This is a genomic window from Halomonas sabkhae (assembly GCF_030409265.1).
In the GTDB taxonomy this organism is placed as follows: Bacteria; Pseudomonadota; Gammaproteobacteria; order Pseudomonadales; family Halomonadaceae; genus Halomonas; species Halomonas halmophila.
Genome location: NZ_JAUFPM010000005.1, coordinates 114164 through 171340, shown reverse-complemented (window position 1 = coordinate 171340; position 57177 = coordinate 114164). Strand labels below are relative to the sequence as shown.

At 65.7% G+C, this 57177-nt stretch carries 46 protein-coding genes (2 of these 46 only partly in view); 24 read left to right on the top strand and 22 right to left on the bottom strand.

Annotated elements, in window-relative coordinates; genetic code table 11:
* The 3 genes from QWY79_RS04595 to QWY79_RS04585 form a co-directional block, all read right to left on the bottom strand.
* A protein-coding gene (locus tag QWY79_RS04595) for a glucose/quinate/shikimate family membrane-bound PQQ-dependent dehydrogenase (RefSeq protein WP_290270330.1) crosses the window boundary here: on the bottom strand, positions 1–2188 show its 5' portion. It extends 155 nt beyond the left edge of the window; only the first 2188 of its 2343 coding nucleotides appear in the window; its start codon is at positions 2186–2188; its stop codon lies beyond the left edge, outside the window.
* Positions 2189–2456: 268 nt separating this feature from the next.
* Positions 2457–3416, bottom strand: a complete 960-nt coding sequence (locus QWY79_RS04590) for a homoserine kinase (RefSeq protein WP_290270328.1) — start codon at positions 3414–3416, stop codon at positions 2457–2459.
* Positions 3417–3550: 134 nt separating this feature from the next.
* Positions 3551–3841, bottom strand: coding sequence for a DUF2782 domain-containing protein (locus QWY79_RS04585; RefSeq protein ID WP_290270325.1), 291 nt, complete (start codon positions 3839–3841; stop codon positions 3551–3553).
* A gap of 152 nt (positions 3842–3993) precedes the next feature.
* Between QWY79_RS04585 and polA the strand changes: the two genes are divergently transcribed.
* Complete coding sequence (polA, locus tag QWY79_RS04580; protein WP_290270323.1) at positions 3994–6759, top strand: DNA polymerase I; 2766 nt, start codon at positions 3994–3996, stop codon at positions 6757–6759.
* 110 nt (positions 6760–6869) lie between these two features.
* Here the strand turns inward: polA and QWY79_RS04575 are convergent, their stop codons facing one another.
* On the bottom strand, positions 6870–7901 hold the full coding sequence (locus QWY79_RS04575) for a Fe(3+) ABC transporter substrate-binding protein (protein ID WP_290270321.1): 1032 nt from the start codon (positions 7899–7901) through the stop codon (positions 6870–6872).
* Positions 7902–8124: 223 nt separating this feature from the next.
* Here QWY79_RS04575 and QWY79_RS04570 point away from each other — a divergent pair, with 223 nt between their 5' ends.
* On the top strand, positions 8125–9246 hold the full coding sequence (locus QWY79_RS04570) for an ABC transporter ATP-binding protein (RefSeq protein ID WP_290270320.1): 1122 nt from the start codon (positions 8125–8127) through the stop codon (positions 9244–9246).
* Here the strand turns inward: QWY79_RS04570 and QWY79_RS04565 are convergent.
* The 4 genes from QWY79_RS04565 to dctP all read right to left on the bottom strand — a co-directional run bounded on the left by QWY79_RS04565 (position 9193) and on the right by dctP (position 14150).
* Positions 9193–10854 (bottom strand): ABC transporter permease, encoded by a 1662-nt coding sequence (locus tag QWY79_RS04565; RefSeq protein WP_290270364.1) that lies wholly within the window; start codon positions 10852–10854, stop codon positions 9193–9195. The two genes, QWY79_RS04570 and QWY79_RS04565, sit on opposite strands and share 54 nt — an antisense overlap.
* A 135-nt stretch (positions 10855–10989) precedes the next feature.
* On the bottom strand, positions 10990–12318 hold the full coding sequence (locus QWY79_RS04560; protein WP_290270319.1) for a TRAP transporter large permease: 1329 nt from the start codon (positions 12316–12318) through the stop codon (positions 10990–10992).
* Positions 12315–12818 carry a TRAP transporter small permease subunit gene (locus QWY79_RS04555; RefSeq protein ID WP_290270316.1) on the bottom strand — a complete coding sequence of 168 codons (504 nt, stop codon included), beginning with the start codon at positions 12816–12818 and terminating at the stop codon, positions 12315–12317. The genes QWY79_RS04560 and QWY79_RS04555 overlap by 4 nt, the downstream gene beginning before the upstream one ends.
* 231 nt (positions 12819–13049) lie before the next feature.
* Positions 13050–14150, bottom strand: coding sequence for a TRAP transporter substrate-binding protein DctP (gene dctP, locus QWY79_RS04550; protein ID WP_290270314.1), 1101 nt, complete (start codon positions 14148–14150; stop codon positions 13050–13052).
* 304 nt (positions 14151–14454) lie between these two features.
* Between dctP and QWY79_RS04545 the strand changes: the two genes are divergently transcribed.
* The 3 genes from QWY79_RS04545 (at position 14455) to QWY79_RS04535 (ending at position 19609) form a co-directional block, all read left to right on the top strand.
* On the top strand, positions 14455–16626 hold the full coding sequence (locus tag QWY79_RS04545) for a tRNA(Met) cytidine acetyltransferase TmcA (RefSeq protein WP_290270311.1): 2172 nt from the start codon (positions 14455–14457) through the stop codon (positions 16624–16626).
* Between the two features lie 78 nt (positions 16627–16704).
* A complete protein-coding gene (locus QWY79_RS04540; protein WP_290270309.1) occupies positions 16705–18171 on the top strand; it encodes an aminoacyl-histidine dipeptidase in 1467 nt (488 codons plus the stop codon).
* 10 nt (positions 18172–18181) lie between these two features.
* Positions 18182–19609, top strand: coding sequence for a DNA recombination protein RmuC (locus QWY79_RS04535; RefSeq protein ID WP_290270307.1), 1428 nt, complete (start codon positions 18182–18184; stop codon positions 19607–19609).
* Between the two features lie 109 nt (positions 19610–19718).
* On the opposite strand, the gene QWY79_RS04530 is transcribed toward QWY79_RS04535, so the two are convergent.
* The gene (locus tag QWY79_RS04530; protein WP_290270305.1) at positions 19719–20192 is read right to left on the bottom strand and encodes a Dps family protein; all 474 of its coding nucleotides are present in this window, start codon (positions 20190–20192) and stop codon (positions 19719–19721) included.
* 179 nt (positions 20193–20371) lie between these two features.
* Between QWY79_RS04530 and QWY79_RS04525 the strand changes: the two genes are divergently transcribed.
* Both QWY79_RS04525 and QWY79_RS04520 read left to right on the top strand, forming a co-directional pair.
* Positions 20372–20911: a hypothetical protein gene (locus QWY79_RS04525; RefSeq protein ID WP_290270303.1), complete on the top strand. Its 540-nt coding sequence runs from the start codon at positions 20372–20374 to the stop codon at positions 20909–20911.
* On the top strand, positions 20908–21279 hold the full coding sequence (locus QWY79_RS04520; RefSeq protein ID WP_290270300.1) for a hypothetical protein: 372 nt from the start codon (positions 20908–20910) through the stop codon (positions 21277–21279). The genes QWY79_RS04525 and QWY79_RS04520 overlap by 4 nt, the downstream gene beginning before the upstream one ends.
* A 27-nt stretch (positions 21280–21306) precedes the next feature.
* Here the strand turns inward: QWY79_RS04520 and QWY79_RS04515 are convergent, their stop codons facing one another.
* A complete protein-coding gene (locus QWY79_RS04515) occupies positions 21307–21732 on the bottom strand; it encodes an HIT domain-containing protein (RefSeq protein ID WP_290270298.1) in 426 nt (141 codons plus the stop codon).
* Positions 21733–21861: 129 nt separating this feature from the next.
* Here QWY79_RS04515 and QWY79_RS04510 point away from each other — a divergent pair, with 129 nt between their 5' ends.
* Positions 21862–21993 (top strand): entericidin A/B family lipoprotein, encoded by a 132-nt coding sequence (locus QWY79_RS04510; RefSeq protein ID WP_264826470.1) that lies wholly within the window; start codon positions 21862–21864, stop codon positions 21991–21993.
* Positions 21994–22051: 58 nt separating this feature from the next.
* Here QWY79_RS04510 and QWY79_RS04505 read toward each other — a convergent pair whose 3' ends face one another.
* The 4 genes from QWY79_RS04505 to QWY79_RS04490 all read right to left on the bottom strand — a co-directional run bounded on the left by QWY79_RS04505 (position 22052) and on the right by QWY79_RS04490 (position 34645).
* Positions 22052–22558 (bottom strand): acyl-CoA thioesterase, encoded by a 507-nt coding sequence (locus QWY79_RS04505; RefSeq protein ID WP_290270294.1) that lies wholly within the window; start codon positions 22556–22558, stop codon positions 22052–22054.
* Between the two features lie 90 nt (positions 22559–22648).
* Positions 22649–23959, bottom strand: a complete 1311-nt coding sequence (locus tag QWY79_RS04500) for a short-chain fatty acid transporter (RefSeq protein ID WP_290270292.1) — start codon at positions 23957–23959, stop codon at positions 22649–22651.
* A 268-nt stretch (positions 23960–24227) separates the two neighbouring features.
* Positions 24228–25568 (bottom strand): MATE family efflux transporter, encoded by a 1341-nt coding sequence (locus QWY79_RS04495; RefSeq protein ID WP_290270291.1) that lies wholly within the window; start codon positions 25566–25568, stop codon positions 24228–24230.
* 86 nt (positions 25569–25654) lie between these two features.
* Positions 25655–34645, bottom strand: a complete 8991-nt coding sequence (locus tag QWY79_RS04490) for a DUF4347 domain-containing protein (RefSeq protein ID WP_290270289.1) — start codon at positions 34643–34645, stop codon at positions 25655–25657.
* Positions 34646–35004: 359 nt separating this feature from the next.
* Between QWY79_RS04490 and QWY79_RS04485 the strand changes: the two genes are divergently transcribed.
* Together QWY79_RS04485 and QWY79_RS04480 are read left to right on the top strand one after the other, a co-directional pair.
* On the top strand, positions 35005–35550 hold the full coding sequence (locus QWY79_RS04485) for a phage tail protein (protein ID WP_290270287.1): 546 nt from the start codon (positions 35005–35007) through the stop codon (positions 35548–35550).
* Positions 35551–35677: 127 nt separating this feature from the next.
* The gene (locus QWY79_RS04480) at positions 35678–35998 is read left to right on the top strand and encodes a DUF6916 family protein (RefSeq protein ID WP_290270285.1); all 321 of its coding nucleotides are present in this window, start codon (positions 35678–35680) and stop codon (positions 35996–35998) included.
* On the opposite strand, the gene QWY79_RS04475 is transcribed toward QWY79_RS04480, so the two are convergent.
* From QWY79_RS04475 to QWY79_RS04460, 4 genes are all read right to left on the bottom strand, one after another.
* Positions 35980–36495 (bottom strand): GNAT family N-acetyltransferase, encoded by a 516-nt coding sequence (locus tag QWY79_RS04475; RefSeq protein WP_290270283.1) that lies wholly within the window; start codon positions 36493–36495, stop codon positions 35980–35982. The two genes, QWY79_RS04480 and QWY79_RS04475, sit on opposite strands and share 19 nt — an antisense overlap.
* A gap of 128 nt (positions 36496–36623) precedes the next feature.
* Positions 36624–36872 carry a YfhL family 4Fe-4S dicluster ferredoxin gene (locus QWY79_RS04470; protein WP_290270281.1) on the bottom strand — a complete coding sequence of 83 codons (249 nt, stop codon included), beginning with the start codon at positions 36870–36872 and terminating at the stop codon, positions 36624–36626.
* A gap of 97 nt (positions 36873–36969) precedes the next feature.
* Complete coding sequence (gene coaD / locus QWY79_RS04465; RefSeq protein ID WP_290270279.1) at positions 36970–37449, bottom strand: pantetheine-phosphate adenylyltransferase; 480 nt, start codon at positions 37447–37449, stop codon at positions 36970–36972.
* Positions 37446–39338, bottom strand: a complete 1893-nt coding sequence (locus QWY79_RS04460) for a beta-ketoacyl synthase (RefSeq protein ID WP_435389759.1) — start codon at positions 39336–39338, stop codon at positions 37446–37448. The genes coaD and QWY79_RS04460 overlap by 4 nt, the downstream gene beginning before the upstream one ends.
* A gap of 182 nt (positions 39339–39520) precedes the next feature.
* Between QWY79_RS04460 and trmB the strand changes: the two genes are divergently transcribed.
* A complete protein-coding gene (gene trmB / locus QWY79_RS04455; protein WP_290270276.1) occupies positions 39521–40207 on the top strand; it encodes a tRNA (guanine(46)-N(7))-methyltransferase TrmB in 687 nt (228 codons plus the stop codon).
* A gap of 7 nt (positions 40208–40214) precedes the next feature.
* Here trmB and QWY79_RS04450 read toward each other — a convergent pair whose 3' ends face one another.
* Positions 40215–41108: a LysR family transcriptional regulator gene (locus tag QWY79_RS04450; protein ID WP_290270274.1), complete on the bottom strand. Its 894-nt coding sequence runs from the start codon at positions 41106–41108 to the stop codon at positions 40215–40217.
* Positions 41109–41245: 137 nt separating this feature from the next.
* Between QWY79_RS04450 and QWY79_RS04445 the strand changes: the two genes are divergently transcribed.
* The 7 genes from QWY79_RS04445 to QWY79_RS04415 all read left to right on the top strand — a co-directional run bounded on the left by QWY79_RS04445 (position 41246) and on the right by QWY79_RS04415 (position 48328).
* Positions 41246–41665, top strand: a complete 420-nt coding sequence (locus QWY79_RS04445; RefSeq protein WP_290270272.1) for a PACE efflux transporter — start codon at positions 41246–41248, stop codon at positions 41663–41665.
* Positions 41662–41991, top strand: a complete 330-nt coding sequence (locus QWY79_RS04440) for a DMT family transporter (RefSeq protein ID WP_141321410.1) — start codon at positions 41662–41664, stop codon at positions 41989–41991. The genes QWY79_RS04445 and QWY79_RS04440 overlap by 4 nt, the downstream gene beginning before the upstream one ends.
* 100 nt (positions 41992–42091) lie before the next feature.
* Positions 42092–43546: a D-alanyl-D-alanine carboxypeptidase/D-alanyl-D-alanine endopeptidase gene (dacB, locus tag QWY79_RS04435; protein ID WP_435389756.1), complete on the top strand. Its 1455-nt coding sequence runs from the start codon at positions 42092–42094 to the stop codon at positions 43544–43546.
* A 25-nt stretch (positions 43547–43571) separates the two neighbouring features.
* Positions 43572–43943, top strand: a complete 372-nt coding sequence (locus QWY79_RS04430) for a diacylglycerol kinase (RefSeq protein WP_141321414.1) — start codon at positions 43572–43574, stop codon at positions 43941–43943.
* A gap of 94 nt (positions 43944–44037) precedes the next feature.
* Positions 44038–47025, top strand: coding sequence for a bifunctional [glutamate--ammonia ligase]-adenylyl-L-tyrosine phosphorylase/[glutamate--ammonia-ligase] adenylyltransferase (gene glnE, locus QWY79_RS04425; protein ID WP_290270266.1), 2988 nt, complete (start codon positions 44038–44040; stop codon positions 47023–47025).
* A gap of 31 nt (positions 47026–47056) precedes the next feature.
* Positions 47057–47488, top strand: a complete 432-nt coding sequence (aroQ, locus tag QWY79_RS04420; RefSeq protein WP_141321418.1) for a type II 3-dehydroquinate dehydratase — start codon at positions 47057–47059, stop codon at positions 47486–47488.
* 39 nt (positions 47489–47527) lie between these two features.
* Complete coding sequence (locus QWY79_RS04415) at positions 47528–48328, top strand: M48 family metallopeptidase (protein ID WP_290270360.1); 801 nt, start codon at positions 47528–47530, stop codon at positions 48326–48328.
* Positions 48329–48344: 16 nt separating this feature from the next.
* Here the strand turns inward: QWY79_RS04415 and QWY79_RS04410 are convergent, their stop codons facing one another.
* Together QWY79_RS04410 and QWY79_RS04405 are read right to left on the bottom strand one after the other, a co-directional pair.
* Positions 48345–48713, bottom strand: a complete 369-nt coding sequence (locus tag QWY79_RS04410; RefSeq protein WP_290270262.1) for a hypothetical protein — start codon at positions 48711–48713, stop codon at positions 48345–48347.
* A 67-nt stretch (positions 48714–48780) separates the two neighbouring features.
* On the bottom strand, positions 48781–49785 hold the full coding sequence (locus QWY79_RS04405) for an LLM class flavin-dependent oxidoreductase (protein ID WP_290270260.1): 1005 nt from the start codon (positions 49783–49785) through the stop codon (positions 48781–48783).
* Between the two features lie 163 nt (positions 49786–49948).
* Here QWY79_RS04405 and QWY79_RS04400 point away from each other — a divergent pair, with 163 nt between their 5' ends.
* The 3 genes from QWY79_RS04400 (at position 49949) to QWY79_RS04390 (ending at position 52328) form a co-directional block, all read left to right on the top strand.
* Positions 49949–50125 carry a hypothetical protein gene (locus QWY79_RS04400; RefSeq protein WP_290270257.1) on the top strand — a complete coding sequence of 59 codons (177 nt, stop codon included), beginning with the start codon at positions 49949–49951 and terminating at the stop codon, positions 50123–50125.
* An 80-nt stretch (positions 50126–50205) separates the two neighbouring features.
* Positions 50206–51162 carry a cobyrinic acid a,c-diamide synthase gene (locus tag QWY79_RS04395; protein ID WP_290270256.1) on the top strand — a complete coding sequence of 319 codons (957 nt, stop codon included), beginning with the start codon at positions 50206–50208 and terminating at the stop codon, positions 51160–51162.
* Positions 51159–52328, top strand: a complete 1170-nt coding sequence (locus QWY79_RS04390; protein WP_290270254.1) for a toxic anion resistance protein — start codon at positions 51159–51161, stop codon at positions 52326–52328. The genes QWY79_RS04395 and QWY79_RS04390 overlap by 4 nt, the downstream gene beginning before the upstream one ends.
* A 17-nt stretch (positions 52329–52345) precedes the next feature.
* On the opposite strand, the gene QWY79_RS04385 is transcribed toward QWY79_RS04390, so the two are convergent.
* On the bottom strand, positions 52346–52633 hold the full coding sequence (locus QWY79_RS04385; protein ID WP_141321432.1) for a sll1863 family stress response protein: 288 nt from the start codon (positions 52631–52633) through the stop codon (positions 52346–52348).
* A 190-nt stretch (positions 52634–52823) separates the two neighbouring features.
* Between QWY79_RS04385 and QWY79_RS04380 the strand changes: the two genes are divergently transcribed.
* From QWY79_RS04380 to QWY79_RS04370, 3 genes are all read left to right on the top strand, one after another.
* Positions 52824–54131 (top strand): ATP-grasp domain-containing protein, encoded by a 1308-nt coding sequence (locus tag QWY79_RS04380; RefSeq protein ID WP_290270251.1) that lies wholly within the window; start codon positions 52824–52826, stop codon positions 54129–54131.
* 15 nt (positions 54132–54146) lie between these two features.
* Positions 54147–56174: a CocE/NonD family hydrolase gene (locus QWY79_RS04375; RefSeq protein WP_290270249.1), complete on the top strand. Its 2028-nt coding sequence runs from the start codon at positions 54147–54149 to the stop codon at positions 56172–56174.
* Between the two features lie 116 nt (positions 56175–56290).
* Positions 56291–57177, top strand: the 5' portion of a protein-coding gene (locus QWY79_RS04370) for an MFS transporter (protein ID WP_290270247.1). 475 nt of this gene lie beyond the right edge of the window; only the first 887 of its 1362 coding nucleotides appear in the window; it begins with the start codon at positions 56291–56293; its stop codon lies beyond the right edge, outside the window.

Genomic DNA, 57177 nt, shown 5'->3' with positions numbered 1-57177 from the left:
ACAGCTGCTCGCCGGTTTCGAGGTCATAGCCGCGCAGGTAGTCATCCACGCTGGCCGCCATGAAGACCAGGCCGCTCTCGGTGATGACGGGGCCACCGATACCGGGTACGCCCATCTTGATGGGCAACGGCAGGGCCGTCATGTCCTCGACGGTACCGTTCTTGTGCTTCCAGACGGTCTCGCCGGTCCGCAGGTCGGCGCCGGCCACATAGCCCCAGGGAGGCTGCTGGCAGGGCACGCCCAGCGGCGACAGGAAGGGCTTCATGTCGACCGCGTAGTCCGCGCCGGCGTTCTCGTTGATGCCCTGCTCGCCCTGGTTGGTCTTGCCCAGGTCGGCGCCGTCCTTGGGCACCAGCGTCGAGGTGAAGGCCAGGTAGAGCGGCATGCCGAACATCACCTGACGCTTCGGGTCGACGGCGATGCTGCCCCAGTTGAAGACGCCGAAGTTGCCCGGGAAGACGATGGTGCCCTGCTCGGAAGGCGGCGTGTACTGCCCTTCGTAGCGCAGCGACTTGAACTGAATGCGGCACATCAGCTGGTCGAGCGGCGTCGCCCCCCACATGTCGGATTCCTGCAGCTTGGGCGGCCGGAAGCTGAGGCTGGAGACCGGCTGCGTCTCCGCGGCGTAATCGCCCTCGATGGTGCCCTGCGGAGCCGGCTTCTCGGAGATCGGCAGAATGGGCTCACCGGTCTTGCGGTTCAGGACATAGACATCGCCCTGCTTGGTGGGAATCACCAGCGCCGGCTGGGTGCCCTGTTCGGTCTCGAGATCGAGCAGGCTGGGCTGCGCCGGTGTATCCATGTCCCAGAGGTCATGGTGCACGAACTGCTGGACCCACTCGACCTGGCCGGTCTCGAGGCTCAAGGCCACCACGGAGCTGGCGTACTTCTCTTCCGCCGGGCTGCGGAACATGCCGAGCTGGTCCGGCGTGCGGTTGCCCATGGGGAAGTAGATCATGCCCAGTTCTTCGTCGGCGCTGGCGATCGACCAGCTGTTGGGCGAGCTGGTGGAGTAGGTCTCGTCCTCGGCGATCGGTGCCGTTTCGTCCGGATTGCCGGCGTCCCAGTTCCAGACCAGTTCTCCCGTCCTGGCGTCGTAGGCGCGGATCACGCCGGACGGCGACTCGACGGCATAGTTGTCGTTGACCGAGCCGGCCACGACGACCTTGCCGTCGGCCACCACGGGGGGCGAGGTGGAGTAATAGAACCCGTCCTGCTTGAACGGCATGTTGTGCATCAGGTCAAGCTCGCCGTTGTCGGCGAAGTTCTCGCAGCGCGCGCCGGTCGCCGGATCGACCGCGACCAGGCGGGCATCGGAGGTCGGCAGGAACAGCTGGCCATCGCATTGCATGGGGTCCTGGTCTTCCGCCGGCTGGCTGGCGGCCTGCACCTCAAGGCTATCCGGCTCGCCGTCACTGGGCGGCAGATAGGATACGCCGCGGCAGGTCTGGTGCTGGCGCGAGCTTTCGGCGGGCACCTTGGCATCATAGACCCACTGCTCCTGACCGGTGTCGGCATCCAGGGCGATCAGCCAGTTATGCGGCGTACACACGAACAGCGAATTTCCCACCTTGAGCGGTGTGGCCTCGTAGGTGGTTTCGGTGACGTCGTCCGGGCCCATCATGTCGCCGGTGCGGTACTGCCAGGCGAGCTCCAGGTCATCGACGTTTTGTGGCGTGATCTGCTCGAGCGGCGAGAAGCGTTGGCCCATGTTGCTGCGCCCGTAGGCGTGCCAGCTCTCCCTGGGCGAATCCCCGGTATCCGGAGACTCGGCGACCACATCGCGATTCAGCTCGCCTTCGACACGGTGTTGGTCCACGGCCATGCTGGCCAGGGTGCCCACGCCGATGATCGCCCAGACGGGCAGCAGCACGGCCAGGCCGGCACGACTGGCGCCCTTGGCGGGTATCAGCAGCGGGATGGCGAGTATCAGGAAAAGGCCCAGGCGGGTCGCCAGGGGCCACCAGTCATACCCTGACTCCCACAGCGACCAGGCAGCGGTGGCGATCAGGAAGAGGGCATAGAGCAGCTGGGCCGTGGGGCGCCGCGAACGCGTCATGGCACCGACCACGATCAGGAGTACGCCGGTCAGTGCGTAGTACCAGCTACCGTCGAGGGTGATCAGCCAGATGCCGCCCCCCAACAGCGCCAGCCCCACGAGCCAGAAGATGAGTGAAACGATGAACATGAGCCTAGCTCCTTGCCAAGGAAGGTACCTGGAATATGGCCGCGTGGCCGTGGTCGACGCAAAGGGTGCCTGTCGGATCCCCACAAGAGGACGGCAAGAGGCGTGGACGAGGTGCGTGCAACCCGCGTGCGGCGAGGGATTCAGGCGAAGAGGTTACCGCTCAATGATATAATAGTTAGCCTGAGAATTAAAGCGCCAGCCCGGCGGGAGCGTGCCGGACGGGCGTCCGGCGGTTGTGTCCGGCCGAGCATCAGGGCTTGCCCAGCTTTCACGCCGCAGGCGCGGGGAGAGGCAATGGTGCCTCGGCCAGGCGCTGCTTGAGGATGGTGCGGAAGCGGTCCGGGTCATGGGGAGTCAGGTCGTGGGCCGGCGGATCCACGTAGACCACCAGCAGGCGCGAGAGCCAGTAGCGCAATGCCGTCATGCGCAGCATCATCGGCCAGGCATCGACTTCATTGGCGTCCAGCGGGCGCTGTGCCTGATAGGCGCCGAGGATGGCCGCGTAGCGCTCGGCGTCCAGGCGGCCGTCGTCGCGGGTCGCCCAGTCGTTGATGACGATGGCCAGGTCGAACAGCAGGTCGCCGGTACAGCCGTTGTAGAAATCGATCATGCCCCCCAGGCGCTCACCATCGAACAGGGTGTTGTCGCGGAAGAGGTCGCCATGCAGGGCGCCCTGGGGCAGTTCCGGCAGCCGTTCGAAATAGCCCTGGTAGGCTTCCAGCTCGTCCATCATCAACAGCTGGTCCTCGTGGGACAGATACGCCAGCACCTTGTGGTGCATGGGCAGGAGCCAGTGCAGGTCGCGCGGGTTGGGGCGATGCCCGGGGAAGTGCTGCGAGACCTTGTGCATATGGCCCAGGGCATCACCCAGCGCACGGCACTGGGCCAGATCGGGTTCGTGGGGGTGGCGGCCCGGCAGGCGTGGAAACAGCAGTGCCGGCTTGTCGGCCAGGCTGTGCAGGGCGACGCCATCATGGTCATGCAAGGGGCCGGGAACGGGCAGGCGGTGCTCGTCCAGGTAGTCGAGCAGCTCGACGAAGAAGGGCAGCTCCTCGTGCTCGCCCTGTTCGAACAAGGTCAGCACCAGTTCCTGACGGTCGGTGGTGACGAAGAAGGTGCTGTTCTCCGTGCCGGCAGGCACGCCCTCGACGGCAACCAGTGAGCCGGCGTCGAAACGCTCCAGAAAGGTCGCGACCTGAGCGTCGGTAAGCGGGGTGAATACGGCCATTGGGGTCTCGCGCAGACGATCTCAAATCGTCCATTGTAGCGGCTTGGTGCCTCGATGCACGAATCCGGGGCGGGAATCGTGCAAAAGTGTTCCGGTGAACACTCGGGGCCGCCGCTTACGCAGTCAGGGCCCGATCAGCTATCCTCGCGCACCCAGGCCGGAATGCTCAGGCTGCCGCCGTCCTGGCGCTCGAAGTCGCCGCCACCCTCCCGGTCGATCAGGTAGTAGCTGGCGCCGGAGGCCGGGCGCACCTCGATGGCGAACAGCTGACCGTTGAGGCGATATTCCTTGAGGGTGCGATCGTCTTCCTGGCGCGTGGTGACCTGGGGTTCAGGAGTCCCCGACTGGGCGATCGCCGGCGTAGCGGACAGTAGTAGGGCGCTGAGGCCGAGCAACAGGGCTAGCGAACGAAATGAAAACGGCATGGTTACCTCCGGGGCGGTCATCGGCGTCCAGTGTACGACGCGACGGCATCACGGCAAACATCGCCGGCAATGCGTATCATGGGGCATTAGAACTGCATTTACTTTCCGGGTTCCACGACCTGCGTTATTCAGACATCAATGGATGCCGACTCATGGCCAACACTCCCATCGTACTCGTCGACGGTTCTTCCTATTTATATCGAGCCTTTCATGCCCTGCCGCCGCTGATGACCTCCGATGGCCAGCCCACCGGGGCGGTCAAGGGCGTGCTGAACATGCTCAAGCGGCTGATCAAGGATTACCCCGACAGCCCCATGGCAGTGGTGTTCGATGCCCCCGGCAAGACGTTTCGCGACGAGCTGTACGCCGAGTACAAGGCGCAGCGCCCCCCCATGCCGGATGACCTGCGCTCCCAGGTGGCGCCGCTGCATGACTGCGTGCGGGCGCTGGGGCTGCCGCTGCTGTGCATCGAGGGGGTGGAGGCCGACGATGTCATCGGCACCCTGGCGCGTCATGCCACCGAGGCCGGTCGCGATGCAGTGATCTCCACCGGCGACAAGGACATGGCCCAGCTGGTCAACGGGCACATCACCCTGGTCAACACCATGAAGGATGAAACCCTCGACCCGGCGAGCGTCGAGGCCAAGTTCGGCCTGCCGCCGAGTTTGATCATCGACTACCTGGCCCTGATGGGTGACAAGGTCGACAACATTCCCGGTGTGGCCGGTGTCGGCGAAAAGACCGCCATCGGCCTGCTGCAGGGTATGCAGGGCGGCCTGGAGACCATCTATGGCGATCTCGAGAAAGTCAGGACGCTGAGTTTTCGCGGCGCCAAGACGCTGCCGAAAAAGCTCGAGGAAAACCGCGAGCAGGCCTTTTTGTCCTACGAGCTGGCGACCATCAAGACCGACTGCGAGCTGCCGGTGGGCCTGGATGATCTGCATATCGCCCAGCCCGATCGCGACCGTCTGGCGGAGCTGTATGGCCGCATGGAGTTCAAGACCTGGCTGGCCGAGCTGAAGGACGGCAGTGACGCCGGCGTCGATGATGTGGCCGGGGGCAGTGCCGCGGCGCCGGAGGAAAGCGCAGCGTCGAGCGAGGACCGGGAGCCGCGCCGCGATGTGGTCATCACCGAGCAGGCCACGTTCGACGAGTGGCTCGAGCGGCTCGCGGCCAGCGAGGCCTTCTGCTTCGATCTGGAAACCACCAGCCTGTCCTACATGGAAGCCGATATCGTCGGTGTCGGCCTGGCCCTGGAGCCCGGCGAGGCGGCCTACATCCCGCTGGCTCATGACTACCTGGATGCACCGGAGCAACTGGATCGTCGGGCGGTGCTCGAGGCGCTGGCACCGCTGTGGGCGGATGCCGGCAAGGCCAAGATCGGCCAGAACCTGAAATACGATGTCTCGGTGCTGGCGCGTCATGGCTACCCCGTGGCCGGGGCACTGCACGACACCATGCTCGAGTCCTATGTGCTGGATTCCACCGCCACCCGTCACGACATGGACTCGCTGGCGCTGAAGTATCTCGGCGAGACCACCCAGAGCTTCACCGACATCGCCGGCAAGGGCGCCAAGCAACTGACCTTCAATCAGGTCGCACTGGAGCAGGCCGCGCCCTATGCCTGCGAGGATGTCGACATCACCCTGCGGCTGCACCAGATACTGCGACCGCAGGTCGAGTCACAGGGCCGCCTGGCCGAGGTCCTCGACACGGTCGAGCGACCGCTGGTGCCGGTGCTGTCGCGCATGGAACGCAACGGTGTGGCGCTGGACCCGGAACGCCTGCACGTGCAGAGCCGCGAGCTCGGCGAGCGCATCCATGAGCTGGAGCAGCGCGCCCATGAACTGGCCGGGCGCGAGTTCAACCTGGGTTCGCCCAAACAGCTCGGGCAGATCCTGTTCGAGGAGCAGAAGATCCCGGTCCTCAAGAAGACGCCCAAGGGCGCCCCCTCGACGGCCGAGGGGGTGCTCGAGGAGCTGGCGCTGGACTACCCCCTGCCCAAGGTGATCATGGAGCATCGCGGCCTGTCCAAGCTGCGCTCGACCTATACTGACAAGCTGCCGCGACTGGTCGTGGCCGCGACCGGACGCCTGCATACCAGCTATCATCAGGCGGTCACGGCCACCGGGCGACTGTCATCGTCCGATCCCAACCTGCAGAACATCCCCATTCGCACCGAGGAGGGGCGGCGCATCCGTCAGGCCTTCGTGGCGCGGCCGGGATATCGGCTGGTGGCGGCGGACTATTCGCAGATCGAGCTGCGCATCATGGCGCACCTGTCCGGTGACAAGGGTCTGCTCGATGCCTTCGCCGAGGGGCGCGACATTCACGCCGCCACAGCCGCCGAGGTCTTCGGCGTAGCCCTCGATCAGGTCTCCGGCGAGCAACGACGCAGCGCCAAGGCCATCAACTTCGGCCTGATCTACGGCATGAGCGCCTGGGGGCTGGGGCGTCAACTGCACATCGAGCGCAACCAGGCGCAGGTCTATATCGACCGCTACTTCGACCGCTATCCCGGCGTGGCCCGCTACATGGAGCGCATCCGCGCCCAGGCGGCGGAGGATGGCTTCGTCGAGACGGTGATGGGGCGCCGCCTCCATCTGCCGGAGATTCACTCCCAGAATCGCAACCGTCGCCAGGGCGCCGAACGCACCGCCATCAATGCCCCGATGCAGGGCACGGCGGCGGACATCATCAAGCGTGCCATGATCGACGTCGACGCCTGGCTGGCGCAGGCCGACAGGAACGCCATCATGGTCATGCAGGTGCACGACGAACTGGTCTTCGAGGTCGCGGAAGACGAGGTCGGGACCTTCATCGACGAGGTCAAGGCGCGCATGCAGGGCGCCGCCGCGCTGGATGTGCCGCTGACCGTCGAAGCCGAGAGCGGTGCCAACTGGGACGAGGCTCACTGACGCCTCGCCGGCCCGTAACGCATCAGGCCCGCGGCGAGTGCCACGGGCCTGATGGATCAACCGAGCGTTGATTGACGCGGCGAGAGACGACGCCAATCAACCCTTCTTACTTAGCGCCAGCCGACGCGGTCGAAGATCTTGATCGCTTCGGGGTTGTTCTTGCCCAGCTCGCTGATGTTCAGCTGGTCCTTCTTGAAATCACCCCAGCCTTCCAGCACGTCGCTCTTCTCGGCCCCCTCGACGACCGGGAACTCGTAGTTGCCGGCGGCCAGATGCTCCTGCGCCTGGTCGGAGGCCAGGAATTCCAGGAAGCGCACGGCGTTGTCGTGGTTCGGCGCGTTCTGCACGACACCGGCACCACCGACGTTGACGTGGGCACCGCGGTCGTCCTGATTGGGGAACATGATCTCGACCTTGTCGGCGACTTCCTGGTCGGCGGCATCGTCGGACTGCATCAGGCGCACGTAGTAATAATGGTTGGCCACGGCGATGTCACACTCGCCACTGGCCACGCCCTTGATCTGGTCGGTATCACCGCCTTCCGGGTCGCGTGCCATGTTGTCGACCACGCCCTGGGCCCAGGCTTCTGCCTCTTCGGCGCCGTGATGGGCGATCAGCGAGGCCAGCAGCGACTGGTTGTAGATGTTGTTGGACGAACGAATGCAGACCTGGCCTTCATAGCGCGGATCGGCCAGATCCTCGTAGCTGGTCAGCTGCTCGGCGTCGACTTCCTCGGGGTTATAGAAGATGGCCCGTACGCGCTGGCTGAAGCCGAACCACTTGCCTTCCGGGTGGCGCATGGAGTCGGGCAGGCGCTCGCTCAGTGTCTCGGACTCCACGCCGGCGAAGGTGTCTTCCTGCTCGGCACGCCACAGGCGGCCTGCGTCGACGGTGATCATGACGTCGGCGGGGCTGGCTTCGCCTTCGCGCTTGATGCGCTGGATGAGCTGGTCGGAGCCGCCCTCGAGCACATTGACCTCGATGCCGGTCTCTTCCGTGAAGGCGTCGTAGAGCGCCTGGTCGGAGTCATAGTGACGCGCCGAGTAGACATTCACTTCGCCGTCGGCGGTGGCGTTGGCGGCGAAGGCCGAGCCGGTCAGCATGACGGCGAGCGGCAGGGCATAACGTGGGGTGTGTGACATGGCGGACATCCTGTCGATGTGGATGGAAAATTAATTAGAATGATAATGTATTGCATTCAATGTCATGACTCATTGAAGCGGCTGAGGGGGCAAACGTCAACCATGCACGGCGCAAAAGTTGACCCGGATGCACGGCGAAGGAGGTGGCAGCCTTGCCAATGACAACCCTTTACAGTCGCTTTCGCGTTACCATGTCCACTGAATTCCTGTGCCGGCGATCCCCATGCAACACGAGACCCCAGCGAATGCCGTTGAAGCGCCTCGCTCCGAGGCACTCGATATTCTGACCCTGACGGATGTCGAGCACCGTTATGGCCGGCACCGGGCGGTGGCGGGCATCGACCTGAGCGTCCGCCAGGGGGAGGTGGTCTGTCTGCTGGGGCCCTCGGGCTGCGGCAAGACGACCCTGCTGCGCATCGTGGCCGGGCTCGAAGTCTTGCAGGCGGGGCAGGTGAGCCTGGATGGGCGCTCCCTGGGCCGGCCACACGTGCCGCCGGAACGCCGCAACGTCGGCCTGGCGTTCCAGGAGGCGGCGCTGTTTCCGCACCTCAGCGTGCTCGAGAACGTGACCTTCGGGCTCAAGGCCCTGCCGGCCCGGCAACGCCGTGAGCGGGCGCAGGAACTGCTGGCGCAGCTGGGCATGGCAGACCACGCCGCGAGTTATCCGCATACCCTGTCCGGTGGCCAGCAGCAGCGTGTGGCGCTGGCCCGAGCCCTGGCGCCGGAGCCCGGCCTGATGCTGCTCGACGAACCCTTCTCGAGCCTGGATGCCAGGCTGCGCGACCGCATCCGGGATGACACCCTGCACGTGCTCAAGCAGCAGGGTGCCGGGGCCCTGCTGGTGACGCACGACCCGGAAGAGGCGATGTTCATGGCCGACCGCATCGCCCTGATGCGCGATGGCCACATCGTCCAGACCGGTACGCCCCGGCAGCTCTACTGTCACCCGGTCGACCCCTTCGTGGTCACCTTCTTCGGGTCAGTGAACGAGCTGTCGGGCGTGGTGAGCGATGGATACGTCAGTACCGCGGTCGGCGAGGTGGCCGCCCCGGGGATGGCGGATGGGGCCTCGGCCCAGGTGCTGGTCCGGCCCGAGGCCCTGTCGGTCGAAGCGCTCGACGCGCCGCCGGCGGACCATCACAGTCACGTGATCATGGCCAAGCTGCTGGGGCGTACCAGCCTGCTGCATATCTGCGCACATGGTCCGGGGCGCGAGTCGCATCTGCATGCGCGGGTTCCGGGGGTCTTTCTGCCCGAGCCGGGCCAGCCGGTGGCGCTGCGCCTGGACACCTCACAGGTGTTCGTCTTTCCCGCCGGGGCGGGAGCCACGCATGGCGAGACTTAACAGCACGACCGGAATGATGCCCACGACGACGATGGCCAGCGAGGCCGTAGAGGCCTCGGCCAGGCGCTCGTCGGATGCCAGATTGTGAGCGCGCACGGCCAGGGTATCGAAGTTGAAGGGACGCAGGATGATGGTCGCCGGTAGCTCCTTCATGACATCGACGAAGACCAGAATGGCGGCGGCCAGCAGACTGCCGCGCATGATCGGCGTGTGCACGTGGCGCAGCGTGCCGCTGGCCGTCTCGCCCAGGGTGCGGGCCGCCGCGTCCATGCTCGGCGTGACCTTGCCCAGGCTGGCCTCCAGCGCATTGAAGGACACCGCCAGGAAGCGCACCACATAGGCATAGATCAGGATGAAGGCCGAGCCGCTGAAGATCAGCCCGGCCATCACGCCATAGTGCTCGCGCAGCCAGCCATTGATCTGATCATCCAGCCAGGCGAAGGGGATCAGGATGCCCACCGCCACCACCGAGCCGGGGATGGCATAGCCCATGGCGGCGATGCGTGTGGCGCTGCGGGTCATAGGCCCCGGATTGAGGCGCGCGCCATAGCTCAACAGCAGCGCCAGGGCCACGGCGCACAGCGAGGCCAGAACCGCCAGAACCAGGCTGTTGCCGGCGAACTCGAGAAAGGCCGCGCCGAACAGGCTGTCACCGTCGGTGAGTGACAGGTAGGCCAGCAAGCCGCCGGGCAGCAGAAAGCCCACCAGGATCGGCATCAGGCAGGCCAGACAGGCCGCGGCTGCACGCCAGCCGGTCAGCGCGAATTGTGGCAGGCGCTGATAACGCCCCGTGGTCTGGAAATAGCGTCGCCGACCCCGCGAGGCCCGCTCCAGCAGCACCAGCACGATCACGAAGGTCAGCAGGCAGGCGGCCAGCTGGGCGGCGGCGACCTGTTCGCCCATGCCGAACCAGGTGCGGTAGATGCCGGTAGTGAAGGTATCCACACCGAAGTACTGCACGGCGCCGAACTCGTTGAGGGTCTCCATCAGCGCCAGCGAGACGCCGCCGACGATGGCCGGCCGTGCCAGGGGAATGGCGATGCCGCCGAACAGCCGCCAGGGCCCGCGTCCCAGGGTGCGACCGACATCCAGCATGCACACCGACTGCTCCATGAACGCCGCCCGGGTCAGCATGTAGACATAGGGGTAGAGCACCAGGGTGATCAGAATGGCGGCGCCGCCCAGCGAGCGGATCTCGGGAAAGATGTAGTCGTCGGCCCCCCAGCCGAACGCCTCCCTCAGCCAGCTCTGCAGCGGCCCCGCATATTGCAGGAAATCGGTATAGGCGTAGGCGATCACATAGGTCGGTACCGCCAGCGGCAGCAACAAGGCCCACTCGAAGAGGCGGCGACCGGGGAAACGGCACATCACCACCAGCCAGGCCGTGCCGGTGCCGATGACGAAGGTGCCGATGCCCACCGCCAGCACCAGCAACAGGGTGTTGGTCAGATAACGTCCGAGAACGGTGCTGGCCAGGTGCTGCCAGATGCCGTCCGTGGGCATGACGATGTGCGCCAGTACCACCAGCACGGGTAGCGCGACGATGGACGCGATGGCGAGCGTCAGCAGGCTCCAGGCATCGAAGCGACGGCCGGAAACCGGCCGAATGGCGGTGGCAGGGTCTGTGCGGGACAAGGCGTGCAGCCTCCCGGGCGTGTCCAGTGGGCCAAGGCGCGAATGATAGCAGCCGTCGCGCCCCCTGACAGCCCGCCCACCGGGCGGGCTGTGGCAGGTGGCCCATGGTCAGCGGCCGATCAGCAGCGCCGGCAGCCCCGTGATCAGGGACGGGAACACGGCCATCAGCACGCAGGCCAGCACGATCAGTGCGCAGAAGGGAATGACGGCCCGGTAGAGGTCGACGATCTCGATGCCCTCGGGGGCCACGCCCTTCAGATAGAACAACGCATAGCCGAACGGCGGCGTCAGGAAGGAGGTCTGCAGCACCACCGCCACCATCACCACGAACCACAGCACATCAATGCCCATCTGTTCGACGATGGGCAGCATGATCGGGAAGCTGAGCAGCACGATGCCGGTCCAGTCGAGGAACATGCCGAGGATGAACACCAGGAACAGCATCAGGATCAGAGCCCCGGTGGTGCCGCCCGGCATGGCCATGACCACCTCGCTGATGACTTCCATGCCGCCACCGATGGAGAACACCCCGGTAAAGGCGGTGGCGCCCACCAGCACCAGCATGACCATGGTGGTGGTCTTGCTGGCCTCGATCAGGGTGCGGTAACAGGTCGCGAAACTGCGGTCGCCGAAGATCAGGAAGAGCACGAAGGCAATGGCCACGCCGATGGCCGAGGCCTCGGTGGCGGTGGCGATGCCCGTGAACAGCGACCCCAGCACGCCCAGGATCAGGGCCATGGGCGGCAGCACGTAGCGGGCGAGCATGCCCAGCAGCTCGCCGGCCGAGGTCTCGGCGCGCTCGGCGGCGGGTACCGGTGGCCCGTAGGCGGGCTTGAGGTAGCAGATGATCAGCACATAGAGCGCGTACATCACGCCCAGCATCACGCCCGGCACCAGGGCGCCGGCGAACAGCGCGCCCACCGAGACCGGCGAATAGCTGGCCATCAGGATCAGCATGATGCTCGGCGGAATCAGGATGCCCAGGCAGCCGCTGGCCATGATCACGCCGGTACTCAAGTGCTTGTTGTAGGAGTACTTGAGCATCGGCACCAGGGCGATCATGCCCATCACGGCGATCGAGGCGCCGACGATGCCGGTGGTCGCCGCCAGCAGCACCGAGACGATGACCACGGTCAGTGCCAGGCCGCCGCGCAGGTTGGCCAGCAGCAGGCGCATGGTATCGAACATCTTCTCGGTCACGCCCGAGTCGTTGAGGAAGCGTGCCATGAGAATGAACAACGGAATGGCGACCAGGACGTAGTTGTCCATGGCGTTGCCGTAGATGTTGTTGATCAGGATGCCGAGCGTGCTGGCGCCGGGCCCCAACCAGGCACCGAGCACCGCCACGCCGCCCAGCACGAAGGCCAGCGGGTGGCCCATGAAGAGCCCGATCAGCAAGCCGCCGAACATGAAGAGGGTGAGCATTTCGGCATTCATGCAGGATTCTCCTCACGCAGCGACTGAACGGCCCTGAGTACCACGGCAATGGCCTGGAGCAGCAGCAACACCGCGGTGACGACGATCACGGCCTTCACCGGATAGACCGGAATGGCCACCATGCCGTAGGTGGTCTCGCCACGACTGAAGGAACGCTCGAAGAAGCTCCAGCCGAGGCTGAGCAGCATCCAGATGAAGGGCACGAAGAAGATCAGGTAGCCGAGGATCTCCAGCGCGGCCTGTTTGCGGCGTGACAACAGCCGCTTGAGCACGTCGACTTCCACATGGGCATGATGGCGCAGGCCGTAGGCGGCCATCAGCATGAAGTGAGCGCCGAACAGCATCTTGGTGACATCGAACGCCCAGTCACTGGGGCGCCCGATCAGAAAACGCATGGCGATATCGTAGATCACGATCGCCGTGATGACGGCGAGCAGCGGGGCAATCAGTCGCCCGAATGCCTCGTTGAGGCTATCGATGGCCTTGGCAATGGCGTTCATAGAGAGGCTTCCGGCATCAGTCGTTGTGGACGAGGGTAGGCCGGTACCGGGGTGAGCCGTGAAGGCCCACCTCCGGGATGGCTGTTGAGGAAATGCTGATTAAATCGCCGAGCGCTGTGAAGCGCAAGGCGCACGGAGCGCAGAAAGCGAGACATAACAAATAGTTAGGCGAGCTTTCTAGCACCGCGCAACATAGCGATTTACGCGCGCAGGCATTTCAGCAGTTTTTCCTTACTCCATGCAGGCTTCAATCTCCTCCAGCGACGGCAGGTTGTCGGTCACCCGGCTCATGTTGAAGGGCACCGAGATATCGCGCCAGTTGGCGTAGTGCTCCAGGTAGCTGACCATGGAGTGATAGACCTTGGCGTGCATCGGATCCTCGCAGGCGCCCTGCACGATCACCTCGTTGGTGATGCGCTGAATCTCGGCCAGGTCGTCCTCGGACAAGTGGCTGATCTCGGTGCCATCCTCGAGGAACTTCACCGTGCCCTCGGTGGACTGGCGCTCGGACCAGGCCAGCGACCACGCCATGGTGGCGTCGGCGGCGATCCTGAGTTTCTCCTGGGTCTCCTCGGAAAGCGCGTCCCAGGCGTCCTGGTTGATCATCACGCCGAACACGCTGGCCGACTGGTGCCAGCCCGGCGTCAGCCAGTAGTCGGCGACTTCACTGAAGCCGGCCTTGTAGTCCACGCCCGGTGTGGAAAACTCGGCGCCGTCGACCACGCCGCGCTCGATGGCCTGGTAGATCTCGCCACCCGCCAGGGTGACCTGGGAGCCGCCCAGCTGCTCCAGTACGCGCCCCTGATCGCGGCCGGAAAGGCGCAGGCGCTTGCCTTCCAGATCGGCCAGGCTCTCGATGGGCGTGCCGCCGCGGAAGCCGGACTCATTGTTGGTGATGCCGTAGGGCAGATAGACCATGTTGTACTGGCCGTAGACTTCCTGATAGAGCTCGAAGCCGCCCCACTGCTGAATCCAGTTGAGGTAGTCGACGCCGTTGAACAGGCTGGTGGTGGTGGCCAGCGGCGAGAAGGCCGGGCTGCGACCCGCCCAGTAGCCGGGCCAGTCGCCCGCGGCCTGGATGCTGCCGGTCTCGGTGGCATCGAAGACCTCGGTGCCGGGCATCAGGGTGCCACCGGCGCGGAAGTCGATCTGCAGCTCGTCGCCGGTCAACTGGTTGACCAGCTCGACCCAGTGGCGATCGATCTGAATCAGGTCCAGGTTGTCCGGCCAGGTGGTCGTCATGGTCCACTTTTCCTGGGCCTGGGCGGAGCCTGCCAGAGTGGCCAGGGCAATGCCGGCGGCCAGGCCGGTAAGGGCAAAGCGTTTCATCATCGAGAACTCCCTAAGGCGATTGTTGTGCTTCTTCAGAACAGACAGCGACTTTCACGCTCCTGCTTGTCAGGGGGCATGCCAATCATCAAGCTAGCATGATGATCTGTTGATGCCCGATGTCCACTATAGTCGTGTTTCGTCCCACGTGGCGAAGTCGGCATGGCCCGGAAGGCCCGTGTATCATCATTGAATATCAGAGAGTTATGCGCTTCTCACGCAGGTGAGTGCTGCGTTGCCGCAATGCAAGCAAGCGTTTAATCGGGCCGTGGGATTAGACCAAAGTTGATGCAGCCAGGAGGCCAGGATGCCGCCAGCCACCCCGTTTCACCTGCCACCGCTGCTGAGGGCCTTCCAGCAGGCGCTCGAGGCACGCGACTGGCGCGGTCTGCTGTGGATCGACGGCCCCGCCGAGGAAAGCCGGGCACGCGGGCAGGCGCTGTGGCAGGGCAGCGGGTGGCAGGAGGCCCTGTGGGTGGCCCCGCAGCGTCCGTCCATGGTGCCCGAGTCGCAGTGGATCCCCGCCGGCAAGGCGCGCACGCGACTCGGCGGCGAACAGGATCTGGTGGTCTTCGATGCGGTCTCGGCGGAGGCGGGCTTCGACCCCGACGCCTTCGGCGCCCTGTCCGGCACGCTGCGCTCGGGTGGCTTGATGGTACTGATGACGCCGGCTGACTGGGGCGCCAGGCCGGATGCCGATTATGGTCGCCTGGCCGAGCACCCCTGGTCGGCCGCCGAGCTCTCCTGTCGGTATCTGGCGCGTCTGGCGGGGCTGCTCGCCGAGGCACCGGACATTGCCCGCTGGGGGGCGGGGCAGTCGCCCGCCGTCCCGTCGTTCAGCGCCGCGGCTCGCCATGACGCCACTCCGCCACCGGCTGACACGGCCTGCCTGACCCGGGATCAGGCCGATGCCGTGGCGCGGCTGGTGAGTCTGCGCCGGCGACGCCCGCTGGTGATCACCGCCGACCGGGGGCGCGGCAAGACGGCAGCGCTGGGGATCGCCTGTGCCCGCCTGCTGGAACGGGGCGTGGCGGAGGTGCTGGTGACGGCCCCGCGTGCCGCGGCAGTGGCGGGGCTCTTCGAGCGTTTGGCGGCGCTGTGCCCCCAGGGCGAGCGACAGGGGCAGCAGTTCACGCTGGGCGATGGCCGGGTGAGCTTCGTGGCGCCGGATGAGCTGCAGGCGCGGGTCGAACGTGGCGAGGCGGGCGGCGCCGGGCGCTGGTTGCTGGTCGACGAGGCGGCGGCGATTCCCGCCGGCCTGCTGGGCGACTGGCTGGAAGTCTTTCCGCGCATCGCCTTTGCCACCACCGTGCACGGCTATGAAGGTGCCGGGCGCGGTTTTGCCCTGCGCTTTCGCGAACGCCTGGACCGTCAGACGCCGGCGTGGCGCGAGTGCCACCTGGCGGCCCCGGTGCGCTGGGCGCCAGGCGACCCGCTGGAAGCGCTGACCGCACGCTTGCTGATGCTGGACGCGGAACCCGAGGACGTCCGGCCGGGGCCGCTGCAATGGCGACGTGAGTCGCGTCAGGCGCTGAGCCGCCACGAGCCGCGCCTGCGGGCCATCTTCGGCCTGCTGGTGCAGGCGCATTATCGCACCACCCCGGCCGACCTGCGCCGTCTGCTGGATGCGCCGGATAGCCGGGTCGTCAGCCTGTCCCGCGACACCACTGAGCCGCCGGGTGTCGCCGCGGTGGCGATCACCAGTGACGAGGGCGGTTTCGACGCCGAACTGGCCGAGCGCGTGGCGCGAGGCGAGCGTCGTCCGCGAGGGCATCTGCTGGCCCAGTCACTGGCCGCCCATGCCGGCGAGCGCGAGGCGCTGACCGCACGCTTGCGGCGCATCGTGCGCATCGCCGTGGCCGATGCCTGTCGACGGCAGGGCCTGGGCGGCCAGTTGCTGGACGCCGAAGCGCGCGAGGCCAGAGACGCCGGCATGGACCTGCTGGGCGCGAGTTTCGGCGCCGAGCCCGGCTTGCTGGCCTTCTGGCAGTCGCGGGGCTTTCGGGTGGTGCGTCTGGGCATGACCCGCGAGACCGCCACCGGCGAACATGCCCTGATGATGGTTCAACCACTGAGCGCGACAGGCGATGCCCTGGTATCGCGCCTGACCCGGCGCTTTCGGCGTCAGCTGCCCGGATTGCTGGCCTTCGAACTGGCCGAGCTCGAGCCCCAGCTGGTCCTGGCGTTGCTGGCCGAGGAGTCGACCGAAGGGCAGCCGGCTGAGCTATCGGACGAGGACCGGCGCGACCTCGAGGACGTGGCTCACGGCCAGCGCGACCCGAGCCTGGTGCGGCCGGCCATGCAGGCGCTGGTGGCCTCGGTGGCGCCCACGGGGCAAGGCGATCACGAGCTTGCCATCCTGGCGGCCTGGGCCTTTCAGGGGCGTGGTGACGCCTGGCTCGCCCGGCGTCTGTCACTGAGCGGGGCGCGTCAGGTGGCGGCCTGGCGACGCGCGACACTGGCCGCCTGGCTGCCCTGACGGCGAGGCGCTGACAGCACTTCCCAAGCCCGGGGTCGGCGGGTAGAGTCGGCGGGTCAACCACGGTATAGAAGCGCCATGAACGCACATCTCGAACAACTCGCGCCACAGGCAGTGTGGCGCCATTTCCGCACACTGTGCGACACGCCGCGCCCCTCGGGCCACGAGGCCACACTGGTGGCGAAACTGGAAGCCTGGGCCGATGGCCTCGGCCTGGCCCATGATCGTGACGATTTCGGCAATCTGCGTATACGCAAGCCGGCGACTCCCGGCCACGAGGCGGCCCCCGGCGTGATCCTGCAGGGGCACCTGGACATGGTCGCCCAGGCCAATGCCGAGCATCCCCATGACTTTACCCGCGACCCCATCGCCACCCATGTCGTGGATGGCTGGTTGCAGGCGGAGCACACCACCCTGGGGGCCGACAACGGCCTGGGGGTCGCTGCGGCCCTCGCCGTGCTGGAAGACGACACCCTGACTCACGGCCCGCTCGAGGCGCTTTTCACCCTCGAGGAAGAATCCTCCATGGGTGGCGCCCTGAACCTGGCCGAGGACTGGCTGGAAGGCGATATTCTGCTCAACCTGGACTCCGAGGATCGCGGTCAGGTCTACATCGGCTGTGCCGGCGGTGCCGATGTGGTGGTCGATGCCCAGTTTCCCACGCGGGCCGTGGAAGCGGGGGAGGCCTTGATGCGTCTCTCGCTGAGCGGCCTGACCGGCGGTCATTCCGGCATCGATATCGACAAGGGCCGCGGCAACGCCAATCGGCTGCTGGTGCGTGCCCTGCGCTGGCTCGAGGCCTGCGGGGCCCGCCTGGTCGACTATCAGGGCGGCACGCTGCGCAATGCCTTGCCCCGCGAGGCCTTCGCCACCCTGGCCATGCCCGAGGAGGAAGTCGCGGCGGCGCAGCAGCGCATGGTCAGGCTGCAACAGGAATGGCGCGACGAACTGGCGGGAGTCGATGATGGCCTGCAACTGACCCTCGAGCCCAGCACGGCCGATGGCAGCGCGGCCCTGGGGCGCGATGCCAGCCGTCTGCTGGTCAATGCGCTGCATGCCGCGCCCTGTGGCGTCGAGCGCATGAGTACGGCGGTTCCCGGCGTGGTGGAAACCTCCAACAACCTGGGCGTGGTGAGCCTGGCAGAAGGGCGCTTCCACCTCTGTGCCCTGGTGCGCTCATTGCGCGACAGCGCCGGGGCCGATCTGGCCGACCGCTTCGCTGCGCTGTTCGAGCTGATCGGCGCGCGCACCCGGGTCGAGAACGCCTACCCCGGCTGGACGCCGGCCCCGGAGAGCCCGCTGCTGGCGCGCTTCTGCGACCTGCACCGCCAGCGACTGGGCATCGAGCCGGCGGTCAAGGTGATTCATGCCGGCCTCGAGTGCGGCATTCTGGGCGCCAAGTATCCGGGACTGGCGATGATTTCCTTTGGTCCGCTGATCCGCGGTGCCCACTCGCCGGATGAGCGCGTCGAGATCGACTCGGTCGAGGAGTTCTGGGACATGTTGCGCGCCCTGGTCGAGGACCTGGCGAGCGCGACGGCGTGAAGGGGGCGACATGAAGGAAGCCTGGCTGGCGCTGCCGGCCTGGGGGCTGCCGCTGGGGCTTGGCGTGCTGGTGCTGGTCAGCCTGGTCTGGGGAGTCGTGCAGTATCGCCGTCATGCCGCCGTGGCCGCGCGCCTGGCCGAGCGCGAGGCGGCCGCCCGGCGTCTCGAGCAGGAACTGACGCAGAGCGATGCGCAGCTGGACGGCAGCCGGGAGCGTCTGGCCAGTGTCGAAGCGAGCCTGGCCCAGGCTCAGCAGCAACTCGCCGAGCAGCGGGAGCGCTCGGCGCGCCTGGAAACCGAGCGCGATCAGGCCGCGCTGCGCCACCGCGAACAGGTGGCCGTGATGGAAGATGCCCGCGAGCGCCTCAAGGATGAGTTTCACCAGCTCGCCGGCCAGGTCTTCGACGAGCGCCAGCGCACCTACAGCGCCCAGAGCCGCGAGAGCCTGGAGGCGCTGCTCAAGCCCTTCCGCGAACAGGTCGAGCAGTTCCGCAAACGGGTCGAGGAGCTGCATGGTCAGGAGCAGCGTGAGCGCGGCACCCTCAAGGCCCAGCTCGATCAGCTGGCCGATCTCAATGCCCAGCTGGGCGATGAGGCGGCCGGGCTGGCGCGAGCCCTCAAGGGCGACCAGAAGGCCCAGGGCAACTGGGGCGAGCTGATCCTCGAGCGGGTGCTGGAGCGCAGCGGGCTGAGACGCGACATCGAATACCGTCGGGAAGTCACGCTGCGTGATGAACAGGGGCGCCGCCGCCCCGATGCCATCATCTATCTGCCGGAAGATCGTCATCTGGTGGTGGATGCCAAGGTATCGCTGAGTGCCTGGACGCGTGTCGTCAATGCCGAGGACGAGGCCCAGCGCGAGGCGGCGATGCGCGAGCATCTGCAGTCGCTGCGCTCGCACGTACAGAGCCTGGCGGCCAAGGATTATCCGAACCTCTCGACGCTGCGCTCGCCGGATTTCGTGTTTCTCTTCGTGCCCATCGAGCCGGCCTTCGCGGCGGCCTTCGAGCGCGACGCCAGCCTCTTTCAGGAGGCCTTCGACCGCCAGGTGGTGATGGTCACGCCGACCACCCTGCTGGCCAGCCTGCGCACCGTAGCGGGACTGTGGAGCCTGGAACGCCAGAACGAGAATGCGCGCCTGATCGGCGAACGCGCCGAGCGCCTGCTCAACAAGTTCAGTGGCTTCGTCGAAAGCCTGGATGAGGTGGGCCGGCACCTGGAGCGTGCCAGTGACAGTCATCGCCGCGCCATGCAGCGCCTATCGACCGGGCAGGGCAGCCTGGTGTCCCAGGCCCGCGAGCTCGAGCGCCTCGGTGTGCGCATGAAAAAGCCGCTGCCCGACGCCCTGGTGCGTGCCGCCGAGGAAACGGATTCCCCGGGGGATGGCGAACACAACGACGCCGCCCCGGAAGGCGGCGACGATGACGGACCGGATTGAAGATCAATCAGTGCTTCTGCCGAGGGTGTCGACAAAAGTCACGAGCGACGCCCGGGCAAGGCGAGTTTCAACACCGTCCTGGCGAGCGCAGTAATTTGCCGGCAGCCTCTCAGCCGAGATAGGCGTTCAGCATCCAGATCGTCTTCTCCTGCTCGCGGATGTAATCGCCCACCTGGGAGGCCGTGCCTTCATCATCGGCGTCGGAGGCCAGCGACAGGATCTCGCGCTGCAGGTCGATCAGCGTCTGATAGCCCTGGACGATGCCGCGCACACAGGCTGCCCCGTCGTGGATGTCCTTCTGTTCCTCGATGGTGGCGAGCTTGAAATAGTCACTGTAGGCGTGAACCGGCTTGTGGCCGAGGGTCAGGATACGCTCGGCAACCTCGTCGATCTTGGCCAGAAGGTCGGTGTAATACTCCTCGAACTTGGTGTGCAGCTCGAAGAAGTTGTCACCCTTCACATTCCAGTGATAGCCACGCACGTTCATGTAGAACAGTTGATAGTTGGCCAGCAGGGCGTTGAGTCGCTCGGCGAGATGGCTGGCGCTTCCAGCGTGAAGACCAATGCTGTTGGTATCGCTCATGCAGTACCTCCTTGAATTCGTGCTGTCGAGTCTAGGCGCAATGGAGTGAAGCGTGAAACGAATTCCCTTCATTGACACCATAGGGTTGATACATGACATGCGGGCGACAGGGCGGGGCTTCAAGGTATCGAGGCAGGTTGCCTGCTAGACTGACGGCAGACTTCAAGGAGTGCAGCCCCATGATGGGTGGATACGGGAAAGTCCTGGGCGTGATCGGGTGCCTGATGCTGGCGGGCTGTCAGACGACGCCCAACCGCATGCCGGAGGCCGAGCCGTTGCCGGCCGCGGCCTGCCAGTGGCCAGTCACGGAGCAGACCGGGCTGGTGCAGGTGGTCGGGGCGCTGGAACGACGCGGTTTCCTGGTGCGCGATACGGATACCGCGCTGGGCGTGGTCAGTGCCGAACGCACGCGGCGCGTGCTCTATCACAATGCCGTCTCGCCGCGCCCGCGCCTGGGCGGTTTCCTGTTCGGCGGCAGTGGTGGCCATGTGTCATCCGGCATCGGGCTCGGCGTCGGCTTTGGTGGCGGCCCCGGCTATGATGAGGCCACGCGCCTCGAGCGGGTTTCCGTGCAGGTCGGCAAACAGCAGGCCACGGTGTCCCGGGATATCCAGCTGTTCGACTGGCGAGGCCAGCAGGTCGAGTCGAGAACCGCCAGTGATGGCCGCTTCTGTCAGACGTTACGCGATGCCATGGCCGGTGAAGGGAGTTCATCATGACAGCACGGATGCGTGTATTGGCGCTGATGGTCGTCCTGCTGCTTGGCCCGCTTGCCGGTTGTGCCAGCACGCCGGCCCCCGTCGAGCCCCTGTCGGGCCGCCTGGCAGGCTCGGTGAGCGAGGCGCTGGACGCCTCGGTCAGGCTGCTGCTGGAACGTGGCTATGTGGTGCGTCACGCCGATGGTGATCTGGGGCGCGTCGAGGCTGTCCTGGCCCGCTGGCCCGGCTATCGCATTCGCCTGCAGGTAGAGCCGGCCGAACGTGGCAGCCGGATCGAAATGACGGCCTTTCAAGGCGGACACCCGCTGCCGCCCGCCTTGCTGCAACCCTGGCTGATGACGCTGCGCTCGCGTCTCGGAGCGGGGTAGCGGCCATTTCCTCCGGGCGGTTCCGCGTCAGACCGCCCACTCCATGGACTCGGCGGCGTTGCGCAGTGTGGCGCCGAGTTCGGCCTGCTGTGCAGCGTCATAGGGTACGGCCTCGCCATGACCCCAGACCGGCGCCGGCCAGGCCGCGTCATCATGGCGACGCAGGATCACGTGAAGGTGCAACTGGGCGACCACATTGCCCAGGGTGGCGATGTTGAGCTTGTCGCCCGACAGGCATGCGCTGAGCAGCTCGCCGGCTCGGGTCGCCTCGTGCCAGAACTGACGCTGGTCGACCTCGTTCAACTCGGAAACCTCGGTGATGCCAGCGCGCCGCGGAATCAGCACCAGCCAGGGGAAGCGCGCATCGTTCATCAGCCGCAACTGACAGAGGGGCAGGTCGGTGATGTAGTGGCCATCCTGGGCCAGTCGATCATCGAGGTTGAATTCCGGCATGCGCAGGCCTCCTTCTGGTTCATGGGCGCGCTGGTGTGGCTCATGCTAAATTAAAGATGTGGTATCTTGCAGGCGGTGTAGAATGAGACATCTGGTGCCACCCAACCTTTCCTGAACAAGGAGCGTCCCATGAAACGAACCCTTTCCCTGGTGATGGTTGCACTCTTCACTGTATCCCTGCTGGCAGGCTGCAATACGGTCCGAGGCGTCGGGCAGGACGTCGAAGAAGGCGGTGAAGCCATCCAGGAAACCACCTCCTGACACTCCCCCGGCCGAGATCACGGCCTGACTCCCGGGCCGTGAACGGGGCACGGCGGGCTCAGATTTCTCCGCGGTGCTCGGCCCTGGCCTGACGCTCCTCCTCTTCTGCCTTCTTGCGCCGCTCCTTGCGCAGCGTCGCCCGTTCGTGACGCAGGCGCTGTTCGTCGGTGTTCAGGGCCAGGGGCGGCACGCTGGCGGGTTTGCCCTGCGGGTCCACGGCGACCATGGTCAGGTAACAGCTGTTGGTATGACGCAGCAGCTTGTCTTGGATGTTCTCGGCCACCACCTTGATGCCGACCTCCATGGAGGAGCTACCCACGTGGTTGATGCTGGCCAGGAACGTCACCAGTTCACCGACCTGAATGGGCTGCTTGAAGCGTACCTGGTCGACCGACAGCGTCACCACATAATGGCCCGAGTAGCGGCTGGCGCAGGCATAGGCGACCTCATCGAGCTTTTTCATGATGGCTCCGCCATGAACCTTGCCGCTGAAGTTGGCCATATCGGGCGTCATCAGGACGGTCATGGTCAGCTCGTGCTGGCCGGGCAGCGCATGTTCAGTCATGGTCCATCGCCTCTCGGAAATTCCCCTACAGCATAACGCCCGCTCCCCGTTGAAGGGGAGCGGACTTGTGCCGGTCGCGTTGGCCCAGCGTTACAGCCAGGTCAGCCCGGCGGCGATGATCACCCCGGTCAGCAGTAGCTGGATGAGGCAGAAGCCCATGATGTCCTTGGCCTTGAGGCCGGCGATGCCGAGCACCGGCAGGGCCCAGAAGGGTTGCAGCAGGTTGGTCCAGGCGTCGCCCCAGGCCACGGCCATGGCGATCCGCGGCACGTCCACGCCAAGGGCTTCGGCGGCCGGCAGCATGACCGGTGCCTGCACGGCCCACTGGCCGCCGCCGGAGGGCACGAAGATGTTGACGATGCCGGCGCTGATGAAGGTCCAGAAGGGCAGCGTGGCTTCGCTGGCCAGCGAGATCAGGGCCCCGGATAACGTCTCGGCCAGGCCGGATTGCACCATGATGGCCATGATGCCGGCGTAGAAGGGGAACTGGATGACGATGCCGGCGCCGCCCTTGATGGCCTCGTGCAGGCTCTCCAGCAGGCTGCGTGGCGTGCGGTGCAGCACGATGGCCAGAAACAGGAAGAGGAAGTTGACCACGTTGAGGTTGAGCCCGCCACCGCGCAGGACGAAGTGATCGAGCAGGAACAGCAGACCCGGGATGCCCACCAGCCAGGCCAGGGTCATGCTGTTCTCGAGCCGCTCGGCGGGGCGCTTGATGCGCACGCGCTGGGTCTCCTCCTCTTCCAGCAGGCTGGGGTCGATGTACACGCTGTCGCGCTCGTCGGGCAGCATCATGCGGTTGATCAGCGGCATGGCGATGAACAGCATGACCACGATGCCCAGGTTGAACAGCGAGAAGATGGTCTCGCCGGTGCCGATCACCCCGATCTGTTCGATGGCGAAGTGGCCGTCAGTGGCGATGGTCAGTGGCACCGAGCCCGCCAGGCCGCCGTGCCAGACGATGAAGCCCGAGTAGGCGCTGGCCACCAGCAGGCGGTAGTCGACGCGAATCTGTCGGGCCAGTTCCTTGGCGAACAGGGCACCGACCACCAGGCCGAAGCCCCAGTTGATCCAGCTGGCGGCCAGCGACACCAGGGTCACCAGGATGATGGCGGCACCGGCGTTGTTGGCAAACCCGGCCAGGCGCTGCAGCAGGCGTTTGACGGGCGGGGAGTTGGCCAGCATGAAGCCGGTGACCAGTACCAGCAGCATCTGCATCGAGAACGACAGCAGGTTCCAGAAGCCGTCACCCCAGAAGCGCAGCACCGCCAGTGGCGTCTGGCGCTCCACGGCGATGGCGGCGGCCGCCGCAATGATCGTCAGCAGCAGGACGAAGATATACGGATCGGGCAGGTAGCGTTCGACGAGTTTGACGGCCGGGCGCGACAGGGACTTGAGCATGGTGGCAGAACCTCGTGGCGGATGTTGAAACGGGTGCCAAAAAACTGCGTCGGATCAGCAAGTTGTTTTGCCAACTTGGCCCGGGGTGGCAGTGTTGTCAAAGCCACTATAGTTCAATGCCGTCTCAGAGGGTGTTTGCAAAAGTCACGAGCGACGGCCAGGCCAGGCGAAATCAGCCGAAAAAGCGGAGTTTACGAGCTGGTAAATGAGCATTTTGAGGCTGATTTCAACGCCGCATGGTCGAGCGCAGTAGTTTGTAAACACCCTCTCAGTCGGCGTGCTCCGCTGCCGGGTCGTCGCGCCAGTGGTGCTGGCGGTAGTGGCGATAATAGGCGATCAGCACGCCCGAGCGGGTCGCGGTAAAGAGCGTGAAGGCCAGCCACAGGCCGTGATTGCCCCAGGGCTGGGTCAGCCACCATATCGGCAGGTAGACGGCCAGGCCGATGAAGATGCTGTTGCGCATCTCGCGGATGGCCGTGGCGCCGATGAAGACGCCATCCAGCAGGTAGCTCCAGACGGCGATCAGCGGCATCACGACCACCCAGGGCAGATAGGTGGCGGCACTGTCCCGGACCTCCGGCAGACCGGTCAACAGGGCGATCAGCCACTGGCCGCCGATGGCGAATACCAGGGCGGCGATACCCGCCGTGAGCAGGGAGAAGCCCGCCGCGCTGCGCACGGCCCGGGCGAATGCCTGCCAGCGTTGTTGGCCCACGGCATGGCCGGTCAAGGCCTCGGCGGCGTGGGCGAAGCCGTCCAGTCCATAGGAGGTGAGCATGATGAACTGCAGCAGGACGGCATTGGCGGCCAGCACGGTATCGCCCTGGGCCGCGCCCCGGGAGGTGAAAAAGGCCATGGCGAACAGCAGGCCCAGGGTGCGCACGAAGAGGTTGGCATTGACCCGGAAGAGTTCGCTGTAGGCCGCCATCCTGAGCAGCCGGGAGCGCCGGAAGCGTCCGCCGAGCTGCTGCAACTGGCGGCTGACCAGCCAGAGCCCGACGCTCAGGGCACTGTAGTCGGCGATGACCGTGGCCCAGGCCACGCCATCACTGGTCATGCCCAGGCCGACCACGAACCACAGATCGAGCAGGATGTTCACGGCATTGGTCAGCACCATGATGATCAGCGTCACCCGGGAGTTCTGCTGGCCGAGAAACCAGCCGAGGATGGCATAGTTGGCCAGCACGGCGGGGGCCGACCAGAGGCGAATCGAGGCATATTCACGCGCCAGTACCGTGGCCTGCTCACTGCCATCCAGCAACCACAGGCCCAGCTCGACCAGTGGTCGGCCGGCCAGGATCAAGGTGAACCCGATGCCCATGGCCAGCAGCAGCGACTGGCCGAGCAGGTTGCGCACGCCCTCGTCGTCGCCGCGCCCGGCCGCCTGGGAAGTCAGGCCGGTGGTGCCCATGCGCAGGAAGCCGAAGCCCCAGTAGAGAAAACCGAACAGGGTGGCGCCCAGGGTCACCGCCGCCAGATAACGGGAGTCCGACAGGTGGCCGACCACGGCGGTATCCACCAGGCCGAGCAGCGGCACGGTGATATTGGACAGGATGATGGGCCAGGCCAGCGTCCAGACGCGGCCCCGGGAGAACTCGGCAGATGACACGACGGCTCCGGATAGTCAGCGAGCCGCTCAGGATGGCCGCCACCGCCAATGGGTGCAAGTCGCTGGCGGTGGTGGCTATAAAGCCATCAGGCGATGAAATCCCACTGAGTAGCGCCGAGGTCATGTCCGCGCATTTCTTCTGAGGACATGAAGCCTGCCATGACATCCTGAACCTGAGTGCCGGAAGCCAGCTTTTCGACCCAGTAGGCACGCCCTTCAGTATCAGCCTCGCGACCCAGTAGCTCCGTATAAAGCAGATCCAGAGCTTCCTCGCCCTGAGGCAAGTGGTGCCCGGCTTCTTCCGAGGTGAGGAAGTACTCGGCCATTTGGGCGCGTCCCAGGCCGTCGGCATGCTGTTGTGCCCAATACTGAAGGCCACTAAGGTCCGCCTGTCGTCCCAGCACTTGAGCATACAGGCCGGTAATCCAATCCAGGTCGTCGCTGTATTCGATTGTCATCTCCTCTCCATTGGCAAAGCTCAACGTCTCGACGTTCACCAATGTATCCGTATCGTTGCCACTCTCTTTGGGGGACACGCTGATGGTGCCGTGCTCCTGGGTAATGACATAGTCCTCGCGACTACCGTCATAGCTTGCAAGATCCCGACCTGTGCCGCCATGCAACAGGTCGTCTCCGGCGCCGCCGAACAGCTCGTCATTGCCGGCTTCGCCGAACAGGCGGTCATCGCCGCCCAGGGAGCCGACGGTATCGTCTCCACCACCGCCGTAGAGCAGGTCGTCACCCTCGCCGAGCACAATGGACTGGGCGCTAGCATCGGCGACGACGACATTGTCGCCGGTGCCACCGATGATCTCGATCTCCCCCTTGATGCTGGCGAAATCGATATTCTCGAGCCTAAGTCTGGAACCACCGGGAAGCCCCTGCGTATCAATGACGTAGGCGTCTTGGGTCTCGGCATTGCCCAGGAACGCCAGTGGCTCGGTGGGTACACTGTCAGCCGTCGGCGTCAAGGTGCGGACATCCAGCTGGGCATCGTCTGGGAGTGCGTCCAGCCATTGCATGGCGCGGCTGACCTGGTCCGACAGGTTATCCGGCCGCGTGTTTCTGATGTTGTCGACCAGGTCAGCCTCGGGTTCAGGGTCAGGGTCAGGGTCCGGCGACGAGGGCGTCACATCGATGTTGACAGTATCACTGGCGGTACCGACCTCATCCTCGCCCCCGTCGGCCAAGGTAATATCGAAGCGGCTCTGCCCAGCGGTACTGCCCGACTGGAAGCTGAGTAAACCGTCATCGATATCCTGTTGGGTGAAGGTGTCATCGGCTTGCAACTTCCTGCCATTCAGAGATAGAGCGCCGCTGGTCGGCAAGCTATCCAGGGTGTAGGTGAGTTCATTACCGTCATCGTCCGGGTCGCCTTCATCGAGGTGCTCGCTTGTCAGTATCACTGTGCGGTTGGCGCGTACCGAGAAGCCGGTATTGGTGGCGATCACGGGCGCTTCGTTGACGTCGGTCACGGTGACGGCGATGTTCTGGGCATCGGTGGCGCCGTCGTCGTCGGTGGCGGTCACCTGGACGTCGTAGACGCCATCGCCGTTGTCGTCGGCCAGGGCCTCGAAGTCCGGAGAATCGGCGAAGGTCAGCTTACCGGTGGCGGCGTCGATGCCGAAGAGGCTCGCATCGTCGCCGCCGCTGATGCTGAAGGTGGCCGTATCGCCGGCATCGGGGTCGCTGGCGGCGACAGTGGTCACCGTTGTCTGATTCTCGTCGGCGGTAGCGCTGCTGCCGCTGGTGATGGTGGGGGCATCGTTCACGGCGGTGACGTCCAGCGTCATGGTGTGGCGGGAGGAGAACACCGAACCGTCGGAGACCGAGAAGGTAAAGCTGGCGTAGTCATCGCCGTTGGCATCGGCCGCCGGAGTGAAGGTGAGCAGGCCGTTGGCGATATCGCTGGCACTGATGCTCTGCCCGTCGGTGACGGCATTGCCGTCCAGCGCGAGCGTTCCGGCAGTCGGCAGGGTGTCGATGCGGACCGCGTCGAGGGTATCGCCGTCGTCTTCGTCGCTGAAGGCGAAGTCGGCGGCGGCGAAGATGCGGGCGGTATCCTCGTCGGTGGTCAGGGTGCTGTCGGCCGCCGTGGGTGCCTCGTTGACGTCGGTGACGGTGACGGCGATGTCCTCGGCATCGGTGGCGCCGTCGTCGTCGGTGGCGGTCACCTGTACATCGTAGGCGCCGTCGCCGTTGTCGTCGGTCGGGGCCTCGAAGTTCGGGGCATCGGCGAAGGTCAGCTCGCCCGTGTCAGCGTCGATGCCGAACAGGCTCGCGTCGGCGCCGCCGCTGATGCTGAAGGTGGCCGTATCGCCGGCATCGGGGTCGCTGGCGGCGACAGTGGTGACCGCTGTCTGGTTCTCCGCCACGCGCTTCGTCGCGGTATCACCGCCGCCATCGCTGGTGATGGTCGGTGCCTCGTTGACGTCGGTGACGTTGACGGCGATGTCCTGGGCATCGGTGGCGCCGTCGTCGTCGGTGACGGTCACCTGGACGTCGTAGACGCCGTCGCCATCGTCGTCGGCCGGGGCCTCGAAGTCCGGGGCGTCGGCGAAGGTCAGCTCGCCGGTGGCGGCGTCGATGCCGAACAGGCTCGCGTCATCGCCGCCGCTGATGCTGAAGGTGGCCGTATCGCCGGCATCGGGGTCGCTGGCGGCGACAGTGGTGACCGCCGTCTGGTTCTCTTCCACCGACGACGTGGCGGAGTCGCCACCGCCATCGCTGTTGATCTCGGGGAGCGTGTTGGCTTTGATCCGGGTCCCATCGCCGGCGTCGCTGAGGTGGAACCCGACACCGTCATAGTGGGGCAGGTCGATCACCGGGTCGCCGGCTTCGATGGTACCGTCCGTGTTCGAATCCAGCGTCAAGGTACCCGCCTCGGCGTCGTAATCGATATGTCCCGAGGACGTGGCCTGCCAATTGGTCACGTGGACCACGTCATCTCCCGCGAAGTCGGTCACGGTATCACCAGCCAGGGAATCCAGTGTGCCGCGGAACTCGTCATCGCCTGCACCGCCGGTGAGGATGTCGTCTTCGCTCTGGCCAACAAGGGTATCGTTGCCGCCCTTGCCGACCAGTTCGTTGGTACCACTTGATGACCCCGTGAGTATGTCAGCCCCGGCGCCGCCGCTGATCTGTGTGCCGTCGCCGTCCGTGTCCGCGATGGCGCTGCCGTCGATGTCGAGGGGCCCCGAGGCTCTTGCGCCATCGACGGTGATATCGTCGAGACCGTTGAGGTCATTCAGCTTGAGGGCCGCCGTTCCATCAATGGCCAGCGTGGTGCCGTACTGTAGCCCGGTGAAGCCCGTGACGGTGTTCTCTGGTGAACCTTGCGAGGTGATGGTCAGCGTCGCGAGCCCGCCTGGCGTCGCGTCTTCGATATCCGCGACGCTGACGCCTCCCGCCAGCTCGATCGTCAGCTCGTCGCCGCTGTTGAGCTGCCCGAGTTCCAACGCCTGAAGTTCGCTCTTGACCTTGATGCATGCGCCGCCATTTAGGTTGTTCACGGTGAGCGAATCGGCTGTGTCGTCGCCATCAGTGATCCAGACCTCTTCGAGGTCGTTGCTGTAGTCGTCGGCATCAACGGTGATCGACTGCCCGACATCCTCATCGAGAGTAGTCAGATCAAGGATCTCGATATTGCTGGCTGCTGTGGCCGTGCTCAGGTCGGGCAGGTCATGTGTCCCGGGATCGATATCGATCACGCGCAGACGATCGGTGCCATCACCGCCGTCGAGCACATCGCCCCTCTCGAACTGCGGATCGTCCGCGGTGCCGTTGCCGTCGTTGTCCTGACTCGCGAAGATGAGGTCCGCCTCCGGGCCACCACTGACGTTGTCCGCGCCGTCTCCGGCGTCAGTCGGGATATTATCGGCGGTGAGCGTGATTCCCTCTTTGACGTCTACGGTCACGGTATCCGTTGCGCTTTCGTCGCCGACCGCAATAGTGAATGCATCGTCGCCGCTGTAATCGGCGTCTGGCGTGTAAGTCAGATCTTCGATGGTACTGGATGAGAACCCGCCCAGGCTTCCCTGGTCGGGCCCGGAGACGATCGACCATGTCAGTGTGTCGTCTTCCGGGTCGCTTGCCTTCAGGGTTCTTTCAAGGCTGACCACCCCGTCACCCTGTTGCACGTAAAGGTTCGGCGATGGATACCTGAACTCGGGCGCATCGTTAACCGGGTCGACCTCTAGCGTGACCGTCTCCGTGGCGGTTGTAGAGTCAAGCTCCGAGTCGGACAGTGAGATATCGATGGTGCGGTCGCCACCGGTTGGATCGTCGCCGCCGTCGTTGTTATAGGTGAGAGCCGCGATCAGCGCGTTCATGCTGTTGCCCACACCTGGCTTCGCCTCCGCGTTCAGCGAGATCACCAAGTCGTTGCCATAACTGCCGCCGGTGGCGGTGCCGATCTTCGTGCCGCCGAAGGTCACGGCGCTGCCATCGAAGCCGATCAGGCCGGCGCCGTTGCCGTCGTCGTCCACCGACAGCACGTCCTCCGCCGTGATACCACCGTCGGTGATGCTGACGACCAGCTCGCCACCGTCGAAGTCGTCGCTGTCGGGATCGGTTACCGAGGCGTTGCCGCCGACGTCCAGCGCCACGGAGCTGTCTCCTTCGGTGAATCTCTGCGTGTCACCGTCGAGGTTGAACAGGACCGGCAGCTGGTTCAGCGTCATCGTCGCCGTGGTGCCGGTCGTCGCGATCTGGAACCCGGTCACCGGCGGCAGATGCTCCAGCGTGAGCCGCGTATCGTCCGTCGTGAAGGAATCGTTGCCCGGGTCATGCGTGTCGAGAAACAGAGTCTCCGTGGTGTCCTCGTAGAGGGCGAACGCGCCGTCCGACTGTGAACCACCCAGGTTCGTGATGACAATCTCGTCGTCGGAACCGAAGTCGGTGATCGTATCGGACGCCATGTTGTCGATGGTGTCCTGGAAGGTGTCGGCCCCGGCGCCACCACCTAGCGTGTCTGCGCCCGCGCTGCCGGAAACCGTGTCGTCGCCGGAACCGCCGCTGATGCTGTCGGCGTTGTAACCGCCGATGATCGTGTGGTCGCCAGTGGTGCCTGCCCCGGCAAAGTGGATCGTGTCCGCGTTTCCGTCAGTGTTGGTCAGCGCCGAGGCATTCAGGGTGATGCCGCTGCTCAGGTTATTGTCGGCCGTCACACGGAAGATGCTGGTTGATGCGCCATCCGTATCGGTGATCTCGGCCAGAGTGATGTCGTGGGCATAGTCGCTGGCAAAGTGCAATTCCTCGATATCGCTCACCGAGCCGCTCGAGAAATCAACGTTCACGGGGGATGGGCCGCTGATCTCGATACGGTCACTGCCGTCGGCGTCGATACCGTCGATGGACTCGCCGGGCTGGAAATCACCTGCCTCGATGATGAAGCGGTCCTCACCATTGCCCCCTTTCAGGGTGTCGGCGCCTCCACCTCCGTCGATGGTGTTGTCGTCGCCTGCGTGGCCGCTGCCCGCGTTGGCGCCGCCGTCAATGGTGTCGTGCCCGGCGCCGCCTTTCAGTGTGTTTGCCCCCTGAAGATTGTCGCCGTCGATGGTGACGCTGTTCGAGCTGGTCAGCCTCGAGGCGTCAATGGTCACACCGGCAGTCAGCGCAGTGGAGGCTGAGACCTTTATGTCGTTGTCTGATGCAGTGGCGACCGGGTCATCCAGTGTAATAGCGTGCGCCTCGTCCGATGCCAGTTCGATTTCGTCGATACCGGTCATGGTGCGCGAACCGGTGTCCAGAGTGATTGCGCCTTCGGTCAATTGCAGCACATCGCCTGCGCCGTCGGTGGCCGTAAAGCTCTGAACATTGTCGAGCGTCTCGGCGTTTACCTTGATTGTGGCACCGGCCGTTGTTGCCGCGACCTTATCCCAATCGGTGAAGGACTTCTGGGTGAGGTCAACGGAAGCGCCGCTGATTTCCAGCGTCTCGCTCCCGCTACTCTGTCCGGTGTAGTTGAGGAAACCGTCCAACTCGCTGGTTTCGTCCATCGTTACCGTGGTGGCGCCGTTTCCAGCCGTCTGCACGGTATCGAAACCGTCCATATCCTCGGTGAGTGCGGCAAAGTCGTAGGCACCCGTGGCGCCTAAAACCACGGTATTGGCACCGCCGCGGCCGTCGAGAACGGCGGCGGCATCCAGATGGCCAGGAGCGGCGATCCGCAGCACGTTATCGGCGACCGAGGCCGTATTGCCGTCCAGGATATTGGTGCCATCCCTGGTATCGAAGCCGGCTCCCGTCGTGATCAACGTGTCGGGGTCGATGGAGGTGAACTGTAGCGTGCCCGTGCCGTCGAAAGCGGCGATAGCGTTGCCGGGCGTGTCCTCAATCGCGCCGGCGTCGATATCGATCGAAAAGTCCGTCGGACCGGGCAATGCATTGGTCGGATTGATGGTCAGTGTCGAGCCGGTGATGTCAACTTGGCCGTCGGCGGTCCCTTGATCGGTGACGACATCAAACGTCTCCTCGGCTTCACCGCCCGTCTCACTGAACAGCGTAATCGTGCCCGAAGCGCCAAACGCGATATTCTCGGAAAATTCAACGGTCAGATTATTGGCCGTGGGCACGTTTGTATCGCCGTTGGTCGGGCTCGACGCCCCCACATCGACCGTGGGCGCCTCGGTGTCGTTGACGGTAATGTCGAAGGTCCGGCTGTTGCGGTCGCTGCCACCGTTTGTCGTGCCGCCGTTGTCCGAAAAACTCACGGTGACGGTCGCCGTGCCGTTGGCGTTCGCGGTCGGGGTGAAGGTCAGAGCCCCGCTTGCATCGTCGATGTCGGGTTGCGCATCGAAGAGGCTGTTGTCGTCAGTAGTCACGCTGTCGATGCTGACGGTCTGGCTGCTTTCGTTCGCCGCGCCCGGATCGCGTGCCGAGACAAAATCCATCACGGTTTGCGCACCGGCCGCCGAGCCCACGGTCTGGTTGCCGTCCAGAGTCAGGCTCGGTGCGTCGTTGACGGCATCAACGGTAACGCTGACATTCGCCGTACCGGTGGCAAAGGCACTCGTACCGCCGTTCGTCGTGGTGTCCGCGCCGGTACTTCCGGCGACACCGGCGGTCTGGTCCCAGGCGCGCAAGGTTATGCCGCCGCCCGGGGTACCGTTGAAGTCGCCGTCTGGCACGAAGCGAACGTGGTCGTCTTCTACCAGTAGCAGGGCACTGTCGTCCGCCGGGTTTGCGTCGGTGACCGTGCTCCAATTCTTTCCGCCGTCGGTTGAGTATTCCCAGGTACCGTCGGTGTCGGTCACGCTCGTCACGGCCACGCCCAGGGTGTCGCCCTCTGCATCGTCCGTGGTCCCGGCCGAACCGAGAATGGTCGAAACGGTCGTGCCGTCATTCCCGGTGGCGTCCTCGTTGATGGTGTCCAGGGTTCGTGTATCCGTGGAAAGAGTGGGGGCGTCGTTCACGGCGGTGACGTCCAGCGTCATGGTGTGGCTGGAGGAGAACACCGAACCGTCGGAGACCGAGAAGGTGAAGCTGGCGTAGTCATCGCCGTTGGCATCGGCCGCCGGAGTGAAGGTGAGCAGGTCGTTGGCGATATCGCTGGCGCTGATGCTCTGCCCGTCGGTGACGGCGTTGCCGTCCAGCGCGAGCGTTCCGGCGGTCGGCAGGGTGTCGATGCGGACCGCGTCGAGGGTATCGCCATCGTCCTCGTCGCTGAAGGAAAAATCAGCGGAGGTGAAGACGCGGGCGGTATCCTCGTCGGTGGTCAGGGTGCTGTCGGCCGCTGTGGGCGCGTCGTTGGCGTCGGTGACATCGACGACGAACTCTTTCGTCTCCGAGTCGGCGCCAGCCTCGTCCGAGGCCTGAACGGTGATCGAGTGCGAGGTGGCGGTTTCGTAGTCGAGCCGCGAGCCGTCGGCCACGGTCACGATGCCGGTGTCGGCGTCGATCTGGAAGCGCCCGTCGGCGTCGTCGGTCAGCGTATAGCTGACGCTATCGCCGTCCGGATCGGTGGACTCGGCGGTGATGCCGACCGCGGTGCCATTGGCGGCATTCTCGGCGATCGTGCCCCCGCTGTCGCCTTCGTTGTCGACCGGGGTGGAAGGCGGCGCATTGGCCGTGGCGAAGGCAATCTCGTCGAAATAGAACTGTTCGGCCTCGTCCGGCGTCATGGTAAATGACGTGATATTCGTAAAGCTACTGAGGTCGACCACGCCGGCGTTGTCTGGTGCATGAGCGATGGAGACGTTTGCTATATCCGCATGGCCATCGGCACTAAAGGTGGCGGTCGTGCTGCTAGTTGTCGTCAATAGCTCGATCGAGCTCATATCGATGGGCTGATCGAACTCAAAGGTATAAACGGTGCCCGGGTTCGAGTAGTTCGTGTCCGAGTGGGCAGCTTGCCCGTCTAGATTGCTAGAGCCGCCAATCGTCTCCAACCCCATATCGGTGTTGTTCGAGGCCGAGAGCGTCAAGGTGACGCCGGCCACCGTCTCGCTGACCGTCAGGCCGTTATCCGTTGCTGTGCCGGAGTCCCAGTCGAATTCGTCGCTGGCCAGCAGTCCGGCCCATTCTCGCTGCTGCGCGAGGGACAGGAAGGGCTCGCTCGCCACCTCGCCACTATGCCGGTCGAGCTGCCAGTCGCCGCCCCGGGCCGCGGCGCCGGTCGGTGTGCTGGAGGCCGCCACGCCGGCGCCGGTCGCCTCGGCGAGGGTCGTGATAAAGGCCTCGCCCGGCGCGCCGGCGGCCACCTCGCAGCCATAGACCCGGATATCGCCTTTCGGTGCCAGCGCCTCGCCCCAGCGGCCCAGTGCTTCGGCCCGGTCCTCGAGGGTCGTGGCGTCGAGGGAGCCGCCGCCGAGTTCGATCCGCCCCGGGCTGCCATGGGAGACCAGGTGGATCGCCTTGACCCCATGCCGACCGTCCAGCGCCTCGGTGACCTGCTGGACGCCGCTACGTTCGGCGTCCAGCAGGACGACCTCGATTCCGGGCGTCGTACCATCGATAAGGCGCTGGGTGTCGGGAACCCGGCTATCGATGAACAGGATTTCCTGGTACGCGGGCAGATTGGCCCGGCAGGTATCGACAGGCTCAGCAGTGACCGTGTGGTGGTCACGACGGGACATGGCGTTCATCTCTTGGCTTCCCTGAGTATTGTCTTGTTCGCTGCGATATTCTTTTCTTTCGATGCCAGTGACGCAGTATGGGTAGCGATACGAGGGTTTTCAATGTTCGATGATTAGTCTTCTCATCCTATTTATGTGTAATTAAACAATACAACTCGTTGGTTTAGCGTTAAGTCAATGTAAATAGCGTGTATTAATGCGATGGGCTTTTGATTCGATGGGCTGCTGCGTCGTCAATGACGTTTTCATGAAGCTCGACAGTGGTTGTCCTTGTCCTGATCCCTGTGCGATAACCCGATATGCAGTCGTCATGCCAGTGCATGCCAAAACAATGAATCAATCTGTCAGGGAGCTGTCGAATGGATCCTTTTATTGGTGAAGTCAAGATGCTGGGGTTTGACTGGGCCCCGCGGGATTGGGCGCTTTGCAACGGAGCCCTGATACAGATCATGCAGAATCAGGCCCTCTTCTCGTTGCTGGGCGCCAGCTTCGGTGGCGACGGCCGGACGACCTTCGCTCTGCCCGATCTGCAGGGGCGAATGCCTCGAGGGCAGGGCCAGGGCGGCGGCCACCGTTATGTGAATTTCGGCGAAAGGGCCGGCCAGGAGACGCATACCCTCCTGACCAGCGAGATGCCGATGCACACCCACACCGCCGCCGTCGAGGCCACGCCGGACGCGGCCAATGAGGATACGCCCGATGAAGGGGACTACCTGGCCAGCGGGAAGGTCAATTTCAATGATCCGGTCCGCAGCTACTACCGTGGCACCCCCTCGAGCACGGTCGAGTTGAGCGGCGGCCAGACCTCGAGTGCAGGTGGCAGCCAGCCATTCTCGACAATGAATCCCTATCTCGCCTTGAATTTCAGTATTGCGCTTCAAGGCATTTATCCTTCTCGTTCATAGCCGCTTCGGCAGTAACGTAATGTGCCGATAGAAGGTTTACCATTTTGTGGCTGGGCCCGTTCGGGAGCGGGCCTAGCCTTCACTACGCTCGTCTATTTGTTCAGTGCTTCCCTAATCGGAGACGATAATGTTGAATACCGTTACGGCAGCGGACTTCGAGCCGTTGCTGGGCCAGGACTGTGTGCTGGATCTGACATCGGAGTTATCGGTAAGACTCAGTGTCGAGCAGGTACATAGCCGGCCGGAGTGCCGGATGCCGGGGGGCGAGGAAATGCGTACTCCGTTCCATGTACTGTTGGCTGGAAAGGAAACAGAGCCGGCGTTTCATGAGGCCACGGCGACACTGCATGTCTCGGATGGCGCGGTGCTGGAAGGGGTCTATCTCTGCCGTGTCATGTCGCCCACCGGTGAGGCGGAGCGCCCGTGGTATCAGCTGGTCTTCAACTGAGGCGCGTGCGGGTGCCAGACCCAGCGTTCGACGGCACCGACCAATGCTTCGAAGCGGAACCCCAGGCGCCGGTAGAACAGCTTGGCGCCAGGGTTGAGCGGGTCCACCGAGAGTGAGACCGGGGCCATGACCTGTGTTGCCGCCGACTGCACGGCCTTCAGCACCACGGCGCCGTATCCGCGGTTACGGGCGGTGCGGATCAGCGCGAGGTCGATGACGTGAACCTCGTTGGCGCCGAAGTCGACGGTCACGCGGCCGATACGCTCGCCCTGCTTCTCGACGATATAGTATAGGGCATTGGGGTAGGCGCTTCCGTAACCGATCGACTGAGCGTTGAGCTGCATCTCGAGCAGCGTCTCGATAAATTCCTGATCGGCCACGATGAGCTGCAGGTCCTGGCGGACCTCGCGGTAGAGGGTCTCGAGGAAGAGCTTGTCCGAATCCCGTGACGGCCGCAAGTGCAGCCCCCCGTTCAGGTGCCCGCCAACATCAGCCATTGTCGTTCCGTTATCGTTCAAGCGGACCGCGATTGAACCGTCGGCCGTCGCCGGGTGTCAAGCCGGACGCTCAAGACCCGGCAGCAAGCGATGATACAGGCAGGCTAGGGACGTACTGGCGTTCTCGTTCACGCCGCCGTGATGCGCTGATACTTTTCCATCAGGGCGTCGCGGGATTCCTCGCGTTCCGGGTCGAGGGGGATGCAGTCGACCGGGCACACCTGCTGGCACTGGGGCTCGTCGAAGTGGCCGACGCACTCGGTACAGCGCTCGGGGTCGATGACGTAGATCTCCTCGCCGGCGGAGATGGCGTCATTGGGGCACTCGGGTTCGCAGACATCGCAGTTGATGCACTCATCGGTGATCATCAGAGCCATGGTTTACCTCGCGGACGACGCGCCTCGGGGCGCGGCGTGGATCGAAACAGGCTGCTCGCTGGAGCAGGGGCACGGGCCAAAAGACCCAGTGCTATAGTCAGCTATTGTAGCGATTCCTGAGCGCCTCGGCGACCTCGGGGTGGACGTGTTGCGACACGTCGCCGCCCAGGCGCGAGATTTCGCGCACCAGCGTCGAGGAAATATAGGAGTTCTCGACTTCCGGGGTCAGGAAGACGGTCTCCAGGTCCGGCATCTGGGCACGGTTCATGTTGGCCAGCTGCAGTTCGTACTCGAAATCCGAGACGGCGCGCAGGCCACGCAGCAGGATGCGGGCCTGGCGCTGGCGCATGAACTCGGTAAGCAGGCCCGAAAACCCCACGACCTCGACATTGTCGTGCTGGGCCACCACCTGGCGTGCCAGGGCGATGCGTGCGTCGATGTCCAGCGCCGGGGCCTTGCCGGGGTTGGTGGCGATGGCCACCACAACGTGATCGAACAGCCGCGCGGCGCGCTCGATCAGGTCGTAGTGGCCATTGGTGATGGGGTCGAAGGTGCCGGGGTAAACGGCGGTGCTCATGGGTCCTCTCCGTCATCGAGGCGACCGAAGGGGTTGTCCACGGCCAGCGAGACCGGCTGGGCATAGCCCGGAATCTGGATGGCGTCGGCACCCACGTTCAGTTCGGGGCCTTCGAGGACGCCCTCGCCGAAACGATAGCGCGGGGCGAAATGGCCACGGTCGGCTTCCCGCTGATAGGCGTTGGCGGTCTGTCGCGTGGCCTCTCGACGGCCCTTCCAGGCGTCGATCGCGGCCTGGCCATGACGCGACGCCAGCAGGCGCTCGGTCACCCGGGGCGAGAGCACCACGCCGGTGGCGTTGTTGCCGCCGAAGCCCTTGGCGTTGATGAAGGAGGCATCCGCATCGAAGGCGATCGGGTCGCGGAAGAAGCGCAGTCGTTCGGTATGGACGTCATCGGCGACGGCATCCAGGGTGGCAATGCCGGGCAGCAGGCCATGCGCGAAGCTGCCCAGGGCGCTGGCCAGCTGGTCGCCGGCGGCGCCGCCCTGGGAGTGGCCGACGAAGGCCTTGATGGCGGTGACCGGCCAGTCCTCGATGCCATGCGCTCGGGCCACCTGATCGAAGACATGGGATTCGGTGGTGCGGTTCTTGGGCGTGCTGGTGCCGTGGGCATGCAGGAAGGTGCGATGCCGCAGGGCATCGGCGCCGAGCATGTCGCGCACCAGGGCCGCGGCCTTGCCCAGGGTAAGGTAGTTGCCGATACCCGGCGCCGAGATCGAGCGCTTCCAGCCGTCGGCATTGACGAAGACCTCGGGCACGCTGCCGCGCAGCTCGGCGCCGACTTCCAGGGCCAGGCTGTCGTCCATCAGCATCAGGAACTGGCTGGATTCGCCCATGGTGAAGCCACAGTTGCGCGCGAAGGGGCGGCAGGCACGCTGATAGTCGGCGTCGGTCAGCAACTCCAGAGCATCCAGCGCCTTCAGGCTGTCGTCATCCGCCAGCGCGCCCATGGCGCGAAAGCCCTCGACGATCTCGGGGGTGATCGGGGCATCCGAGGTGCCGACCATGACCACGCGGCGCCGCCCGGCACGAATGTCCTCGACCCCCAGGCGCAGGTTGTAGAGGAAGCTGGCGCAGGCGCCGAGAGCGGCGCCGGTGCCGCCGACGCTGCCCAGCACATAGGCGTTGAGGAAGTCGGCGGGCATCTGGCCGTAGCCCAGCGGCATCTGCTTGGAGGTGGTGCGCTTGCCGGCCACGAAGCTCTTGAGCAGGCCGCCCCAGCCGTCCTCGTCGAGCTGACCGATGGAATTGCCGGCATAGACGGCGATCTGGTCGGGGTCCAGGCGGTCGCGCAGCTCGTCCCACACCAGGCCGCTGTCGCCCAGGCAGTCGCTGGCGGCGAAGATGGCCATGGACAGGCCGCGCGGGTGGTGAACGCTGCGATAGAAACGGCTCGGCTCGAAGCCGCTGGGCAGCTGGCCGGCGGCCCTGACCTGGGCAGGACGTGTCTCGGGCAGCATGACGTCCATCTCGCCGGCGGGCACCGTGACCTCGACGTGGCGGCGGTCGATGTCGCGGACCTGCCAGGTGGGCGAGAGGTCGAGGGGCAGTTGGCGACGGCGGACCTGAAATGTCAGGGGACGATCCAGTGCCAGGGTGGCGCGGCGGTTGGCCGGCAGCCCTGCGGCGTTGAACTGCGGGTCCTCGATGCGCCGGATCAGGGTATGATCCAGCACCTGCTGGCGGGTCTGTTCGACGAGCGTCGCGGCGTCGAGAGGGTTTCCTTCGGCATCGTGCCAGGAGCCATCGGCCTGGCCGTCGGCCAGGCGCATCATTGCCGCCAGACCCAGCAGGGTCCGGGCCTGGTCGTCATCGGGCAGGGCGTCGAGCACGGTGCGGCGAAACGCCTGATGGCCCGAGGTACGGCCGGCGGGATTCACGCCGCCCATGCCCACGATCACCGGTAAGTGTGACAAGCCGGGTTCCTCGTTGATTGAAATAACAGGGCATAATCGTCTGAAGACAAGGCGTTGATCATAGCACCCGGCTTGCCATGGCGTCATGCAGGGCGCTGCGCGCGGCACCGGCGGCTGCTAGAATGCGGCGCCATCGCTTGTCACCGGCTTTTCCCATGACTGCACACTCCCGCTCCATTCATTCCAACCAGTCCGGCCCCCATCAGGATCTGGCACGGCGCGTCGAGCGCTCGCTGCAGCATGCCTGGCGCAAGCCGGTGGCCGATCACACCCGTGAGGCCTTCGCCCGGGCCACGGACTGGCTGGCCGACCGCCCGCGATGCCCCTTGATGCTGGATGCCGGCTGCGGCGTGGGCCTCTCGACGCGGCGCCTGGCCTACGCCCACCCGGACTGTGCGGTGGTCGGCGTGGATCGCAGCGGGGACCGGCTGTCGCGGGATCATGGTGAGCCTCCGGACAATGCCCTGCTGCTGAGGGCCGACCTGGTGGACTTCTGGCGCCTGGCGCTGGCCGCCGGCTGGCAGCCCCGGCAGCATTATCTGCTGTATCCCAACCCCTATCCCAAGTCGGTCCATCTCAAGATGCGCTGGCACGGCCATCCGGTCTTTCCGGTGATTCCGGCCCTGGGCGGGCGGCTCGAGCTGCGCTCCAACTGGGCACTGTATGTCGAGGAGTTCGCCCTGGCGCTGCATCAGGCGACCGGCATCCAGGCGGCGGTCGAGGCCTTCGACCCCGGCGAGACGCCGCTCACTCCCTTCGAGAACAAGTATCGGCGCAGCGGCCAGACTCTCTGGCGGCTGGTCGCCGAGCTGCCGCATCGCCCCGAGCTGTTGCCCGGCTGAGGTCGGCTCAGCGGAGCCGGTGGTCGCGAAAGCGCTCGCCCAGGGTGCGCTGCAGCCATTGGGCGATGGGACCGCTGCCGCTATCTCGCCGGCGTACCGTTTCGACCTCGATCACCGGCGGGGTGCCCAGGCTCTCGTTGGCCAGATGGGTCAGGTCGTCGCGAAACGGCGGATACTGGGCAATATGCTGGGGGACCAGGGCCCAGCCCAGACCGCGGGTGGCCAGCTCGGCCATCGAGTAGAAGCTGTTGAGTCGCCAGAACTGGGCGCTCAGTGGTTGCCAGGCGTCGCCCTCGCTGCGCGAGGCAATGACCAGCTGGCGATGGCTGGCCAGGTCGCTGGCCGAGGGGGTAGCGAGTGCCGCCAGGGGGTGCCGACGCGCCACGACCAGCGACTGCTCGAGGTGGGCGATGCGGGTGCCCTCGAGTAGCGGCCCCTGGCCCTGCTGGCGCAGCAGGATGCCCAGGTCGGCGGTGCGATCCTCCACCCAGCCGGCGATATCGCCCTGGGCGCCATACAGCAGCGTCAGTTGAAGGGCCGGGTAATGCCCGGCCAGTGCCTCCAGGCTTTCATCCACCGGCGGCATCTCGACCAGGGCTTCGTCGATGGCCAGTACCAGACGTGCCTCCTCGCCCTGGCGGATGGCATGGGCGCGCGCCTCCAGGCGCTGGCACTGGCGAATCACGGCACGCGCTTCGTGCAGCAGTGCCTCGCCGGCTTCTGTGAGTCGCGGCATGCGTGCCGAACGATCGAACAGCGGGCAGTCCAGGTCGGCCTCCAGATGGGCAATGGCCGTGCTGATGGCCGATTGGGCCCGACCGAGATGCCGCGCCGCCGCCGAGAAGGAGCCCTGCTCGGCGCAGGCGATGAGGATTTCCAGTTGATCGAGGGTCCAGCGCATGGCGGGCGTGACCTTATTCCGGTGACCTATCGCGAAAACAGATGGATTCCAACTGGTAACGATCACCATGATGGCGAGAATAGTAGCGCGAGTCGAGACGCTGTCTCTGGTCAGACCAATATCACGGAGAGGTCACAATGCGCTCCTGGCAGGAAAGGGTCACACATACGCTGCTCTTCGAAACGGGCGGGCTGATCATGGTCACGCCGCTGGCCAGTTGGCTGACGGGGCATGGCATGGGCGAGATCGGCGTGCTGGCCCTGGGGCTGGCTACCGCCGCCATGTTGTGGAATCTGGTGTGGAACCGGGTGTTCGACATCTGGGTGCCGACCCGTCAGCGCAGTCTGGGGCAACGCGCGGCTCAGGCCGGCGGCTTCGAGCTCGGCCTGCTGATCATGACGCTGCCGGTGGTGGCCTGGTGGCTGAGCATCGGGCTCGTCGAGGCCTTCTGGCTGGATTTCGGCTTCATGGTGTTCTTCCTGATCTACGCCATGATCTTCAACACGCTTTTCGATTACATCATGCGGCAGCGACTGGCACGGGGGAAGAACGGATGAGCTATCTCTATCTGGCGTTGGCGATCATTGCCGAGGTGGTGGCGACCTCGGCGCTCAAGGCTTCCGACGAGTTTTCGCGATTCTGGCCCAGTGTGGTCGTGGTGGTCGGCTATGTGACGGCCTTCTACCTGCTGACGCTGGTATTTCGCACCCTGCCGGTGGGCATCGCCTATGCCTTCTGGGCCGGGCTCGGCATCGTGCTGGTCACCCTGGTCGGCATGGTGGTCTATGGCGAACGTCCCGACCTGCCGGCGGTGCTGGGCATGGCGCTGATTATCGGCGGTGTGGTGATCATCCAGGTGTTCTCTTCGACCACGGCCCACTGAGGCCGACAGGCTGCGGGTCGAAACACCTGCCGCGGCCGGGTAAACTGCGTGTCTCGTATTGCCGGTCGAGCCGTTTCCCGAATCACATTGCACGGATGCCATGATGTTTCACCGCCTGTTGAGCCGTAGCCTGTTGATCGTTGCACTGCTGCCCCTGACGGCCCTGGGAGCAGGATTTCCCCAATTGGGCACGCTGGCCGAGGATGGCTTTCGCATCAGTGCCGAAGCGCGCCTTCTGGGGGCCGGGGGCCAGCCCGAGGAGATCCTGGCGAGCCTCTCGCCGACGCGCTCGCTGTCGCCGGCCTCGGTCACCAAGGTCTACACCGCGGCCGCTGCGCTGGATCGCTTCGGCCCCCAGCATCGCTTCACCACGCGCCTGGTCAGCACGGCCGAGCCCGGCGCCGAGGGCGTACTGGACGGCGACCTGATCCTCGACGGCGGCGGCGATCCGGCGTTGACCAGCGAGGACCTGTGGCGATTGGTGCAACGCCTGCACCAGGCCGGGGTGCGCGAGATCGCGGGCCGCCTGGAGGTGAGTCAGTGGCGCTTCGGCCCGGTGGAGTGCATCACCACCGATCGCTGTCAGGCGCGCAGCCGCGTGGACAACGCCTACAGCGCACTGCTCTCCTCGGCCGGCGTCAACTTCGGCAGCTGGTGCGTGAATGTGGCACCCGCAGCCGTCGCCGGTCAGCCTGCCGCCCTGACCAGTTGTGACAGCAAGGAGCCGCTGCCGGGCTTCGATAATCAGGTGGAGACCCAACCCGCCGACAGCGGCACGCGCCTCTCGGCGACCCGCGTGACCCAGCAGGCCGGGGATGTCATGCAGGTCAGCGGCCAGATATCCACCAATGCCTACCCGCGGGATCTGTATCGGGCCAGTGCCGATCCGGCCGGCCAGACCGCCGACCTGCTGCTGGCGATGCTCGAGCGCGCCGGCATTCAGGTGCGCGGAGAAGCCGTCACCAGCACCACCCAGCCTCCGGCATCGGCGCGGCAACTGGCGGCCGTGGATGGCGAGCCCTTGCAGGAAGTCCTGCTGCGAACCCTCAATTACTCCAACAACTTCATGGCCGATGTGCTGGCGCTCAACCTGGCCAATGGCGCCCGACCCGGCCTGGAAGCGGGCGGGGCGGCCATTCAGGCCTTCGCCAGCCGCATCGAGGGTCATGGGCCTCTGACCCTGCGCAGCGGCAGTGGCCTGACAACGGACAATCGCACCAGCGCCAGCGGCGCCAACACCCTGCTGGCCCACATGTTCGAGCAGCCGGCGCTGTTTCCCAGCTTCGTGGCCGGGCTGCAATCACCGCGTAACGGGGTCATGCGTTTCATACGCAAGGGGCCGGCCAACTTCCAGAACCGCGTGATGCTCAAGACCGGCACCCTCAACGAGCCGGTCCGCGTGCGGGCGGTGACCGGGTACTTCCGTACCCTGTCGGACCGCTGGGGCGCGTTCACGGTGCTGGTCAATGGCACTGACTCGACGCCCTATCTCAACTGGACGATGGTGCTGGAGCGTCTGTCCGAGGATCTGGCGCGCTTAATCGAGGCCCACTAGTTACGCGACTACCAGGAAACCGATCATGAAACCCGGATACACCGGCCTGCGCCACCTCATGAACTCCACCCGATACTCCCTCAAGGGCTTCAGGGCGGCCTATCGCTACGAGGCCGCCTTTCGCCAGGAAGTGGCCCTCTGCGTGATCCTGATCCCGCTGGCCTGGTGGGTCGGGACCTCGCCGGTGGAGTGGATCCTGCTGGTCGGCAGTTGCCTGCTGGTGTTGATCGTCGAACTGCTCAATACCGCCGTCGAGAGCGTGGTCGATCGCATCGGCCCGGAGCATCACAAGCTGTCCGGACGCGCCAAGGACATCGGCTCGGCGGCGGTGATGCTGGCGCTGGTGCTTGCCGGCCTGACCTGGGGGCTGCTGTTGTGGAGCCGCTTCGTCGGCTGAGCCCCGTGGCGACGGGCTCAAGCAAATCCGCCTAGTGTCGGGGGTGCCGGCTTGGTTATGCTGAGCATATCCGCAACCCGATGACGAGGCGCCCATGGCTCTGCCCGACGACTTTCTGCCCCTGGATGCCATCCCCGAGCCTCCTGCCGCGGCACTCCGGCATGCCTGGGAGCGCCTGAGTACAGCGCTGGAGCAGGCCGACAACCTGGCCGCGATGCAGCAGCAGGAAGCGCCCAGCGAGAGCTGGCTGGCTCTTTCCCGGGCGCGTCGGCAGCAGTTGGCGCGGGTGCTGGCGGTCTCGAACCTGGCGCTGGAAACCCTGGTGCGACACCCGGACTGGCTGGCCCACCTGGATGCCATCGGCGAGCTGGACGTCACGCCATCGGCGGCTTCCTGGAACGAGGCGCTGGCCGAGAGTCTGGAAGACGTGACCGATGAAGCGGCCATGCATGCCGTGATTCGACGTTTTCGCCAGGCCCGCATGCTGGGCATCGTATGGCGCGACCTGAACCGCCCCGAGGGCACCGACATGTGGCGCACCAGCGGCGCCGTGTCGGCGCTGGCCGAGGCCTGCCTGGACGCCGCCCTGAGCTGGCTCGAACAGCACTACGCGGCCCGCTGGGGGCGGCCGGCCAAGCGCGCGGACGGCAGCGAGCAACGCCTGGTGGTGCTGGGCATGGGCAAGCTGGGCGCCGGCGAGCTCAATCTGTCTTCCGATATCGACCTGATCTTCGCCTTCCCCGAGAAGGGCGAGACCGAAGGTGGGCGCAAGCCCCTCGAGCACCAGGAATATTTCACCAAGATCGGCCAGAAGCTGATCGCCGCCCTGGATGCAGTGACTGCCGACGGTTTTGCCTTTCGTGTCGACATGCGACTGCGCCCGCTGGGCGATGGCGGCCCGCTGGTCGGCAGCTTCGCCTCTCTGGCCGGTTACTACCAGGATCAGGGCCGCGAGTGGGAGCGCTATGCCATGCTCAAGGCGCGCCCGGTCGCCGGCGACCGGGATGCCGGCGACGAGCTGCTGGCCAGTCTCAAGCCCTTCGTGTACCGCAAGTACCTGGACTTCGGCGCCATCGAATCCCTGCGCGAACTCAAGTCGATGATCAATCGCGAGGTCAAGCGTCGCGGCATGGAGGACAACATCAAGCTCGGCCAGGGCGGGATTCGCGAGGTCGAATTCGTGGTCCAGGCCTTCCAGTTGATACGCGGTGGCCGCGATACCGAGCTGCAGGTGACGTCCCTGCGTCGTGCGCTCCAGCGCCTGCCCGACCTGGGCCTGCTGCCCCAGGAAGTGGTCGACGAACTGGAGCCCGACTACGCCTTTCTGCGCGACCTGGAACATGTGCTGCAGGCGCTGGATGACCGGCAGACGCAGACCCTGCCCGTGGGCGAGCTGGAACGCGAGCGTGTCGCCCTCGGCCTGGACATGGAGGACTGGCCGGCCGTGATGGCGCGCCTCGACGAGGTACGCGCCCGGGTCCGGCGGCATTTCGATGCGGTCATCGCCGACCCCGAGGAAGAGGCGGAAAGCACTCCGGATCAGCCCGATTCGCGGGCGGCCAGTGTCGATTTCGAGGAATGGCGGGCGCTGTGGCGTGGAGAGGAAGGCGACGAGGACGCGCGAGACCTGCTGGCGTCCGCCGGGTTCGGTGCTGCCGAGGCCAGCCTGCGCCGTCTGATGGCGCTGCGCCGCTCGCGTCAGGTGCAGACCATGCAACGCATCGGCTTCGAGCGCCTCGACGCGCTGATGCCGCTGCTGCTCGAGGCCGCGGCGGAAAGCGACGCGCCGGACACGGCGCTGGAGCGCGTCCTGCCGCTGATCGAGGCGGTGCTGCGGCGCACGGCCTACCTGGCCCTGCTGCGCGAGAACCCGGTGGCGCTCGAGCACCTGATGCGGTTGTGCAGTGCCAGCCCCTGGATCGCCGAACAACTGGCCCGCTACCCGATTCTGCTCGATGAGCTGCTGACCCCGGACACGCTGTACACCCCGGCGGACAAGTCGCGCCTGGCCGACGAGCTGCGCCAGACGCTGGCACGGGTGCCCGAGGACGATGAGGAAGGTCATCTGGAAGCGCTGCGTGTCTTCAAGCATGCCCAGGTGCTGCACGTGGCGGCCTCGGATATCGCCGGCACGCGACACCTGATGAAGGTCAGCGACTACCTGACCTATATCGCCGAGGTAGTGCTCGAGGCGGTGCTGACCATGGCCTGGAAGCATCTGACGCGCAAGCACGGCTTTCCCGAGCGGCGTGACGGGAGCCGTTGTACCCCGGAGCCGGAGTTCCTGATCATCGGGTACGGCAAGCTCGGTGGCATCGAGCTGGGCTATGGTTCGGACCTGGACCTGGTCTTCCTGCATGACAGCGCCGGCCAGGGCAGTACCGACGGTGCTCGGCCCATCGACAACGCCGTTTTCTTCACGCGGCTCGGCCAGCGCATCATACACCTGCTCACCGCCATGACTCCGGCCGGCAGCCTCTACGAGGTCGACATGCGGCTGCGGCCCTCGGGCAACTCGGGGCTGCTGGTCTCCAGTATCGACGCCTACGCCGATTATCAGCGCCGCGAGGCCTGGACCTGGGAGCATCAGGCGCTGGTGCGGTCCCGGGTGGTGGCCGGTCATGCGGCGCTCAGCGAACGCTTCGCCGAGGTGCGTGGCGATGTGCTCGGCAGCCGACGCGACCCCGACGAGCTGCGCCAGGAAGTGATTTCCATGCGCCAGCGAATGCGCGAGCATCTGGGCAGCAAGGGCGAGTCCGGCAGCTTCGACCTCAAGCACGACCCGGGCGGCATGGTCGACATCGAGTTCCTCTGCCAGTACGCCGTGCTGGCCATGGGGCACGAGACCCCCGAGCTGCTGACCTACAGTGACAACATGCGCATCCTCGAGACGCTCGAGGAGAGCGGCCGGCTGCCGGCCGATGACTGTCGCCGCCTGCGCGAGGCCTACCTGGCCTGTCGCACGGCGTCGCATCGCTCCGCGCTGACCGGAGACCCGGCACGCGGCCCCGACGCCGACTTCCAGGCGCATCGTGATGCCGTCATCGCGGTATGGCAGCGGCTTCTCGAGCCGATGACATGATGCCTGTTTCTTCGACAAGGAAAGCAATGACATGAACAAGGTGTTGGTCCTGCACGGCCCCAACCTCAACCTGCTGGGCACGCGCCAGCCGGAGATCTACGGTCAGGAGACGCTGGCGGATATCGACGACACACTGCGCGCCCGGGCTCATTCGGGCGGCTGGGAGATCGTCTGCCGTCAAAGCAACCACGAGGGTGAACTGATCGATGCCATTCAGGCCGCACGCCTCGACGGCACGGCGGCGATCATCATCAATCCGGCGGCCTACACGCATACGTCGGTGGCCATTCTCGATGCCCTCAATGCCTTCGAGGGCCGGGTCATCGAAGTGCATCTCTCCAATGTCCACCAGCGTGAGGCGTTTCGGCATCATTCGTATGTCTCGCTGCGCGCCGATGGCGTCATCGCCGGACTCGGCAGCCAGGGCTATCGTGCCGCGCTGACGGCGGTGATGGAGGCCTGAGTGAGGATGACGATGCCATTACCGCGACATGGCGGGATGATGCGGTGTCTTTGCCTCGCGGGGCTCCTGCTGTTGGCCGGCTGCGGTGAGACGCCGACCGGTCGTTCCCAGCTGGCGCTGGTGCCGGATGCGCTGATGGCCAAAATGGGCAGCGACGCCTTCGTGCAGATGCGGCAACAGGGGCGGGAAGTGTCGGGCACGCCGGCCAGCCAGCGGGTCGAGTGCATTGCGCATGCGTTGCTGACGGCGACCGAGCGGCTGTATCCCGAGGTCGAAATGCCGGAGGAATGGCAGGTGGTGCTGTTCGAGGAGCCCTCGCCGAACGCCTTTGCCCTGCCGGGTGGGCGGATCGGGGTGCATACCGGGCTGTTGCGTGTCGCGGAGTCGCCGGCGCAGCTGGCCGCGGTGATCGGCCACGAGATCAGCCATGTGCTGGCCGACCATGGCAACGAACGCATGACCCAGCAGCTCGGCATCAAGGCGGCCCTGCTGGTGGTCGGCCTGCTGGGCGAGGGCGACATGGGGCAGCAGGCGATCCTTCAGGCGCTGGGCGTCGGCGCCCGGCTGGGCGTGACCCTGCCGTTCAGTCGCGCCCACGAGGAAGAAGCCGACCTGATGGGGCTGCGCATCATGGCGGCGGCGGGCTTCGACCCGGCCGCCAGCGTGGCGCTGTGGCGCAACATGGCGCAGGCCGGCGACGGCCAGCCGCCGGAGTTGCTGTCGACCCACCCGGCCCATGAGTCACGCATCGAGGCGCTCCAGGCCAACCTGCCGCAAGCCCGCGAGCTCGCCCGGGGCAGTGCCCCCGACTGTGGTCAGGGGCGCTTCGAGGTGCGCTGAGCCTGTTGACTGGAGCTCAGGAGTGCGAGTGCTCGTCCCGGGCTTCATAGTCGCCCTCGAGCACCTGGTGTTGCTGGGTGCGGTCCTGACCGGAGCGCGCTTCGCGGTAGGTCTCGCCGCCGACGTCCTGGGCCTGGTCGGCGCGCATCTGCTCCATGCGCTTTTTCATGCGGCGGCGCAGGAAGGGCAGCATGGCCCAGCCGATCAGCAGGAAGAACAGGCCGAGGATGGTGCCGACGATCATCAGGACGCCGAACAGCAGCCAGGTGAAAACGAGTTTGATGCCGCTGACCTGACCGCGGGGCCTGGCCTGGCGAGCACGTTGCTGCCATTGCTGGGCGGCGCGCCAGGCGGCGTTGTTGCGCGGGTCGTTGGGGTCGGTCATGAGGGGCTCCGTGGAGGCGTGCCGTCGGTCGGCAGCCGTGGATGTCTGCCCCTTGGAAAGCGGACCATCAGGAAGGTTCCGTCTGCCAGATGTCGCCGAGGATCTCGTAGCTCCGCAGCCGATCCTGCTGGGCAAACACGTCGGTGTGGATCATCAGTTCATCCGCGCCGGTGCTCTCCAGAAAGTGCTCCAGGCCGTCACGCACGCGCTGCGGGCCGCCGATGACGGCAGCGCCGAAGAACTGGTCGACCTGGGCCTGCTCCAGCGATGACCAGTCGATACGCTCGACCGGCGGCAGGGCGCGGGTACGCTGGCCGCGGATCAACCCCAGAAATTTCTGGCGGGCCGTGGTGGCGAGAAACTCGGCGCGTTCGTCGGAGTCGGCGGCGACCACCGGCAGGCCGACCATGGCGTGGGGCGCGTCCAGTACCGCCGAGGGCTGAAAGTTATCACGGTACAGCTTGAGGGCGTGGTGCAGCTGGGCCGGGGCAAACTGGGCGGCGAAGGCGAAGGGCAGTCCCTCGCGGGCGGCCAGGCGGGCACTGTAGTCGCTGGAACCGAGCAGCCAGATCGGCACATGCGTGCCCTGGCCGGGGATGGCGCGCACGCGCTGGTCCGGGCGTTCCTCGCCCAGGTAGCCGCGCAGTTCCTCCAGACGCTGCGGGAAGTCGTCCACGCCGGCGCGCGGGTCGCGGCGCATGGCGGCCATGGTGGCGCCATCCGAGCCCGGGGCACGGCCCAGGCCCAGATCGATGCGGCCCGGGTAGAGGGTTTCCAGGGTGCCGAACTGTTCGGCGATGACCAGGGGCGGATGATTGGGCAGCATGATACCGCCACTGCCGATGCGCAGGCGTGACGTGTGAGCCGCCAGATGCCCGATCAGCACCGAAGTGGCGGCGCTGGCGATGCCGTCGATGCTGTGGTGCTCGGCCAGCCAGTAGCGGGTGAAACCGAGCTGTTCGGTCAGCCGGGCCAGCTCGACGCTTTCGGTATAGCTGTCGGCAGCGCTGCCGCCCTGTCGAATCGGGGCCAGGTCGAGGACGGAAAGGGGAGTGGCGGCCAGTCGAGACATGAATTGCTCCAAAAATTAGCATGCTTTGTTTCTACATGGGGGCATTGGCCGTCGGTCTCAACAGCTTGACCTGCGATACCGCACGCCTTTGTTTATACTGTCCCGCCATCCCGGTGGGTGGCGAGTGGTATCAGTAGGGCAGAGTAGTTCAGTGGAGCAGGTCATGAGCAGGAAAACCGATACCTCGGCGCGCAAGACAGGTGCGACGCGCCGGCGTTCGCCACAAGCCGAGCGCGCTCCGTCGCGTTTTGACCGCTGGCTGGATGATCTGGTCAGCTGGTCGGTGGCCACGGCGCTGCTGGTCGGTGGCCTGGCCGTTCTGGTGACGCTGGTCTGGTAGCCTTGAAGGTAGCGAAGTCGCGTCCGGCAACGCATCATGAGGCGATGCCCGAGGACGCATAGTGGAGGGTCGACGACAGCATGCTTGAGTTTCTGCAGGGAGCGGCCTATGGCCTCTTCCTTACCTGCCCGGCCTGGTGCCTGATTGGCCTGATCAAGCCCTCGCTGGCCCTGCCTACCGAGTCGCTGGAGCGCTGGCGGGTGCTGGTGCGCTATGGCGCGCTGGTTCCGTTCATCAGCCTGCTGATGTGGCTGACCTCGCTGTGGGGCGGCTTTGGCCCCAGTCTGTGGGGCTGGCTGGCCGGCCTGGTGGGAATCGCGGCGGCGCTGCCGGTAGAGCGGCGCTGGCGTCGCTGGCGGGCTCGCCGTCAGTCCCGCCAGCTCGAGAAGGCGCGGCGTCGCGAGCGTGCCCGCGCCGAAGAGGGGGTGGTGGAGCTCGACCCGGCCCGGCCTCCGGAAGGGGCCGACGACATCGTGCGTGCCCTGTGCCGGGTCAAGGGCGAGCTGCTGGGCATCGAGCGTCCCGAGCTGGCGACCCGCGCCGATCGCCTGCACGGTCGCTATCGGCACGTCAACGAGGTGCTGGCGTCGCGCTTCGAGCCCGGCGAGCTGGCCTTCGAGCGAGCGCGCAAGCTGATCAATCAGGTCAGCCTGGGTGCCATCGATGACTTCGATGCCATGCTCGATCGCGCCCGGGGCATCCGCGGCATGGATGTCGGCTATGTGCGCAAGCGCCTCGCCGAGGAAGCGCCTCGCTTGTCCGCGGAAGAAACCGAGGCCCTGAGGCGGCGCCTGGCGCTGGCCGAGGAAACCGAGGTCGCCCTGCGGCGCCTCGCCGCGCAGAACGAGGCCGCCCTGACCGCCCTGGATGACGCCGCCGTGCGTCTGTCGAGCGTGGTCACGGGCCGGCCCAAGGCGGCGTTGGGGGCCGAGCAGGCCTGTGAGGACCTGCGCCGCTTCATCCAGGGCGCCGAGCGCTATGGCCAGTCGACGTCGAAGACCACCGCCAGGCATGGCGACAAGGGAGCCTCATCATGACCGATACTGACTCCGACAAGGCCTCGCAGCGCCTGTCACTGCCGCCGGTGGAACGCATCGCCGAAGAGCTGGGACAGGATGCCGCGGATAGCCGGGAGGCGCTGGACAGCGAACTCGAAGCGGCGGCCGCGTCCTTCGTCGCCGAGATACTGGGCGAGTCGTCGGGCAGTGCGGCCGAGCAGCGCCGTGCCGTCGACGAGATGGGGCTCGATCTGCAGCGCCAGGCCGCCCACCAGAGCGAGATGCTCAAGACGCCGCTGCACCAGCTGGCCCAGGAGGGTGACGAGGGCGGCCCGGTGGCCAAGGCGCTGGGCGAGCTGCGCGGCCGCATGAACACCCTCGACCCGCGCCATCACCGCCTCGAGCCGAGTGCCGTGGATCGTATCCGCCGCTGGATTCCGGGGCTGGGGACGCGCCTGCAGCGCTACTTCCAGCGCTTCGAGACCGCCCAGCAGGCGCTGGATGCCATCATTGCCGAGCTCGAGGGCGGCCGGGATCGCCTGGAGCGCGACAACATCACCCTCAACGATGACCAGCAGGCGCTCAACGAGACGCTCAAGCAACTGGAGCGTCAGGTCGCCCTGGGGCGGGCCATCGATGAGCGCCTGGTGAATAACCTGCCGGAACTCGATGAGTCACGGCGGCAATTCGTCGAGGAGGAGCTGCTCTTCCCGCTGCGCCAGCGGATACTCGATCTGCAGCAGCAACAGGCGGTCAGCCAGCAGGGCGTGCTGGCCCTCGAGGTGATCATCCGCAACAACCGCGAGCTGATGCGCGGCGTCGACCGGGCGATCAATGTCACCGTCTCGGCGCTCAGCGTGGCCGCAACCGTAGCGCTGGCGCTGGCCAATCAGCGCATCGTGCTGGAGCGCATCGAGTCGCTCAACACGGCAACTTCCGAGACCATCGCCGGTACCGCCGAGGCGCTCAAGCGTCAGGGGGTGGACATCCAGACCCGGGCTTCCCAGGCGACCCTGGACATGCAGTCACTGGAAAACGCCTTCGGCGATGTGATGGGCGCCATCGACGACCTGGCGAACTATCGCCGCGATGCCTTGCCGCAGATGGCCACCCAGATCGAACGCCTGGAAGGCCTGGCCCGACAGGGGCGCAGCGCGGCCGAGCGGCTGGATCGCGGCGAGGCAGCCAGCGATGATTCCCGCTGAGCGGCCCGCCGTGGCCGCTACTTGAAGCGCGAGCTGGCCTTGTCCCAGGCCTCGCGCAGTTGTGACCAGGCTCGGTCGGCGCCCTGGCGCATGTCGTCCCAGGCCTCACCGCTGGAGGCCTGGAGCGCATCCAGGCGCTTGCGGGCTTCATCGCGCCGTGCCTTCAGGTCGTCGATGTCTTCCTGATGCTGCTGTCGGGTGTCCTCACCGGCCTGCCGAGCGCGCTTGGTCAGCTCCTCGATCTCGACATTCCAGCGGGCCAGGCTGTCCTTCAGCCGTTCGATGAATGCGTCGCGCTGATTCATGGCTCACCTCCTTCGAGATACGACCTCGTCGAGGTCCCAGAGTGCCACGACTGACGCACGTTGTCGCCATGGCGAGTATTTTTCGATGAACTTCGGTTATGATGCAGGCAGCGATCCTGCATCGCCGAGAAGGCATCCGGGATCACCGTGATGCCAGGAAACGTGGCGATCGTCCACGTGGAGGCCAGCCATGGAAAGTGATAAGCGCAATGTGTTCGTCGTCGGGCTCAATGACACCAATCGGCAACGCCTGGAACGGCTGAGGGGCGCCGAGTCGTGTCGCTTTCACGGGGTCATCGAGCCGGCCGCCGTCTACGATACCGAGGTCTTCGACATCGCTGCCATGCTCGCCGAGGCGACCGCGCAGCTCGAGGCCTTCGACGGCAAGGTGGACGCCATCGCCGGCTACATGGACTTTCCGGTTTCCACCATGCTGCCGATCCTCTGCGAGCATTTCGGCACCCGCTCGCCCTCGCTTGCCAGCCTGCTCAAGTGCGAGCACAAGTACTGGAGCCGCATGGTGCAGCGCGAGGTTATCCCGCAGCACATCCCCAATTTCACGGCCTTCGATCCCTTCGATGACGACGCCCTGACGCGCATCGGCGAGGCCGGGCTCTACTTCCCGTTCTTCGTCAAGCCCATCAAGTCCTCGGGCTCGCGGCTGGGCTTTCGCATCGATACACCGGAAGACTTCTACCAGGCCATCGAGCACCTGCGCGCGGATATCGGCCTGATTGCCGACCCCTTCAATACGGTGCTCGAGCATGCCCGCCTGCCCGAGGACATCGCGGCCGTGGACGGCCACTTCTGCATGGCCGAGGAAATCATCGGCGGCTGGCAGTGCACCGTCGAGGGCTATGTCCACGATGGCGAGGTGGTCAGCTATGGCATCGTCGACTCGCTGCGCTATCCCCAGGTGCTGAGCTTCTTCCATTATCGCTACCCCTCCGGGCTGCCCGAACCGGTGCAGGCCAAGATGCTGGAACTCACCGACACGGTGATGCGCCACATCGGCTTCGATCACTCGGCGTTCAATATCGAATATTTCTGGGACGAGGCCCAGGACCGTATCTGGCTGCTGGAAATCAATACGCGCATCTCCCAGTCGCACTGCGACCTCTTCGAGAAGGTCGATGGGATCAGCAATCAGCAGGTCACCATTGATCTGGCGCTCGGCCGCAAGCCGGACATGCCGAACCGCCAGGGGGACTTTGCCATCGCCGGCAAGTTCTTCCATCGCGTCTTCTTCACCGATGCCGTGGTGACCCGGGTACCGGACGCGGCGGCCATCAAGGCGTTGGAGAAGGCCTTTCCGGGGACGGTCATTGCCCTGCAGGTCGAGGCCGGCCAACGCCTCTCGAGCCTGCCCGAGCAGGACAGCTACAGCTTTGCCCTGGCCTATATCTGGATGGGGGCGGCATCGGTCGAGCAACTGCTCGAGAACTTTGATTGCCTGGTGGCGCAGCTCGATTTTGCCTTCGACGACATCGAAGGCTGATACAAGGAGGTGGGGATGCGCATTGTCGACGACTTTCCGCGCGCGGTGCACGAGGAAGAGACCTGGATCAGCATGGCCGATGGAACCCGCCTGGCGGCGCGCATCTGGCGGCCGGTGGATGCGGAGCAGGAGCCGGTGCCGGCGATTCTCGAGTATCTGCCGTACCGCAAGCGCGACCTGACCGCCGAGCGTGACGTTCAGGTGCATCATTACTGGGCCGGGCATGGCTATGCCGGGGTGCGGGTGGATATCCGCGGTACCGGTGAGTCGGACGGCGTGTTGACCGATGAGTATCTGCAGCAGGAGCTGGATGATGGTGTGGCGATCATCGAGTGGCTGGCCGCTCAGCCGTGGTGCAGTGGCGCAGTCGGCATGGTGGGCATTTCCTGGGGTGGCTTCAATGGTCTGCAGATCGCGGCCATGGCCCCGCCGCAGCTCAAGGCGGTGATCACGCTGTGTTCCACCGATGATCGCTATGCCGATGATGTTCACCACATGGGCGGCTGTCTGCTGGGCGACAATCTCTCCTGGGCCTCGACCATGTTCGACGGCAATGCCTGCCCGCCGGACCCGGCGCTGGTCGGCGAACGCTGGCGCGACATGTGGCTGGAGCGCCTTGAGGGCAGCGGCCTCTGGTTGAGCAAATGGCTGGCCCATCAACGCCGCGATGACTACTGGAAGCATGGCTCGGTCTGTGAGGACTTCTCGGCCATCCAGTGTCCGGTGTATGCCATCAGCGGCTGGGCCGACGGTTACTGCAATGCGGTCTTTCGCTTGCTGGCCGGCCTGCAGGTGCCGCGCAAGGGGCTCATCGGCCCCTGGGCGCACAAGTATCCCCATCTGGGCGAGCCGGGCCCGGCGATCGGTTTTCTGCAGGAATCCCTGCGCTGGTGGGACCAGTGGCTGAAGGGCGAGGACAGCGGCATCATGGACGAGCCCATGCTGCGGGTCTGGATGCAGGAGTCGGTGCCGCCCTCGGCACGTTACGCGGTGCGGCCGGGGCGCTGGGTGGCCGAGCCGGAATGGCCGTCGCCGCGCATCGTCGAGACCTCCTTCCGACTGACCACGGGCCACGACCTGTTGCCCGAGGATGTCGGCGAGGACGACGAGAATGTCCTGACGCTGCGTTCGCCACTCTCGGTGGGGCTCTATGCGGGCAAGTGGTGCTCCTACAATGCGCCGCCCGACCTGCCCCACGACCAGCGTGACGAGGACGGCGGGGCCCTGGTCTTCCAGACGCCACGGCTCGCTGATCCCCTGGAGATCTGCGGCCAGCCCGGCGTCGAGCTGGAGCTCGAGGTCGACCAGCCGGTGGCCATGGTGGCCGTGCGGCTGATCGATATCGCCCCCGACGACAAGGCCACGCGCATTTCCTACGGTCTGCTCAACCTGACCCATCGCGACAGCGATGAAACGCCGGCGCCCATGGTGCCGGGGCAGCGTTATCGGGTGCGCGTCGAGCTCAAGCATATTGCCCAGCAGTTTCCCGCCGGCCACGCCATCCGTCTGTCGCTGTCGTCCAGCTACTGGCCGCTGGCCTGGCCATCGCCGCGCCCGGTCACCCTGACCCTGTGCCCCGGGCGCAGCCGCCTGCTGCTGCCCATGCGCCCGCCGCAACCCGAAGAGGAAGCCCGCCTGCCGGTGTTCGCGGAGCCCGAGGCCGCGCCGCCGCTGGCCAAGACGCTGCTCCAGCCGACCCAGGAGCGCTGGCAGGTGATCCGCGACCTGGCCAATGACCAGACCACTCTGGAGGTGGTCAATGACGAGGGGCGCTATCGCCTCGACGCTATTGACCTGGAAATCGCGGCGCGTGTCACCGAGCGCTACAGCTACTCCTACGGCAGCTATGACAGCATCAGCGGCTGGACGGAGTGGGAGCGCAGCTTCCGCCGCGGCGACTGGCAGGTGCGGACGCTGACGCGAACCCGCATGACCAGTGATGCCGAGAACTTTCGGCTGCGCGCCACCCTGGATGCCTGGGAGGACGATACGCGCGTCTATTCGCAGACATGGGACGAGACGATTCCCCGCGATCTGGTCTGAGTGCTGGGTGGCGCTGTCGCGGGTATGGCGGGGCCTGAGTTTCTGAGCCGGTGGAGAATGGCCGCATCGCGAGCAGGCTGCTATCTTGGGCCTCCTTCTTCGACAGGGATGCCGCCATGAGCACGACGACCGCCGCTGCGGCCGAGACGCCCTGGGCTTCGCGCCGGGAAATTCTCGGCTGGGCGATGTTCGACTTCGCCAACCAGGCCTACACCCTGCTCATCATCACCGTGGTGTTCGGCGAGCTGTTCACTACGGTGATCGTCGGCGATCGTGGCGATGGCTATCGGCTGGCCAACCTGCTGTGGAGCCTGGCGCTGGCCATCAGCTATCTGCTGGTGGTCGTCACCGGCCCCCTGTGCGGTGCGGTGATGGACTACCGCGCCGACAAGAAGCGTTTCCTGTTCGCCAGTTATCTGGCGACCATCGGCACCACCGCCATGCTGTACTTCGTCGAGCCGGGTCTTGTGGTGCTGGGATTGGTGCTGATCATCCTCTCCAACTACGCCTACTCCATGGGCGAGTCCTTCATCGCGGCCTTCCTGCCGGAACTGGGGCCACCGGAGTCGCTGGGCCGCATCTCCGGCTTCGGCTGGGCGCTGGGTTATGTGGGCGGGCTCTGTGCCGCGGGCTTCACACTGGTGGTGCTGGGCGAGACCACGGCGGAGAATTTCGAGCGCATTCGCTGGGTCGGCCCCTTTGCCGCCGCTTTCTTCCTGTTGGCGGCCATCCCTACCTTCCTGTGGTTGCGTGAGCGCGGCACACCGCAGCCGCCGGGTCAGCCCTATCACCGTATCGCCTGGCAGCGGGTCTCCACGACCCTGCACGAGCTGCGTCGCTTTCGTGACCTGGGGATCTTCCTGGTGTCACTGCTGTTCTCCATGGCCGGGGTCTACATCATCATCGCCTTCGCCTTCATCTACGGCGCTCAGGTCATCGGCTGGGACGCGACGACGCGCAATATCATGTTCATCATCGTGCAGATCACCGCGGCTGCCGGTGC

Excerpts from the sequence above, each read along its gene's own strand:
- QWY79_RS04590 (WP_290270328.1), bottom strand. The coding sequence starts at position 3,416 with ATGGCCGTATTCACCCCGCTTACCGACGCTCAGGTCGCGACCTTTCTG.
- QWY79_RS04585 (WP_290270325.1), bottom strand. The coding sequence starts at position 3,841 with ATGCCGTTTTCATTTCGTTCGCTAGCCCTGTTGCTCGGCCTCAGCGCC.
- polA (WP_290270323.1), top strand. The coding sequence starts at position 3,994 with ATGGCCAACACTCCCATCGTACTCGTCGACGGTTCTTCCTATTTATAT.
- QWY79_RS04575 (WP_290270321.1), bottom strand. The coding sequence starts at position 7,901 with ATGTCACACACCCCACGTTATGCCCTGCCGCTCGCCGTCATGCTGACC.
- QWY79_RS04570 (WP_290270320.1), top strand. The coding sequence starts at position 8,125 with ATGCAACACGAGACCCCAGCGAATGCCGTTGAAGCGCCTCGCTCCGAG.
- QWY79_RS04560 (WP_290270319.1), bottom strand. The coding sequence starts at position 12,318 with ATGAATGCCGAAATGCTCACCCTCTTCATGTTCGGCGGCTTGCTGATC.
- QWY79_RS04555 (WP_290270316.1), bottom strand. The coding sequence starts at position 12,818 with ATGAACGCCATTGCCAAGGCCATCGATAGCCTCAACGAGGCATTCGGG.
- dctP (WP_290270314.1), bottom strand. The coding sequence starts at position 14,150 with ATGATGAAACGCTTTGCCCTTACCGGCCTGGCCGCCGGCATTGCCCTG.
- QWY79_RS04545 (WP_290270311.1), top strand. The coding sequence starts at position 14,455 with ATGCCGCCAGCCACCCCGTTTCACCTGCCACCGCTGCTGAGGGCCTTC.
- QWY79_RS04540 (WP_290270309.1), top strand. The coding sequence starts at position 16,705 with ATGAACGCACATCTCGAACAACTCGCGCCACAGGCAGTGTGGCGCCAT.
- QWY79_RS04535 (WP_290270307.1), top strand. The coding sequence starts at position 18,182 with ATGAAGGAAGCCTGGCTGGCGCTGCCGGCCTGGGGGCTGCCGCTGGGG.
- QWY79_RS04530 (WP_290270305.1), bottom strand. The coding sequence starts at position 20,192 with ATGAGCGATACCAACAGCATTGGTCTTCACGCTGGAAGCGCCAGCCAT.
- QWY79_RS04525 (WP_290270303.1), top strand. The coding sequence starts at position 20,372 with ATGATGGGTGGATACGGGAAAGTCCTGGGCGTGATCGGGTGCCTGATG.
- QWY79_RS04520 (WP_290270300.1), top strand. The coding sequence starts at position 20,908 with ATGACAGCACGGATGCGTGTATTGGCGCTGATGGTCGTCCTGCTGCTT.
- QWY79_RS04515 (WP_290270298.1), bottom strand. The coding sequence starts at position 21,732 with ATGCCGGAATTCAACCTCGATGATCGACTGGCCCAGGATGGCCACTAC.
- QWY79_RS04510 (WP_264826470.1), top strand. The coding sequence starts at position 21,862 with ATGAAACGAACCCTTTCCCTGGTGATGGTTGCACTCTTCACTGTATCC.
- QWY79_RS04505 (WP_290270294.1), bottom strand. The coding sequence starts at position 22,558 with ATGACTGAACATGCGCTGCCCGGCCAGCACGAGCTGACCATGACCGTC.
- QWY79_RS04500 (WP_290270292.1), bottom strand. The coding sequence starts at position 23,959 with ATGCTCAAGTCCCTGTCGCGCCCGGCCGTCAAACTCGTCGAACGCTAC.
- QWY79_RS04490 (WP_290270289.1), bottom strand. The coding sequence starts at position 34,645 with ATGTCCCGTCGTGACCACCACACGGTCACTGCTGAGCCTGTCGATACC.
- QWY79_RS04485 (WP_290270287.1), top strand. The coding sequence starts at position 35,005 with ATGGATCCTTTTATTGGTGAAGTCAAGATGCTGGGGTTTGACTGGGCC.
- QWY79_RS04480 (WP_290270285.1), top strand. The coding sequence starts at position 35,678 with ATGTTGAATACCGTTACGGCAGCGGACTTCGAGCCGTTGCTGGGCCAG.
- QWY79_RS04475 (WP_290270283.1), bottom strand. The coding sequence starts at position 36,495 with ATGGCTGATGTTGGCGGGCACCTGAACGGGGGGCTGCACTTGCGGCCG.
- QWY79_RS04470 (WP_290270281.1), bottom strand. The coding sequence starts at position 36,872 with ATGGCTCTGATGATCACCGATGAGTGCATCAACTGCGATGTCTGCGAA.
- coaD (WP_290270279.1), bottom strand. The coding sequence starts at position 37,449 with ATGAGCACCGCCGTTTACCCCGGCACCTTCGACCCCATCACCAATGGC.
- QWY79_RS04460 (WP_435389759.1), bottom strand. The coding sequence starts at position 39,338 with ATGGGCGGCGTGAATCCCGCCGGCCGTACCTCGGGCCATCAGGCGTTT.
- trmB (WP_290270276.1), top strand. The coding sequence starts at position 39,521 with ATGACTGCACACTCCCGCTCCATTCATTCCAACCAGTCCGGCCCCCAT.
- QWY79_RS04450 (WP_290270274.1), bottom strand. The coding sequence starts at position 41,108 with ATGCGCTGGACCCTCGATCAACTGGAAATCCTCATCGCCTGCGCCGAG.
- QWY79_RS04445 (WP_290270272.1), top strand. The coding sequence starts at position 41,246 with ATGCGCTCCTGGCAGGAAAGGGTCACACATACGCTGCTCTTCGAAACG.
- QWY79_RS04440 (WP_141321410.1), top strand. The coding sequence starts at position 41,662 with ATGAGCTATCTCTATCTGGCGTTGGCGATCATTGCCGAGGTGGTGGCG.
- dacB (WP_435389756.1), top strand. The coding sequence starts at position 42,092 with ATGATGTTTCACCGCCTGTTGAGCCGTAGCCTGTTGATCGTTGCACTG.
- QWY79_RS04430 (WP_141321414.1), top strand. The coding sequence starts at position 43,572 with ATGAAACCCGGATACACCGGCCTGCGCCACCTCATGAACTCCACCCGA.
- glnE (WP_290270266.1), top strand. The coding sequence starts at position 44,038 with ATGGCTCTGCCCGACGACTTTCTGCCCCTGGATGCCATCCCCGAGCCT.
- aroQ (WP_141321418.1), top strand. The coding sequence starts at position 47,057 with ATGAACAAGGTGTTGGTCCTGCACGGCCCCAACCTCAACCTGCTGGGC.
- QWY79_RS04415 (WP_290270360.1), top strand. The coding sequence starts at position 47,528 with ATGCGGTGTCTTTGCCTCGCGGGGCTCCTGCTGTTGGCCGGCTGCGGT.
- QWY79_RS04410 (WP_290270262.1), bottom strand. The coding sequence starts at position 48,713 with ATGACCGACCCCAACGACCCGCGCAACAACGCCGCCTGGCGCGCCGCC.
- QWY79_RS04405 (WP_290270260.1), bottom strand. The coding sequence starts at position 49,785 with ATGTCTCGACTGGCCGCCACTCCCCTTTCCGTCCTCGACCTGGCCCCG.
- QWY79_RS04400 (WP_290270257.1), top strand. The coding sequence starts at position 49,949 with ATGAGCAGGAAAACCGATACCTCGGCGCGCAAGACAGGTGCGACGCGC.
- QWY79_RS04395 (WP_290270256.1), top strand. The coding sequence starts at position 50,206 with ATGCTTGAGTTTCTGCAGGGAGCGGCCTATGGCCTCTTCCTTACCTGC.
- QWY79_RS04390 (WP_290270254.1), top strand. The coding sequence starts at position 51,159 with ATGACCGATACTGACTCCGACAAGGCCTCGCAGCGCCTGTCACTGCCG.
- QWY79_RS04385 (WP_141321432.1), bottom strand. The coding sequence starts at position 52,633 with ATGAATCAGCGCGACGCATTCATCGAACGGCTGAAGGACAGCCTGGCC.
- QWY79_RS04380 (WP_290270251.1), top strand. The coding sequence starts at position 52,824 with ATGGAAAGTGATAAGCGCAATGTGTTCGTCGTCGGGCTCAATGACACC.
- QWY79_RS04375 (WP_290270249.1), top strand. The coding sequence starts at position 54,147 with ATGCGCATTGTCGACGACTTTCCGCGCGCGGTGCACGAGGAAGAGACC.